Annotated in this window: 33 protein-coding genes; 22 read left to right on the forward strand and 11 right to left on the reverse strand. The window is 47.1% G+C overall.

Annotated elements, in window-relative coordinates; translation table 11 throughout:
* The first annotated feature begins 457 nt into the window (after positions 1–457).
* Both ACEW9O_RS07240 and ACEW9O_RS07245 read left to right on the forward strand, forming a co-directional pair.
* Positions 458–4,483, forward strand: coding sequence for a tetratricopeptide repeat protein (locus tag ACEW9O_RS07240; RefSeq protein WP_373549471.1), 4,026 nt, complete (start codon positions 458–460; stop codon positions 4,481–4,483).
* Between the two features lie 146 nt (positions 4,484–4,629).
* On the forward strand, positions 4,630–7,293 hold the full coding sequence (locus ACEW9O_RS07245; protein ID WP_373549472.1) for a CHAT domain-containing protein: 2,664 nt from the start codon (positions 4,630–4,632) through the stop codon (positions 7,291–7,293).
* Positions 7,294–7,443: 150 nt separating this feature from the next.
* On the opposite strand, the gene ACEW9O_RS07250 is transcribed toward ACEW9O_RS07245, so the two are convergent.
* The 5 genes from ACEW9O_RS07250 to ACEW9O_RS07270 form a co-directional block, all read right to left on the reverse strand.
* On the reverse strand, positions 7,444–7,830 hold the full coding sequence (locus ACEW9O_RS07250; RefSeq protein ID WP_373549473.1) for a type II toxin-antitoxin system VapC family toxin: 387 nt from the start codon (positions 7,828–7,830) through the stop codon (positions 7,444–7,446).
* Positions 7,821–8,012: a hypothetical protein gene (locus tag ACEW9O_RS07255; RefSeq protein WP_373549474.1), complete on the reverse strand. Its 192-nt coding sequence runs from the start codon at positions 8,010–8,012 to the stop codon at positions 7,821–7,823. The genes ACEW9O_RS07250 and ACEW9O_RS07255 overlap by 10 nt, the downstream gene beginning before the upstream one ends.
* A gap of 144 nt (positions 8,013–8,156) precedes the next feature.
* Entirely contained in the window at positions 8,157–8,474 is a 318-nt protein-coding gene (locus ACEW9O_RS07260) for a hypothetical protein (RefSeq protein WP_373549475.1), read from the reverse strand.
* A gap of 78 nt (positions 8,475–8,552) precedes the next feature.
* Positions 8,553–9,155, reverse strand: a complete 603-nt coding sequence (locus tag ACEW9O_RS07265; RefSeq protein WP_373549476.1) for a hypothetical protein — start codon at positions 9,153–9,155, stop codon at positions 8,553–8,555.
* 146 nt (positions 9,156–9,301) lie between these two features.
* Complete coding sequence (locus ACEW9O_RS07270) at positions 9,302–10,015, reverse strand: hypothetical protein (protein WP_373549477.1); 714 nt, start codon at positions 10,013–10,015, stop codon at positions 9,302–9,304.
* A 580-nt stretch (positions 10,016–10,595) separates the two neighbouring features.
* Between ACEW9O_RS07270 and ACEW9O_RS07275 the strand changes: the two genes are divergently transcribed.
* The 5 genes from ACEW9O_RS07275 to thrC all read left to right on the forward strand — a co-directional run bounded on the left by ACEW9O_RS07275 (position 10,596) and on the right by thrC (position 19,529).
* Entirely contained in the window at positions 10,596–12,830 is a 2,235-nt protein-coding gene (locus tag ACEW9O_RS07275) for a DUF5682 family protein (RefSeq protein ID WP_373549478.1), read from the forward strand.
* A gap of 392 nt (positions 12,831–13,222) precedes the next feature.
* The gene (locus tag ACEW9O_RS07280; RefSeq protein WP_373549479.1) at positions 13,223–14,479 is read left to right on the forward strand and encodes a serpin family protein; all 1,257 of its coding nucleotides are present in this window, start codon (positions 13,223–13,225) and stop codon (positions 14,477–14,479) included.
* Between the two features lie 258 nt (positions 14,480–14,737).
* A complete protein-coding gene (gene thrA, locus ACEW9O_RS07285) occupies positions 14,738–17,194 on the forward strand; it encodes a bifunctional aspartate kinase/homoserine dehydrogenase I (protein WP_373549480.1) in 2,457 nt (818 codons plus the stop codon).
* A gap of 56 nt (positions 17,195–17,250) precedes the next feature.
* Complete coding sequence (locus ACEW9O_RS07290) at positions 17,251–18,180, forward strand: homoserine kinase (RefSeq protein WP_373549481.1); 930 nt, start codon at positions 17,251–17,253, stop codon at positions 18,178–18,180.
* 32 nt (positions 18,181–18,212) lie between these two features.
* Positions 18,213–19,529, forward strand: coding sequence for a threonine synthase (thrC, locus tag ACEW9O_RS07295; RefSeq protein WP_373549482.1), 1,317 nt, complete (start codon positions 18,213–18,215; stop codon positions 19,527–19,529).
* Positions 19,530–19,737: 208 nt separating this feature from the next.
* On the opposite strand, the gene tnpA is transcribed toward thrC, so the two are convergent.
* Positions 19,738–20,235, reverse strand: coding sequence for an IS200/IS605 family transposase (gene tnpA / locus ACEW9O_RS07300; RefSeq protein WP_373549483.1), 498 nt, complete (start codon positions 20,233–20,235; stop codon positions 19,738–19,740).
* A 156-nt stretch (positions 20,236–20,391) separates the two neighbouring features.
* On the opposite strand from tnpA, the gene ACEW9O_RS07305 reads away from it, so the two are divergent.
* From ACEW9O_RS07305 to ACEW9O_RS07315, 3 genes are all read left to right on the forward strand, one after another.
* A complete protein-coding gene (locus ACEW9O_RS07305) occupies positions 20,392–22,755 on the forward strand; it encodes a M1 family metallopeptidase (protein ID WP_373549484.1) in 2,364 nt (787 codons plus the stop codon).
* 175 nt (positions 22,756–22,930) lie between these two features.
* Complete coding sequence (locus tag ACEW9O_RS07310; protein ID WP_373549485.1) at positions 22,931–24,034, forward strand: diphosphomevalonate/mevalonate 3,5-bisphosphate decarboxylase family protein; 1,104 nt, start codon at positions 22,931–22,933, stop codon at positions 24,032–24,034.
* A 161-nt stretch (positions 24,035–24,195) separates the two neighbouring features.
* Positions 24,196–25,449, forward strand: coding sequence for an aminotransferase class I/II-fold pyridoxal phosphate-dependent enzyme (locus ACEW9O_RS07315; RefSeq protein ID WP_373549486.1), 1,254 nt, complete (start codon positions 24,196–24,198; stop codon positions 25,447–25,449).
* Between the two features lie 184 nt (positions 25,450–25,633).
* Here ACEW9O_RS07315 and ACEW9O_RS07320 read toward each other — a convergent pair whose 3' ends face one another.
* A complete protein-coding gene (locus tag ACEW9O_RS07320) occupies positions 25,634–26,296 on the reverse strand; it encodes an SOS response-associated peptidase (protein ID WP_373549487.1) in 663 nt (220 codons plus the stop codon).
* Between the two features lie 678 nt (positions 26,297–26,974).
* Here ACEW9O_RS07320 and ACEW9O_RS07325 point away from each other — a divergent pair.
* The 6 genes from ACEW9O_RS07325 to ACEW9O_RS07350 all read left to right on the forward strand — a co-directional run bounded on the left by ACEW9O_RS07325 (position 26,975) and on the right by ACEW9O_RS07350 (position 33,528).
* Positions 26,975–28,063 carry a COX15/CtaA family protein gene (locus ACEW9O_RS07325; protein WP_373549488.1) on the forward strand — a complete coding sequence of 363 codons (1,089 nt, stop codon included), beginning with the start codon at positions 26,975–26,977 and terminating at the stop codon, positions 28,061–28,063.
* 52 nt (positions 28,064–28,115) lie between these two features.
* A complete protein-coding gene (aat, locus tag ACEW9O_RS07330; RefSeq protein WP_373549489.1) occupies positions 28,116–28,814 on the forward strand; it encodes a leucyl/phenylalanyl-tRNA--protein transferase in 699 nt (232 codons plus the stop codon).
* Positions 28,815–29,094: 280 nt separating this feature from the next.
* Complete coding sequence (locus ACEW9O_RS07335; RefSeq protein ID WP_373549490.1) at positions 29,095–30,813, forward strand: M23 family metallopeptidase; 1,719 nt, start codon at positions 29,095–29,097, stop codon at positions 30,811–30,813.
* 93 nt (positions 30,814–30,906) lie between these two features.
* Positions 30,907–31,362 (forward strand): thioredoxin-dependent thiol peroxidase, encoded by a 456-nt coding sequence (gene bcp / locus ACEW9O_RS07340; RefSeq protein WP_373549491.1) that lies wholly within the window; start codon positions 30,907–30,909, stop codon positions 31,360–31,362.
* 68 nt (positions 31,363–31,430) lie between these two features.
* Positions 31,431–32,348: an NDP-sugar synthase gene (locus ACEW9O_RS07345; protein WP_373549492.1), complete on the forward strand. Its 918-nt coding sequence runs from the start codon at positions 31,431–31,433 to the stop codon at positions 32,346–32,348.
* A gap of 130 nt (positions 32,349–32,478) precedes the next feature.
* Positions 32,479–33,528 carry a phosphotransferase enzyme family protein gene (locus tag ACEW9O_RS07350; RefSeq protein WP_373549493.1) on the forward strand — a complete coding sequence of 350 codons (1,050 nt, stop codon included), beginning with the start codon at positions 32,479–32,481 and terminating at the stop codon, positions 33,526–33,528.
* A gap of 102 nt (positions 33,529–33,630) precedes the next feature.
* Here the strand turns inward: ACEW9O_RS07350 and proS are convergent, their stop codons facing one another.
* Positions 33,631–35,100 (reverse strand): proline--tRNA ligase, encoded by a 1,470-nt coding sequence (proS, locus tag ACEW9O_RS07355; RefSeq protein ID WP_373549494.1) that lies wholly within the window; start codon positions 35,098–35,100, stop codon positions 33,631–33,633.
* Positions 35,101–35,277: 177 nt separating this feature from the next.
* On the opposite strand from proS, the gene ACEW9O_RS07360 reads away from it, so the two are divergent.
* Positions 35,278–36,717 carry a hypothetical protein gene (locus tag ACEW9O_RS07360; protein ID WP_373549495.1) on the forward strand — a complete coding sequence of 480 codons (1,440 nt, stop codon included), beginning with the start codon at positions 35,278–35,280 and terminating at the stop codon, positions 36,715–36,717.
* A gap of 125 nt (positions 36,718–36,842) precedes the next feature.
* Positions 36,843–38,339, forward strand: a complete 1,497-nt coding sequence (locus ACEW9O_RS07365; protein WP_373549496.1) for an OmpP1/FadL family transporter — start codon at positions 36,843–36,845, stop codon at positions 38,337–38,339.
* Between the two features lie 127 nt (positions 38,340–38,466).
* On the opposite strand, the gene ACEW9O_RS07370 is transcribed toward ACEW9O_RS07365, so the two are convergent.
* On the reverse strand, positions 38,467–40,386 hold the full coding sequence (locus ACEW9O_RS07370; RefSeq protein WP_373549497.1) for a serine hydrolase domain-containing protein: 1,920 nt from the start codon (positions 40,384–40,386) through the stop codon (positions 38,467–38,469).
* 112 nt (positions 40,387–40,498) lie between these two features.
* Here ACEW9O_RS07370 and ACEW9O_RS07375 point away from each other — a divergent pair, with 112 nt between their 5' ends.
* From ACEW9O_RS07375 to ACEW9O_RS07390, 4 genes are all read left to right on the forward strand, one after another.
* A complete protein-coding gene (locus ACEW9O_RS07375) occupies positions 40,499–41,425 on the forward strand; it encodes a DUF3137 domain-containing protein (RefSeq protein WP_373549498.1) in 927 nt (308 codons plus the stop codon).
* On the forward strand, positions 41,426–42,325 hold the full coding sequence (locus ACEW9O_RS07380) for a TraB/GumN family protein (RefSeq protein ID WP_373549499.1): 900 nt from the start codon (positions 41,426–41,428) through the stop codon (positions 42,323–42,325).
* A gap of 111 nt (positions 42,326–42,436) precedes the next feature.
* The gene (locus tag ACEW9O_RS07385; RefSeq protein ID WP_373549500.1) at positions 42,437–43,369 is read left to right on the forward strand and encodes a universal stress protein; all 933 of its coding nucleotides are present in this window, start codon (positions 42,437–42,439) and stop codon (positions 43,367–43,369) included.
* Between the two features lie 51 nt (positions 43,370–43,420).
* On the forward strand, positions 43,421–44,419 hold the full coding sequence (locus ACEW9O_RS07390) for an META domain-containing protein (RefSeq protein WP_373549501.1): 999 nt from the start codon (positions 43,421–43,423) through the stop codon (positions 44,417–44,419).
* A 102-nt stretch (positions 44,420–44,521) separates the two neighbouring features.
* On the opposite strand, the gene ACEW9O_RS07395 is transcribed toward ACEW9O_RS07390, so the two are convergent.
* Together ACEW9O_RS07395 and cysN are read right to left on the reverse strand one after the other, a co-directional pair.
* Positions 44,522–45,433 carry a pseudouridine-5'-phosphate glycosidase gene (locus ACEW9O_RS07395; protein WP_373549502.1) on the reverse strand — a complete coding sequence of 304 codons (912 nt, stop codon included), beginning with the start codon at positions 45,431–45,433 and terminating at the stop codon, positions 44,522–44,524.
* 130 nt (positions 45,434–45,563) lie between these two features.
* Positions 45,564–46,820, reverse strand: a complete 1,257-nt coding sequence (cysN, locus tag ACEW9O_RS07400) for a sulfate adenylyltransferase subunit CysN (protein WP_373549503.1) — start codon at positions 46,818–46,820, stop codon at positions 45,564–45,566.
* Between the last annotated feature and the right edge of the window lie 82 nt (positions 46,821–46,902).

Raw genomic sequence — 46,902 nt, forward strand, 5'->3', positions numbered from 1 at the left:
TTTTTCGCTTCCACTCAACTCCTTTCAACTTCCTTTTTCGCCCTGCTTTTCAAAGCGGATGCAAATGTACAACATTCACAACCTTTATTCCAAATCTTTAAGAGCTTTTTTTGAAAGTTTTTTTCGAAGCCTTTTCAAACCTCGAAATCAATCCCTTCCCCCAAACTCCCAAACCGCCTTGCTTCCAAAGCGGATGCAAAAGTAATCCCTACTTTTAATTCATACAAGCTTTATTCAAGAAAAAAATAAAAAAAGAGAAAAAAGCCCTTTTGCCGCCTATATATTAAGGTGTAGTTTCTGCGTTTTTGGCCTTATGGCAATCGAACGATCAAATCAACGATATTTATTAAATTCTTATTAACTTGCCAAGCTTGAAAACACCAACATGGAAAGTGTGGAATACGCACACTAGTGTCAATTTTCATTGTCTTTCTAAAACACCATAGGTCAGTAAACCGTGAGACAGCTCATTCCGCACTTCATACAGGAGCAATTCGATCAACGCAATTTGCACAACTCGCTGCAAGCCTACGTCATGTTCGTAGACTTATCGGGCTTTACCCCCCTAACTGAGACCCTGATGGGTAAGGGAGGACGCGGTGCCGAAGAGCTTTCCCTCATTTTAAAGGATATCTTCGAACCGCTGGTAGAGGTGGTTTACACCCACGGTGGTTTCATTCCTTATTATGCTGGCGATGCTTTTACGGCCATTTTTCCACAAAGTGAAGATTTGGGCGTAGACGTGTTTATGAATGCTTCTATTTCGGTGCGGGATCTTTTTAAACAACGCTCCTATAAGTTTGGTGCTTTTAAAATCGGGGTGAAAATTGGCCTTTCTTACGGCACCGTGGAGTGGGGAATTGTCGGGCGCTACCACCGGGCCTTTTATTTCCGGGGTGATCCGGTCCTCAAAGCCGCGCTTTGCCAGGATATGGCCAAAAACCAATCCTCTTCCATCGCATTGGATAGCGTTTTGTTGAGCCAGTTGCCCTTCGATACCGAGGTGATTCCCGTAGAAGATGGGTTCTTTTGTTTGGGTGCCAATTTCAAGGCCCGACCGATCAGCTTACCCATCACCACTTTGCCCGAATTGCGCAGAGATGTATTGGAACTGTTTGTACCCGCCGAGGTCATCGACTACAGCCAGGTTGGGGAGTTCCGCACGGTTATTTCCGTTTTTATTGCTTTTGAAGGCGTGCCCAATCACGCCTTGCTGAACAAGTTTGCCGGAGTGGTGATTGAACAAATCAATAATTTCAGTGGGTATTTCAAAGAGATCGACTTTGGCGACAAAGGCGGGGTAATGACTTGTTTCTTTGGCGCACCCGTTTCTTTTGAAAACAACATCGACCGCGCCCTGGAGTTTATCCATGCCCTCAATCAGGAGTTGTACGAATTGCGCGCCCAATACGGTGTGCAATTTAAAGCAGCAGCTACCGAGGGTACGGCTTACACCGGTTTGATTGGTGGGCGCGACCGTTTGCAATACGCTGCCGTGGGCAATCGGGTCAATTTGGCCGCCCGCATCATGTCCTACGGGGCCTGGGAGGAAGTATTGGTGGATGGAGAAATTCAAAAAAACCGCAACTTCAGCTTCCAACACCGGGGCGACATCCAGTACAAAGGAGTAAAAGGGGATATTCCCACCTATGTATTGATCGGGCGGAATGAAAGTCGCCAGCAGGTGTACAGTGAAAACATGGTGGGCCGCGATGCGGAAATGTTCCGCATGATCGATTTTACCACTCCCCTACTGGAAGGACGCCCGACGGGGATTGCCTACGTTTTTGGCGAAGCTGGTATTGGCAAAAGTCGCTTGAGTTACGAGTTAAAAGAAGCTTTGCTCCGCGATCAAAAGGTACAGTGGTACACTTGCCCGGCGGATCAAATTTTGCGCAAACCTTTTAACCCCTTTATCTATTTCCTCAAAAATTACTTCGATCAAGCGTTAGAAAAAAATACTGCGCGCAACCTGCAACGTTTTGAGGCGCGTTTCCAGCAATTGCTGGATAAACTACAGGGTATTCCTGATGCGCAGGCCTTACGTGACGATTTGATTCGCACCAAATCTGTACTGGCCGCCCAGGTTGGAATTGTTTACTTCGATTCCTTGTGGGAACAACTCGATGCGCGCGGGCGCTACCAAAATACGATTCAATCCATCATCGATTTGTTTTTGGCGGAATCGCTGATTCGCCCGGTGACGATTGAATTGGAAGACACACACTGGATCGATGAAAACTCGCAGGAATTGCTGGTTGAGTTGATCCGCTACTTGAAGCGTTATCCCATCTTTTTGCTGATGACTTCTCGTTATGGCGATGATGGGCAAAAACAAATGCTATTGGACCCACTCCTGCTGGAAGCCCATCAGGTGCGTGGCCCCTTGGAAATTGACCTCAATGTATTGCAACCCGAAGCGGTGCGCCAATTTGCGGAAATCAAATTGCAAGGCACGATTTCGGATACTTTCTTTGAGTTGCTGCAACGCGCAGCCAATAGCAACCCTTTTTACCTGGAACAATTGTTGGAGTATTTTTCTGAACAACAACTGTTGCACAAGGTCAATGGGCTGTGGAACATCAAGGATGAAAACATCCAGTTGTCCAGCTCGATCAACTCCATTCTGACCGCCCGGATCGACCGTTTGTCTTCCTTGGTCAAAGAAACCGTAAAAGCAGCGGCTGTGATTGGTCGTGAATTTGAGGTGACCGTGTTGACTGAGGTGATGAAATACAATGAGGAGTTTTCCAAGAACAATCCCGATGTAGAACTGCTGACCGAACAAATCGGCGTGGCTGAAAAGGTCCAGATTTGGCGGGCCATGAACGAGCTGCGTTACATTTTCCGCCACTCCTTACTGCGTGAGGCTGCGTATAGTATGCAGTTGCGGGCTCGTTTGCAGCAGTTGCACAAATTGATTGCCGAAGCCATCGAACGATTGTATGCCGACCGCATCGACGAACGTTTTGTCGACCTGGCTTTCCACTACGAACAAGCTGGTGTATTTGATAAAACCTGTTCTTACCTGCGCAAGGCTGGAGATTATGCCCGCCGCAACTTCCAAAACCAGCAAGCACTGGATTTGTACGAAAAACTACTGCACCTGTTGGGCAGTGAGCAAGACGTTGCCAGCCAAATCAAAACCTTGCTCAAAAAAGGCAAAATTCAGGAATTGATTGGCAAATGGGACGAATGTGAATTGACCTATAAAAACGCCCTCGATCTGGCCAAACAACACCGCGACGTCATCCTGCTAGGCCGCGCCCACAACAGCATGGGACGGGTGGTCATGTTACGCGGTGATTACACCGAGGCAATGCGTTATTACCAAAAATCGGTGCTCCTGTTTGAATCGGTAGATGACAAATTCGGGTTTGCAGAAGTGTATGGCAACCTGGGCAATCTCTATTTCCGCCAGGGAAAGTACGAGGAAGCCAAAAAATATTTTCAAAATGCCCTGGCAATTGGCCAGGAAGTGCGGGGATACATCGTTGATTCCCAAATTGTTGCCAACCTGGGCCTCACTTACATGAACCAGGGCAATTACGACGAAGGCATCCGCCAGCAACAAGAACAATTGGCTTACTGCCAGGCCCACAATGATAAGCCGGGCATGGCTACCATCCATACGTACATTGGCATTGTTTTGCAGGAAAAAGGGGATTATGAGGAGGCTTTGTTCCACTTTCAGGCCGGGCTCGACCTGGCCACTGAATTGGGCAACAAACACCTAACTGCCGTAGGCATCGGCAACATCGGGCTCATCTTCGAACGCCAAGGCAAGTACAACGACGCAATGGAGCTGTACGTCAAAGACCTGGCGCTCACCGAAGAGCTGGGGGACAAACAAGGCCAATCCATTGCATTGGGTTTCATTGGCCAATTGCTCAACATTCAGGGAGATTTCCACAAGGCCATTGAATACATGCAAAAAGCCTTGATGTTGTGCGAAGAACTGGGTTACCAAAAAGGCCTGGCTAAAGCAGTCAACACCCTGGGGGATATTTTTTACAACCTTCAGCAATACCAGCGCTCGCTACATTTTTACAATCGGGCGATTGAAATCACCCGGGCGATTGGCAACAAACTGGTGCTGGGCTTGAGTCTGGCAGAAAAAGGTACAGTGCTGCTGGAAACGGGCAACCATGCTGAACTGGACAAGGTGACTGCGGAGGCTCAACAGCTGGCGATTGACCTGGATCATCCCGATTTGTATTTCGAAAGTGCATTGCTCAATGCTAAACGTTTGCACTTATACCGGCAATTCCGGGAAGCTGAAGAAGGGGTACACAGCCTACTCAAACGACCACTTAGCCCAGACCAACAGGCAGCGGCATACTTTGAACTGCATCTTTTGCATCCAGAAGATCGAACGCTAACCCAAAAGGCGCTGGAGATATACAGTAAATTGGTGGAGCAAACACCGAAGTTTATTTATCAGTCGCGGAAGGAGGCGTTGATGAAGAGCCTAATGGAGTGACGAATGGTTCGAATGACGAATTCCAGCACTTCGACTTCGCTCAGTGACCGGGAATTCGTCACTCAAAAAATTCGTCAATTCCGTTTAATACTTGACTGCCAAAAGCCATCGCTTTGTTTCTAAAGCCATTTTTATTCAGCTTATTAATGGTATTACTGAGTTTCTTGTCGCTATTGGGTCAAGACTCTCTCCAGCATTTCCGCGCCCGCAATCAACTCGCTTCCTACCTGCGCTACAACTGGGACCGCCAAAACGAGCTGGAAAATCCCAGCGCCTCCCTCAAAATTTTAGATCAAACCCTGAGCCAACTTTGGCGTCAGCCCAAAAACACCTCTGAATCTGAAGAACTCCTCTGGGTGCAACTCAGCCGCGCCGACTATCTTTTTCAATTGGGAAAAGTACTCGAATCCATCCAGGCATACGAAGCCGCTCTACATTGGCACCAACGCTACCACTTTGCAGACATGGTAGAGTACCTTTACAAACCTCTGATTGCCCATTACACCCGTTTGGGAGAAAATGAAAAGGCTCGGGTGTTGTACGAAAATGCTTTTAAAGAAGCCGATCCGGAAAGTCTACCCGGCTTGTACAACAATCTGGGACTTACCTACTGGAACGAAGGGCGCAATCCTGAAGCGCTCCAATATTTTAGACAGGGGCTACAGCTCCAATCCACGACGACTGCTCAAAAAGGCCTGCTTTTACTCAGTACTGCGCGTAGTCAATTTGAGTTGGGCCAATTTGCCCTGGCAGAAACGGCCTTGCAACAATCCTTACAATCTCTGGAAAGTATTCCTCAAAAAGAAGCCGATATCCTGGATTATCTGGCGGGAGCCTATGCCTTGCAGGGAGTCATGTACCGCCAAAACAGCAATTATGCCGCTGCGGAAAAATCCCTGCGGAAAGCCCTGGCTCTGGCGCATGAGGTATACGGTACCCAGCACCGGGAATACGGTAAAATCAATGTGGAATTGGGACAACTTTTTTTAAAAAATGGACAAGCCGCTCAGGCTGTGCGTTTTTTTGATGCGGCCTTACAAGCCGTGGTGCCCAGTTTTAAACCCAAAACGCCACTCGACCTGCCGAATGCGCAAAAATTGTACGAAGAAAACACCCTTTACGAAGCACTTGCTGGCAAAGCTGAAGCACTCGCCCAATTGTACCAGCAAAACCAACAATTGAGCTACCTCAGCAGTGCATTTTCTAGTCATCAACTGGCGCAGCAGGTGGAACTTTCCTTGCGCAATACCTTACAATTTGAATCCTCCAAACTGAATTTGCTCGCTTACAGCCGGAAACGGATGGAGGCAGCTTTTGCTATTGCCTATACCTTGTACCAGCAGCAGCCCAGTCAACAAACCATTCAGGCGGCCTGGACGATGTTGGAACAAAACAAAGCGGCGGTTTTGCTGGAGGCGGTGCAAGAAAACCGCTTAAAACAAGCGCTGAATAGTGGCGATACTTTATTGCAAGAGGAAATCAAATTGAAAAAACGGATCGCCTGGTTGGAAAATGCCGCCCTGAGCACCCAAAACTCGACCCAAGTCCAAAACTACCAGCGCCAGGCCAATCAAACCCGTAATGAACTGGCCAGTTTGAAAATACAATTGGCCAAAAAATATCCGGCTTATGCGCAGTTGAAAGAGCAGCTGTACAAACTGGATTTCGAAAAAATCCGGCAAAAACTCTTACAAACCAAAGACGCCGTGGCCCTGGAATATTTTGTCGGGGCCGAACAGAGTTATTTGTTCCAACTCTCCGCCGAAGGGAAAATGCAGTGGGTGAAAATCGGGGAATCCCCAACTTTGCGCAGCGAGGTGGGTCAACTCTTGGCCATGATTCAGGACAAAAGTGGCGGGGATTTGCAAGCTTATCAGGCTTTGGGCCAAGCATTGTTAAAAACTTTAGTCCCCGCAGCCGTTCGCCCCCCAGCTACTCAATCCATCGTGTTGATCCCCGATGCCTGGCTGAGCGCCTTACCTTTTGAAGCCTTGGTGACGGGAGAAAAAAAGGCTAGTCGTTGGCCCCAGGTGGCTTATTGGTGCCGGCAAGTCAAATTGCAGTACGGGTATTCCCTGGGCGTTTTGTTGTCGCAACTCGAATTGAGCACCCAAAGTCGCGGAGGCATGCTGGCCCTGGCACCCGGCTTCGACAAAGCGGAACGGGGTTTGGCCCCCTTGCGCAACAGCAAAGCGGAAATTGAACAAATCAAGGGCATCAAAAAAAAGGCCTATTTTCAGGATCAAGCGACCTGGCAACACTTCGCCGAAAAAGCGCCCCAATTCAACATCCTGCACCTGGCTACCCACGCCTCGGCAGACAGTGTACACAACACCGCCGGGATTGAGTTTTATGAGCGCCGAGCTTTTTTGTCCGACATTTATGCCCTCCCCCTCCACGCCGACCTGGTTTGTTTGAGTGCCTGCGAAAGTGGCCTGGGGGAATGGAAGCAGGGCGAAGGGGTGATGAGTTTAGCCCGGGCTTTTGCGTACGCGGGTGCCAAAGGGCTGGTGGCTACTTTGTGGTCGGTGAATGAAGTGTCGAGCTCGACCTTGTTCAACTCTTTTTATCATCACCTGCGCAAGGGGGAAACCAAGGCCCAGGCGCTACACTCGGCTAAACTGGATTATTTGAATGATACAGAGATTCCAGCTTTTCAGAAGACGCCTTATTATTGGGCGGCGCTGACGTATGTGGGGGAGGATAGTGTGGTGCAGATGGGGAATGGTGCGGTGAGATGGTATGTGATTGTTGGGATGGTTTTGGTGATTGGGGTTTTGGTGTTTTGGTTTCGTTGGTTTCGTTCGTAGGTGGGGGGAAATTCAAGTATTTACCACCAAAAGGCCGTCTACTCTCCGAATTCACGTGAATTCAGAGACCGGACTCTCCAAATTAGCGTGAATTCGGAGAGTGCTTTATGATTAGCCCTTTAAATACAGGATATCTAGCGTGTTTCGCTTTTAGAAAGGGTTGATGATCTTAAGTCCCTCGATAGAGGAAAAATCGGATACATTTCTAGTCACTAAGGCGCAATCGTGTACAAATGCCGTAGCTGCAATAATGGCATCAGGTAATTTAATTTTTCTACTCTTTCGAATGGCAATCGTTTGGCGAACTATCAAGTCTGATAAAGGTAAAGTGTGTAAATCTGTAACCAATTGCTCCGTTATCCTTTCCTCCTCAACAGAACGAAATGCAAAGCCCAGCAATTCCATCTGCGTGATAACAGATAGCGCTGCTTCGCCACGATCCATTGCTGAACCGACGAGGATGAAACCCTCTTCTGTAAGTGTTTGGTTCAAAAAATATAAGCATGTATTGGTATCCAGTACATATTTTAATCCCATTCTTCTCGCATCTTGTGTACTTCATTGTCAATTTCTTCAATAGACAAAGGATTTTGCCGCCAAGCGCCCCAGTATTTACTAGACAAAGCAGTTGAAGTTGTTTCATTTACCTGTACTTCCTCATCCACCTTAATGCGCTCCACAAAATCCATAGATTTTAGGAGCTCTATCAAATAGTGCATTTTCTGCTGATTGCTTACTTGGACGTGAATTATCATTCCGAAAAGTTGAATTTTAAACAAAAATAACGAAAATAAGCGTCAAATTCAAGTAAGGGATGAAGATACTTTATGGATGATGACTTGTATAGTGCCTATCTCTTTTTATCAAATTGGGCTTACCACAACCGATATTTCTTCATCATTGGCAGCATTTTTTTCTATTTGCGCTGCCAACTCCATCTTTTCTTCCCAGGTCATTTTGAGTGGTTCTTTACTCCATTCAACCTCATCAAAATCAGGATCATAGGCTATGTCGTCATCATTGTAGTAGATGTTTTGTTCAGGCAACAAAACGCCATGCTCAGCCAAGGCCAAGGCATCAACAGCGCGAACTTGAGTATCCTTCAAATCCTCGATAACCAGCCCTTCCAGGCTTTCATTGTTTCTGGCCATTGCAATGGCTTGCTCAACTTTTACTTTCATCGTCGGATTGTTTTGATACACTGTTCTCAAGATAAGCCTTTGTAAATCAAGTCTAAGTGATTATCATGTATTTGTGTTTTAGTCCTTCATTAAAAATTCTCGATATTGTTCCTTTCGTTTTTCAGCTCCACCCTTTCCCAAGTTTCTTAGTGCTGAGGGGGAAGGGGAATACAAAATTTTCACTTGATACTCTTTACCGTCAATCTTCACAGACTGTTTTTTCCTATTGCTTGGATCGACAATTGAATGGGAGGTATCAAAATGCTTGTTCATTAATTTCTTAACAAATTCACTGGTGTAGATGAGGGTATCAATGGCGGGGTATTTTTGAAGTAGCGATTTGATGTCTTTGCTCCCAATCTTTTCCAAGTCTGAGTCAGCAGCCGAGTCTCCACTATGAATGCAACTATCCACTATGTCGGTAATTCCGATTTTTAATTTTTTGAGCAAGTCTTTTCGTTGTTGGATTGCTTGTTCAGTATTGCTGTACTCTAGCTTTGTCTCAAACACTTCTTCGAGTATGCACCAAAAATAATTGTCGCGGCTTCCGTAATAGAAATTCACATCGTTTTCATAAAGCTGATAAGGTTCTTTGCAGAAACGAGGTGGTGGAATTGTGCCGATGATTAGTTTCTCTGAATCGGCTGGTATGTAGGGTTCGAATGGGTGGGTTGATTTCATGTTATTTTTAATTTAGGGCGATTTTTTTCATGTTGCAAAATAGGATGACACACAACTATGGGTTTGCTACAGTGCAATTGTATTTTCGGGCTGGCTGTTCGGTAACAAGGACAGAAAGTCGTATTGGGCGCTGTAAAAATTGTTTCTTAATCCTCGTCCATAAAATAAACAAGCAATACTTTATCTTGAGAGATTATTACTATTGCCACATCGAATGTTTGCTCCGTTAATGGATTGGAACTGTAATTACCTGACCACGGGTCACCAAAACAATTTGTAAAGCAACCTTTATTGTTTAATTCATCAAATGATTTTAATAAAGCGTTTTGATTCCTTTTGACGGTTTCAGCATCACAGCCGTTTTCTGCAGTATTAAAAGCAATACTAAATTGCAATCCTTTGTTAATGAAATAAGACGCAGTTGCAAAATCAATCGGAACCCATAAGTTCCCCAATTTTGTTAGATTTTTATCTTCGCAAAACTTATCTAACAGCAAAAACACTGTTTCTTCATCATAAATCTTACTTGTTATTTCATATGCGTACCCCCATGGATAGCCAAATTTTCCTTTTTCAATAATGATTTCATCGATTCTAAATGGAGTGAATATTTTATCAGTTTGTTCTTGACTTATTTCTTGAACTATCGACGAGTTCTTGTTGACAATGATTCGGGGATAAAGGCTATCAACACAAATATTATTTCCACGAATAGAATCTCTTGGCTCCCAAATATTTCTAAAAATCCAATATTCTCCCGATTCCTCAGGTTCTTCATCCAATAGATAAATCGCCTCCCAAGAAAACTCCTTCTTAGAGATATACTCTTTAACAATTTGAATTGCAGTTGATTTGTTCACTTTTCTACTTTGGTTATTGCTAACATTCCTAATCCAGTACTTCACGTCTAATAGCCCATCTCAAGATACATGTATTTACACTTGGCCGCATCTTACTTTTTTGTCACTAGGATAACTATCAAAAAGTAATGTAAGTTTCAGCATCAATTTATGTAAGTTGAAGCTGTTACAGTCTAGATTGCAAGCCACTCCGGTTATTTTAACATAGTCTCAGGGATTTATACCTCAAATCCATCTATCATCTTGAAACCCGCTGTTTCAACGGCGGGATTGCGACTATCACCGACACTCACATCTATCATCTTTGCCAGATCACACATCTACTTATTTTTGATGCATGATCTGGCAAAGATGATAGATGTGAAGGGAGGTAGCATCTGGGCCCGCCGATAAAGCGGCGGGTTACAAGATGATAAATGCGATTATCGGTAATTCAAGAGCTCGTTTAAGTTTTTGGAACATTATCAATCGATAATAAATTAATTTCGAATCCTTTTAAAAATCCCCAGCTCCCAATTTTTTAGGAAAAAAAACGAACATGTCCAACGAATAAACCCCAATTTTGCACAAAGCACACCCAATGCACAAAATCTTCGGCATTCGCCACCACGGTCCCGGCTCCGCCCAACGACTCCTCCGCGCTCTGGAGCAGTGGCAGCCCGATTGTGTGCTCATCGAATTGCCCGAAGATTGTCAGCCCGCCTTGAAGTGGATCAGCCACGAGGAGCTGGAAGTGCCGGTCGCTTTGTTGCTGTACAACCCGCAGCACTTGCAACAAGCCAGTTTTTTGCCCTTTGCCGTTTTTTCCCCCGAGTGGCAAGCCCTACATTATGCACACCGCGTGGGCATTCCCGCTCGCCCGATGGATTTGCCCATGGCGCATACCTTTGCGCTGCGCGACTCCGCCAGCAATTTACCACAATTGCAACTAAGCGAGGCCCCCGACCCTGAACTGGTCCTCATGCTGCGCGACCCCATGCACTACCTCGCTAGCCTGGCGGGTTACGACGACAGCGAGCGTTGGTGGGAACATACCTTTGAAACCTACAGCGACGACAATGCCGTTTTTGATGCAATCCTGGAGATGATGACGGCACTGCGGCAAGAAGGGCTGCGGATGGAAAGTACCGAAACCTTGCTGCGCGAAGCCTTTATGCGCAAAACCATCCGCCAGGCTGAAAAAGAAGGCTTTCAAAAAATTGCCGTAGTGTGTGGTGCCTGGCACTCACCCGCCCTCCATGCGCTCAATCAATACCCGGCCAAAAACGACAATGCGTTGTTGCGTGGCCTAAAAAAAGTCAAAACCCGCTGCACCTGGGTTCCCTGGAGTTACGACAGACTGGCCTTTCAATCGGGCTATGCGGCAGGTGTGTTATCTCCCGCTTGGTACGAGTTGCTGTTTTTGCACCCCGAACAACAAGGGGTGCGTTGGCTGATTCGGGTGGCTCAATTGCTGCGCCAAAAACACCTGGATGCCTCGGCTGCCCATGTGCAGGAGGCGGTGCGTTTGGCGGATGCCCTGGCCGCCCTGCGCAACCGCAGCACCACCGGGATTGGAGAATTGGAAGAGGCGGCATTAGCAGTTTTTGGGCAAGGTGACGCGGCGCCACTCCAGCTCATCCAACAAGAACTGGTCATTGGCAAAATCAGAGGGAATGTACCTGCCCAAGTGAGCGGCATTCCCTTACAAGAAGATTTTGAAGCCTGCATCAAAAGTGCGGGTTTGAACAAGCTATACCGCAGTGGAGCAGATAAGGAGGAACCCAAAAAACTGGACTTACGCACACCGTCCAACCTCAAAGCCAGCCACCTGCTCCATCGCCTACAAATTTTGGGCATAAACTGGGCCAGCCCGGTACCCGTTTCCGATAAAGTCCGGGGTAGTTTTCATGAGTTGTGGCGTTTTGTGGACTGGACACCCGAGTTTATCATTCGCCTGATCGAAATGGGCATGTGGGGCAATACCTTGGAGGAGGCTTCCCTGCATTATATCCTGCATCTGGTTCAACAAGAGGATAACCTGTCCTTGCTCTTGCAGCGTTTCGGGGAAGTCCTGAAAGCGGATTTACCCCTGGCCGTTGGCCCCATGACCAAACGCTTGCAAGAACTGGGTGCCCAAACCCGCGATGTGATGGGCCTGCTGGAAGCGCTGGCACCTTTGGCCAATATCCTGCGTTACGGCAATACCCGCCAAACCGATGCACTGGCCGTTCGGGAACTGCTGGATCAACTCCTGCCCAGGATTTGTATTGGTTTACCCGCCGCTTGCCGCCAACTGGATGAGGAACCAGCCCGCGAGTTTTTCCGCTTGTTGCTGGAAGGCAATCGGGCGGTGGCTTTGCTGAATGAGAAAGAGGCCAGCAATTTATGGAATGAAGCCTTGGTTGGGGTGATGCTCGGCAATGGCACCCATCCCTTGTTGGCGGGGATCGCTACGCGGATTTTATTGGACAAAAAAATGCTCGACCCCGAGCAGGCGGGCACCGAATTGTCGGCAGCCTTGTCCCGAGCAGCCGGGGGCAGTGATGCAGCCCTTTGGCTGGAAGGTTTTTTGCACGGCAGTGGGCAACTGTTGCTGCATACCCCGGCATTGTGGGGTTTGTTGAACGAGTGGCTGGGAACTTTGCCTTACGAGGTGTTTCGGGAAGCGCTGCCCGTTTTGCGGCGTACTTTTTCCAAATTCACTCCACCGGAGCGCCAGGAAATGCTGAATTTTGCCAAAGGTGACGGTTTAATAAAAAAGGCAATGGAATTCAATTTTGACCCACAGCGTGCCCAGCTGGTCAATCCAATCTTGCAGCAATTGTTAGGCTGATCAAGCCTAAAATTAAGCTGAACTTAACCTGTCCTTAATCCAGAATTCATCTTACAAGGCTTTCTTTGCAACATCAAAGGGTTAATATTCTTGCTGTAACATCGGCCTTTTGTTCAAAAATGCAAATCTTTCCTGCAATCTAAAGTCGCTTTCGATACCGGCTCCAGGACTCCCAATCTTGGGGCCGGTTCTTTTTTATGCAAAATAGTGGGGCAAAAATAAGTGCTCATTTTTCTTGAGCCAAAGGATTAGATAAGACACTTGAAATGAATCGTTTACTTATCTAATCCTCTGGCAAAATGAGCACTTATTTTTTATCGCCCCAAACAAAGGTGGGATTACCCAACCCTTTAGCGAGCTTCTGCGTCTAAACAGGTAAAAACCGATTTACCATGAAAAATAACGCTCTCTTCCTCCCACTTTGTTTTGCCCTGAGCTTTTGCCTATTTCAATGCGACGCTGGTGATGAACCCAATCCCATTAGCAGCAGCACTTTAAGTTGTGAGAAAAACCCCGATGTCTGCAAATTGGGCGAAGCTACCAATCAGTTCGGTTTTGATATTTTCAAAAAACTGGAAGCTGAAAAACCCGAGGACAACCTTTTCATTTCCCCACTCAGCATCAGTTCAGCCCTGAGTATGACGCTCAATGGTGCCAATGGCCAAACCAAGGAGGAAATGCTCAACGTGTTGGGTGCCGGAAAAATCAATCTGGACGAACTCAACCAAGCTTACCAAACTTTGCTCCAGGAGTTGCCAAAGCTGGATCCTAAAGTAAACATCGGCATTGCCAACTCCATCTGGTACCGTCAAGGGTTCAATGTAAACTCCACTTTTTTGAATACCAACACCACTTATTACAACAGCGAAGTGCGGCCCCTCGATTTCACCAAACCTGAAGCCAAGGACATCATCAATAAATGGGTGAGTGACAAAACCAATAAATTGATCCCGAGCATCATCGATCAGATTCAGGACAATTCAGTGATGTTTTTGATCAACGCCATTTATTTCAAAGGTGCCTGGCGCAAGCAGTTCGATACTAAAAAAACCTATGATAGTGACTTCTTTGTGACAAACAGCAAACAAGTTCCAGTAAAAATGATGTCATATGGCACTGGTTTGATAAAATTGCCTTATTTTAGCAATGAAAAATTACACGCCGTCAAACTACCTTATGCTGATTCTATCTATTCGATGACGGTGATTTTACCCAAAGAAGGATACACTGTAAATGACATATTACCAGAACTTACACTGACAAATTGGAATGCCTGGAATAAGGCCTATTCATCCGAAGAAATATTTTTTGCCCTACCAAAGTTCAGCATGCGCTATGAAAATAGCCTGAATGCCAGCCTCGAAGCACTAGGTATGCCCACGGCGTTTATACCGGGTCGTGCAGATTTTTCGGGAATTGCAACAGGTGCCGAACTTTCTATTTCCAACGTGAAACACAAATCCTTCATTGAAGTAGACGAAGCAGGCACCAAAGCGGCGGCGGCCACTTCAGTTGAAATTGTGGTCACGTCGGTTCCCAATAACCCACAGTTCATTGCCAACCAACCGTTCATTTTTGTCATCAGCGAGAGCCGCAGCAATCAGGCCTTGTTTATTGGCAAAATGATGAACCCTACGGTTAACAAATAATAGACTTTATTACCGCAAGGTCTCTTGAATATACCGCTCTTTTGGAGCACTTTTTCTAGACAACTAGTAAACCGTAATAATTTTGGACGGCTCGCTTCGGTGGGCCGTCTTTTTTTATGCACATATTCAGGCTAGTTACACCTTTTTCATACCTTTGTTGCCCAATGATTTAGCCTGCCAACCAAATACTACCACATTACCGTGTAAATAGTGTGTGAATCAACCATCATACGTCTGTAATTGCAAATGCATTGAGTTATGAAAGTACTGAAGTTTGGAGGCTCCTCGGTGGGTACTCCCGATCGAATTCGTGGAATTGTCGACATCTTAAAAAGTTATGCTGCGCGCGGAGACCATTTCACCGTGGTTTTTTCAGCCTTTGGAGGAGTCACCGATACCTTGATCAACATGGGCAGCCTGGCCGCCAAAGGGGATGAGTCGTATTATGAGCAATTCCTGGCCTTTAGCAAAAGACATACCGATGCAGCCAGAGAGCTATTGCCCGAGCCCTACCTGGGTGAGGTATTGGCGGGTTTGGAAAACAACCATGAGGTGTTGAAGAACCTGCTGTATGGAATTTTCTTGGTCCGTGAGGCATCTACCCGCACCATGGATTATGTGATCAGTTTTGGTGAGCGCAATTGTGCTTTCATCATTGCCCACGCGCTCCAGCAAGCCGGACTCAGTGCAGCGTATTTGGATGCCCGAAAAATTATTGTCACCGATAAAAATTTCGGTAGCGCTAAAGTTGATTTGGCACTGACTTACGAAAACATCAAGAAGTACTACGAGCAAAATACAGACATTCAAATCGTTACGGGATTTATCGCGGCTGCCAAAGGAGGCTTAACGACCACTTTGGGACGGGGAGGTTCGGATTATACCGCAGCCTTGATTGCCGCTGGCTTGGATGCCAGTTCACTGGAGATTTGGACAGATGTGGACGGGGTACTGACCGCTGATCCACGCCGGGTGAAAAAAGCCTTCTCCATTCCAGAGATGACCTACGCCGAAGCGATGGAGATGTCGCACTTTGGTGCCAAGGTCATTTATCCACCGACCATCCAACCTGTACTGGCCAAAAAGATCCCGATGTGGATCAAAAACACCTTCAATCCAAGCCACCCAGGTACATTGGTGTCAGATAAGGAGGATGATTCGCGTACGCCAGTCAAAGGTATTTCTTCGATTGGCACGATTTCACTGCTCACCCTGCAAGGCAGTGGCTTATTTGGGGTACCAGGGATTGCGGCCCGTTTGTTTGGCTCATTGGCTAGTGCGGGCATCAACATCATTTTGATCACGCAAGGTTCATCCGAACATTCGATCAGCTTTGCGGTACAACCAGATAAATCCAATAAGGCCCGCAAGCAGGTTGAAAAGGAATTTGAATACGAAATCCAGTCGGGTTTGGTTGATCCGGTGCGCATGGAGAAAGACTTGGCCGTAGTGGCCATCATCGGTGAACACATGCGTTACCTGCCAGGTATTTCGGGTCGTTTGTTCCAGGCATTGGGACAAAACGGGATCAACGTAGTGGCCATTGCCCAAGGTTCTTCCGAGCTCAACATCTCAGTAGTGATCAGTCGCGCCGACGAAGCCAAAGCCTTGAACGCGCTGCACGAAGCCTTTTTCCTTTCAGACACCGCTTTCGTCAATGTGTTTATGGTCGGAGTTGGGCTTATCGGAAGCACCCTGTTAAAACAAATCAAAGCACACGCTGAGTTTTTGAAAAAGGAACACAGCCTGGAGGTCAAAGTAGTAGGACTGGCCAATAGCAAAAAGATGTATTTCAGTGAAAATGGCATCGATTTAGACAATTGGCGGGATCAGCTCAGCAGCTCCGAAACTCCGATGAAAATCAAAGACTTTGTGGAAAAAATGAAGTCGATGAACCTGAGCAGTTCCATCTTCGTAGACAATACCGCCAACGAACAAATTGCCAAACATTACAACGAAGTACTGGATGCCAGCATTTCCATTTCGACTCCGAATAAGATTGCCACGTCATCGGCTTACGAGCAATATTTGCAGTTGAAAAAAACGGCCAAGAAGCGGGGTATTTTGTTTTTGTATGAAACCAATGTTGGAGCAGGCCTCCCCGTGATCTCCACCTTGAATGATCTGATCGTCAGTGGTGACCGCATCCTGAAAATTGAAGCGGTGCTCTCTGGCTCCTTGTCCTTTATCTTCAACACCTTCAAGCCTGGCATTTCGTTCAGCTCCATTGTGGGCGAAGCGCAAAAGCGTGGCTTCACCGAGCCAGATCCTCGGGTTGATTTGAACGGATTTGACGTACGCCGCAAGCTGATCATCCTGGCCCGGGAAACCGGTTTGGCCCTTGAATCAGAGGATGTACAAATCCATCCCGTGTTGCCCGAAGCTTGTCGGAATGCTCCAGATGTTCTAGCCTTTTTTGAAGAATTGAAAAAGGCGGATGACTACTTTACCCAATTGGCCGAAGTGGCAGCTGCTGAAGGAAAGGTGCTGCGCATGGTGGCTTCCCTGGAGAATGGAGTGGCCAGCATCGGCCTACAAAGTGTAGATGCGACACATCCATTTTACCAACTCAGTGGCAGCGACAACATGATTGTATTCACCAGCGAACGGTATAAAGACCGACCCTTGGTAGTACGTGGACCGGGCGCCGGGGCCGAAGTAACCGCCGCTGGTATTTTTTCGGAGATCATCAAAATTGGAAATTACCTCAACTAAATCAAAACCCTGGTATGACTTCATACCGGGGTTTTGATTTAAATACCCAAACAAAAATGAATTCTGTAAGCGTTTTTGCGCCAGCTTCGGTAGCCAATGTAGCGGTGGGTTTTGACATATTGGGCTTCGCGCTGAACAAACCCGGAGACGAAATTGTGGCCCGCTTTTCGGATAAGCCAGGAATCCGCATCTCCCGTATCACTGGAGATGGCGGCAAATTGTCGATGGATCCACTAAAGAACACCGCCAGCTTTTCTGCCCATAAACTCCTCGAACACCTCGGCGAAAACGAGTGGGGCATTGAAATGGAAATCCATAAAAAAATGCCTTTTGGCAGTGGGCTAGGTTCCAGTGCAGCCAGTGCAGTAGGGGGTGTAATGGCAGTGAATGAACTACTGGGTGGTCGTTTGAGCAAAAGAGAAATATTGCACTTTGCCGTATTAGGCGAACAATTGGCCGATGGTGCTTACCACGCCGACAATGTGGCACCTTCCCTATTCGGCGGCATCGTACTCATTCGCAGCAATCGGGATTTGGACGTACACAACATCCCTGTTCCCAATGGCCTTTATGCCAGTGTGCTTTATCCAGAGGTAGAAGTGTTGACGCGTGAAGCCAGAGCCATTCTGAAAAAAGAGGTTTCGCTTACTGCTACGATTGAGCAATGTGGCAACCTGGCCGGGTTTATGGTGGGACTGTACAATAGCGATTTTGGTCTACTTTCTCGCTCTTTACACGATGTGATCATCGAGCCACAGCGCGCGCAATTGATCCCGCATTTTTATGCCACTAAAGCTGCGGCGCTTAATGCGGGAGCTTTGGGTTGTAGCATTTCCGGGGCCGGGCCTTCTATTTTTGCGCTGAGTTCAAGCCAGGCCGTGGCTGAAAATGTAGGCGCGGCGATGGAAAAAATCTACATCGAGGAAAAAATCAATTGCCAATTGTTCGTCTCATCCATTAATGAACAGGGTGCAATTCGTTTGTAAAGCGAAAACCCAAACCACCAAAACTTCAGCTCATGCTTTTATACAGCACCAAAAATAAAAACAATCAGGCCAGTCTACAGGAAGCGGTGATGAAAGGATTGCCGGATGACAATGGTTTGTATATGCCGGAACACATTCTTCAGCTTGATCCAAACTTCATTCAAAACCTGAGTCAATATAGCTTTTTGGAGATTGCGCAGGAGGTTTGTACTACCCTTTTTGGCGAAACCATCCCGCTTGCTGATTTAAAAATCATCCTGGAAAACTCGATGGATTTTCCAGCTCCGGTGATAAAACTTGATGAACAGAAGTACATCCTGGAACTTTTCCATGGGCCATCCCTGGCCTTTAAAGATTTTGGTGCCCGCTTTATGGCGCAACTGATGAGCTATTTTAATCGGGGGGATGAGCGCGAGTTAACCATTTTGGTAGCTACTTCTGGCGATACGGGTGGTGCAGTAGCCGCGGGTTTTTATCAAACTCCCGGCATTCGGGTGGTCATCCTCTACCCTAGTGGCAAGGTGAGTATGCTCCAAGAAAAACAATTGACCACTCTTGGCCATAATGTAAGTGCGCTGGAGATCAATGGCACTTTTGATGATTGCCAGGCCATGGTCAAACAAGCGTTTTTGGATATAGAGTTGAATAAAAAACTGCGCTTGAGTTCGGCCAATTCAATCAATATTGCCCGTTTGATTCCGCAGTCTTTTTATTATTTCGAGGCATTCAAACAACTTCCCAAGGAGGGCGATCCAATCGTATTCTGTGTTCCAAGTGGCAACTTTGGCAATATAACCGCCGGGCTTTTGGCGGCAAAAATGGGTTTACCTGTACATCATTTCATCGCCGCAACGAATGCCAATGATGTAGTTCCGGCCTATATCGAAACCGGGGAGTATAAAGCTCGCCCTTCAGTGCGCACTTTATCCAATGCGATGGACGTAGGGAATCCTTCTAATTTTGCTCGGATGCTTGATTTACACCTTGGTTCAGATGATTGTTCCACGTGGAACAATCTCAAAGAACAGATCAGTGGTTATGCTTTTGATGATGCAAAAACGGCAGAAATCATGCGGGTAGTGGATCAAAAGTACGGGTATACCCTGGATCCTCATGGAGCTGTGGGGTATTTGGCCTTGCAGGAATACCAGCAGGAACATCCAAATACCAGGGGTGTCATTTTGGAAACGGCGCATCCGGCGAAGTTCCTGGATGATGTGGAAGAGATACTAGGGCATCGGATTGAGGTACCGGAACGGTTGGCAGAGTTGGCAGATCGGGAGAAAAAGGCGGATCAGTTGGAGGCGGAGTATGGGGAGTTGAAGGGGTGGTTGGAGAGGAATGGTTAGGGGAAGTGAAGAGGTTTTGGGAGATAAAAAAGGCGATGTTCCACGTGGAACATCGCCTTTTTTATCAGGCGTTGTACGCCTCCATGCATCCTTTTCCCACGACTAAAGTCGTGGGTTAGGGCAGTAGCATGTCCTCCACGGATAAATCCGTGGGTTGGCTGGCAAGTCGAAAAGTCGGATGTAGATTCTAGAAGAGGGTGTATTTGTGTTAGTCTTCGAGGTCGTCGGGTTCTAGGCCGTGGAGTTTGAGGAGTCGGTTGTATTCTTCTTTAAATTTGACTCTTTCGTGGTGTTTTTCTTGATTGAGGATGTAGGTTCGAACTTTGTCGACCAAGGATTGGCTTACAGAGAAAGCACCGTACCCTACCGACCATTTAAATTCACGATCGAACCATTGCTCTTTGTTAATGGTATTTGAGCTTCCACCCTTACATTGATGGAGCAAAGTGGCAATACTTTTGGATGCATCCAACTGCAAAAGTAAGTGTACATGATCGGGCATTCCATTGATCACATCTACACTACATCTCTTTTTTCGTAGTTCTTTGCGCAACAATTCATACATCTTGGGTTTTACATCAGGTGTAATAAAGGACCTCCGATACTTGGCGCAAAAGACGACATGTACCCACCAAAATGGGTGTGAGTGTGAAGTGTGATGGTGTGGGTGTGTTGGTTTCCATTCCCCCAAAAATTCCGCCAACACACCGATTTATTCGTGGGAAAAGCCGTAGGCCATCCACAATGTTCCACGTGGAACATCAATTCCATTATCCATCTCCCCCTTTTTTTTAACCTCCAGCTTTTGTATCTTTAAGCATCACAATCATCATTATTTATTCTTTCAAAAACCATACACTCGATGAAACCAAATACAACCAAAATCACACTACTGTTTTTGGCTTTGGCATGGTGTATTGCCCCAAGCTGGGGACAACAAACGCCGGACAAGAAGGACAAATTCAAGCAGCTCCAGGAAGAGCTACCCACTCCTACCCTCTACCGCAACGGTGCGGGTGGCCCTGGCCAACGCTACTACCAGCAGCAGGCCGACTATGTCATGAACATCAAACTCGACGACGAGAAGCAACGCATCTACGGCGAAGAAACCATCACCTATACCAACAACTCTCCCGATGTATTGGAGTATCTTTGGTTGCAGATGGATCAAAACTTGTTTGACGAAGAATCCGACACCTACTCCACCCGCCAAAGTACAATGAGCGATCGTATGACTTTGCGCCAATTGGACGGTTTTACGCCTACTTTTGACGGTGGTTTTAAGCTTGATTTTGTAAAAGATGCCACAGGGAAAGACCTCAAACATATCGTGGTCAAAACCATGATGCGCATCGATCCGACCGCTCCTATCCTACCCGGAGGGAAATACACCTTCAAAATCAAATGGTGGTTCAACGTGGTTGATCGTTTAAAAATGGGTGGCCGCTCTGGTTATGAGTACTTCGCCGAAGACAAAAACTACCTCTACACCATCGCCCAGTTTTTCCCTCGCATGTGTGTATACGACGATATTGATGGTTGGCAAAACAAGCAGTTTCTGGGCGGCGGTGAATTCACCCTGGTATTTGGCAATTACGATGTGAGCCTGACTGTACCCGACGACCACATTGTAGCTGCTACTGGCACCCTCCTCAACACCAAAGACATTTTGACCAAAGACCAAATGGCGCGTTTTGAAAAAGCCAAAACCGAATATACCAACCCAGTGGTTATCGTGACCGAAGCAGAGGCCCGCGAAAACGAAAAAGAAAAAGGCAAGGGTGAAAAAACCTGGCGTTTCAAAGCTGATAATGTGCGTGACTTTGCATTTGCTACTTCCCGCAAATTCATCTGGGATGCCATGTCCGTGAAGCAAGCCAATGGCAGCAGCGTATTGGCGATGTCCGCTTACCCCAAAGAAGGCAATCCACTCTGGGGTCAATACTCCACCAAGGCTGTAGCCCATACCCTCAAGTGGTACTCCAACTATACTTTTGATTACCCTTACCCGGCAGCTTGGTCTATACACACTGACCAAATCGGTATGGAATATCCAATGATTTGCTTCAATGGTGGTCGCCCCGATAAAGACGGCACCTACTCCGAAAGAACCAAGTACGGCATGATCAGCGTGATCATCCACGAAGTAGGCCACAACTACTTCCCGATGATCGTCAACTCCGATGAACGCCAATGGACCTGGATGGACGAAGGGCTCAACTCTTTCCTCCAATTCCTGGCAGAACAACAATGGGAGCGTGACTACCCTTCTCGCCGTGGGCCAGCCAACAGCATTATCCCCTACATGAAGATGGACAAAAAAATGTTGGAGCCCATTATGACCAACTCCGAGCAGGTTTCCCAACTCGGCAACAACGCTTACGGCAAACCCGCCGCTGCGCTGAATATCCTGCGTGAAACTGTACTGGGCCGCGAACTCTTCGACTACGCCTTCAAAATGTACTCTACCCGTTGGAAGTTCAAACACCCTGCACCTTCCGACTTCTTCCGCACCATGGAAGATGCCAGTGGCATTGACCTCGACTGGTTTTGGAGTGGCTGGTTTTATACTTGCGACAATGTGGACATTGCCCTGGAGGATGTAAAATGGTACCGCCCTGACAGTAAAAATCCAGAGGTGGAAAAAACGCTGGCGCGTAAAGAACAAGAGAAACAACCACGCAACATCAGCAGCATCCGCAACGAAAAGGAAATCACCAAAACGCAGGAGGACATCGATCCAAGTTTGAAGGATTTTTACTCTTCTTACGACCCACTCCAGGTGACCATCCTGGACAAGGAAGATTACCAGAAATACTTCAACAGCCTGAGCGATGAGGAGAAGAAAATTCTCAGTGCCAATAAAAATTACTACGAAATCAAATTCAAAAACAAAGGTGGTTTGGTAATGCCCCTCATCCTGCGTTTTGATTTTGCCGATGGGACCTTCAAAGAGTTCCGCATCCCCGTAGAAATCTGGCGCCTCAACAACGAGGAAATCACCAAGGTGTTTACCACCGAAAAAGAGGCGGTACAAATCACCCTCGATCCTTACCTCGAAACTTCTGATGTGGAGATGGAAAACAACTACTTTCCTCCCAAACCACAAATGAGCCGTTTTGAGTTGTTCAAAGGTGCCCGGCCTGGGCCCGCCATGATGGGCGGAGGTGAGAACCCAATGCAGCAAGCGAAGAAGATGCAGGGGAAGAGTAGTGGATCGAATTAAATAAATTGGAGAAGAGAGTATAGGAATAATCCTATACTCTCTTTTTTCTATTAAAATAAAAACAATATATACACTTATTGGTTCACATATACTGCTCCGCTACATTTTATCTACCTTTGTAAAAAATGTGAACACTCTCCTAGTCGCAGTGTTCTAGTGCATCAACCCTTCAACAATGCAAAACCACTACCGCAATCCACTCCTGCGCATGGCACCAGGCTATGCTTTTTCAGGCGACATCCATTGGCAGAGTCCTTCCAATATTGCCATTGTCAAGTATTGGGGCAAACATGGACAACAACTCCCTCGCAATACCTCAATCAGTTTTACTTTACAAGCTGCTTATACTGAGACTGAACTGAGTTACAGCCCGCGTGCACAGGAAGGCAGTGACATTGCGTTGGATTTTTATTTTGAAGGCCAGACTCAACCGACTTTTGCCCAAAAGATCAACAAGTTTTTGACTGAATTGGCGGCCAGTGAAATCCTGCCTTTTTTAACCCAGTTCCAAATGGCCATTCATTCTTCCAATTCCTTCCCCCACTCTGCGGGTATTGCCTCTTCGGCTTCCAGCATGAGTGCCCTGGCTTTGTGCCTGTGTACAATGGAGCAGGAATTGTTTGGCACCTTGAATAGCTCTGCTGAATTTTACCGCAAAGCCTCTTACCTCGCTCGTTTAGGCTCGGGAAGCGCCTGCCGTTCTTTGTATCCGGTGATGGGTGAATGGGGCACATTGGAAAAACTCGCTGGCAGCACCGACCTCTGGGCCAGCCCTTGTGCAGATTGGGTGCATCCCATTTTCCACACTTACCACGACGACATTCTGATTGTGAGCAAAGGCGAGAAAAGTGTGTCCAGCCGTGCCGGCCACCAGCTGATGGAAGGCAACCCTTACGCCGCAGCGCGTTACCAACAAGCCAACGACAATATGGCCAAATTAGTTGATGTACTCAAAGCTGGAGATGTACATACCTTTGGTCAAATCGCCGAACTCGAAGCACTCACCCTACACGCCCTGATGATGAGTTCACAACCACCCTACCTGTTGATGAAACCCAACTCCCTGGCAATGATTGAAAAAATTCGGGAGTACCGTAGCGATACCAACCTGCCCCTCTATTTCACCCTTGATGCCGGGCCTAATTTACATTTGTTGTATCCCGCTGAAATTGCAGTGCAGGTTAATCCGTTTATACAGTCGGAACTATTGCCACTTTGTGAAGAAGGTAAAATGATTCGGGATCGGGTTGGGAAAGGGCCGGTGAAGTTTAGCACGTAGAGACGCACGGCTGTGCGTCTCTACACCGTTGGATTTCGTTTTTCCCTCGCTAATTGATTACGAATGATTTTTGTCTGAATTTGTGCAAAAAGCGATAAAGTATATATCTTTGCCCATTGAATTCGGTAAAGAGTTCGAACCAAATTTAAAACTAATTTGTAATGGCGGATCTTTTTCAGAAATTGCTAGACAACCGCGGTCCATTGGGACAATATGCAGCCTTGGCGCACGGCTATTATGCTTTCCCCAAACTTTCGGGTGAAATCGGCAGCCGCATGATCTTTCAAGGCAAAGAGCGCATTGTTTGGAGCTTGAACAATTACCTGGGCTTGGCCAACCATCCGGAAGTTCGGAAGGCAGATGCCGATGCCGCCGCGGAGTGGGGGATGGCGTACCCAATGGGGGCACGCATCATGTCGGGTGAAACGCCTTACCACGAACAATTGGAGCAAGAGCTGGCCACCTTCGTTGGAAAGGAGCGGGGCTTGCTGATCAACTTCGGCTACCAGGCCGTTGTCTCTATCATCGATTCTGTACTCAGCCGCCACGATGCGGTCGTATACGACAAAGACAGCCACGGCTGTATTTATGATGGGGTTCGTTTGCACATCGGCAAACGTTTTCCTTTTGAACACAACGACTTCGACAGTTTCAAGAAGCAACTCGAACGCGCGAACGAACACGTGAAAGAATCCGGCGGGGGTATCCTCGTGATTTCTGAAGGTGTATTTGGCATGCGTGGCAACCAGGGTATCCTGAAGGAAATTGCTTCCATGAAAAAAGAATACGGTTTCCGTTTCTTCGTGGACGATGCTCACGGTTTTGGCATGCTGGGTAAAACGGGTGCTGGTGCTGTTGAAGCGCAAGGTGTCACCGACGACGTGGACCTCTACTTCAGTACCTTCGCCAAATCGATGGCTTCCATCGGTGGTTTTGTGGCTGGCGACAAAGACATCATCGATTACCTGCGCTACAACATGCGTTCGCAGATTTTTGCCAAGTCATTGCCCATGCCGTTGGTAATTGGTGCATTGAAACGTTTGGAACTGCTGCGTACCCGTCCCGAACTGCGTGAACAACTCTGGCACATCGTAAATCGCCTGCAAGGTGGTCTGCGCGCCATGGGCCACGACCTGGGTACCACCAACAGCTGCGTTACCCCGGTGTACCTCAAGTGCTCCGTGGACGAAACCGGTAACCTGGTGAAAGACCTGCGTGAAAACCACGGCATCTTCTGCTCAGTGGTGATGTTCCCGATGATTCCTAAGGGAATGATCCTGCTGCGTTTGATTCCTACTGCTGCGCATACGGATGAGGATGTGGATCTGACGCTAGAGGCTTTCAAGGACATCAAAGAGAAATTGGAAGCGGGTGCTTATGTACAGAAATTGGAGGCAATTGCGGATATGCGGTAATTGGCTTCTTGAATGATATGTTCAATAACCCCTGGAGCAAGTTCGCTTGTTTCAGGGGTTTTGTTTTGCCTTCATTGGCCCAATGCTTCTGAGATGACTTCTATGGTGTCTGTGGTTTCTCAGGTGGTGAAAAAAGTGTTCTTTACCACCTAAGAAACCACAGACACCATAGGAATCGCCTTAGCTATACCCCCTCATGCAACTCCACCCCATTATTCCTTACCGAATTCACCCTATCCGACACCGCATACATCTTCAATACCCCGTCCGCTGGCGTATGCAACATCCCCTCAATCACCCCTGGATTCCGCTCTTCCAGCCACAATTGTCGTGACTCCCGATCAGGTAGCACCAATGGCATCCGATCATGAATCGGCATCATCTCTGCATTTGGTCCAGTGGTAATGATGGAAAAACTGTGGATAACTTTCCCTTCTCCACACCAGGTTTCCCAAATGCCTCCCATGACCAATAGCTCACCATGTGCTGGCAGGATCCGAAAAGGCGTTTTGTTTTTGCCCTCTTTTTTCCATTCATAAAAACTATCGGCGAGTACCAAACAACGCCTTTGCCGGATGGCGTTGCGAAAAGCAGGTTTTTCCAGCACCGTTTCAGCCCGGGCATTGATCATTTTGCCGCCCATTTTGGGGTCTTTGGACCAGGAGGGTATCAAGCCCCATTGGAACAATTGCAATGCCCCCGGCGCCTGGTTGCTGATGACATAAGCTTGTTGTGTGGGCGCAACATTGTAGTTATACAGGAGTTCATCGTCCTCTACCTCAAGCGTAGTGCCCAGTTCAGCCTCAATTTTGGCCTTGGATGTGGAAAAAGAATAACGTCCGCACATGCTGATTGAATGGTTGAGAAGGTTGAGTGAAGTTGAGAAGGTTTAGGCTACCGCAGCGTCATTGTCGACCGTACGAGCTCTGAAGGCATGAAAAGCGGATCAAACTAAACCTTCTCAACCTTCCTCAACTTTCTCAACCAAAAAAATAATTCCAAAAAGTTACCAACAAGGCCTTTTTTCGGTTTTGCCTTAAAACCTTAACAGGGTTGCGTTTAGGTCTAAAAGTTTTCCACCTCAATTTAGTGGAAAAGCGTCAGTTTAGCCCCTACTTATACACACTCGTTAACATTCGGTCTTTGGGAATAAAGTTATCCCCATTCTCTACAGCGTTTTGCCTGCGCTATGCCCGAAAAGTGGCTGTCCACCAACGGCTCGTTCACAATCGGGTCAAAAAAAGTTATTCCGTTAACAAGTATTTAGGGCATTGTGGACAAAAGTCGGAACTACTTGATTAGGCTCACTTTCGCCTGTTGGTTTGTTGTGCATAAGCGCAATCAAAATCTTAACACTGAGATAACCTTGGGTTAACTCATCTTTTTCTCCACATACTAACACTGCTGATGATGATCTTGATTAGTTTTTTAATTTAAATTCATTTTAATTAATCATAGAGCGACTTCGGCTGAAAAAATTTGCCAACGAAAAGCGCTTATCTTTGTTCGAGAAAAAAACAAAAGCATGTCAAGCGCAAATGCTTCCACCAAGTCTGCTGCATTTATTTATCCCAAAGCCGTTCAGGTTTGGCTGATGATTGGGGTTTTTATGGTGTTTATGCAAGTGGTGATTGGTGGCGTGACCCGGCTTACGGGCTCGGGTCTTTCGATTACCAAATGGGAAATTGTAACGGGCACTTTACCTCCGCTGAACGCAGCGCAATGGGAAGCAGAATTTGTGGAATACCAGGCAACCCCGCAATACCAAAAAATTAACGAAGGCATGAGCATGAGCGAGTTCAAGTTCATTTACTTCTGGGAATATTTCCACCGGCTTTGGGCTCGTTCGATGGGTTTTGTATTTTTAATCCCCTTTTTGTTTTTCTATTTCAAGGGTTGGATTGACCGTTCCCTGCTCCGGCGTTTGGGGGTAGTGGTTTTGCTCGCGGCATTGGCTGCTTCCTTTGGTTGGATCATGGTAGCCAGTGGTTTAGTCAATCGCCCCTGGGTAAATGCCTACAAGTTGACTTTACATTTGTCCATCGCTTTGGCTGTTTACAGTACATTATTCTGGACTTTGTTGACAACTTTTACAGGTTATCCACAAGTTATCCACACTGTTTTGTTAAAAAAGTGGGGATTGTGGATAGCGATACTACTAGGTGTACAAATTGTATTAGGAGGCATCATGTCGGGCATGAAAGCAGGCCTTTTTTACCCAACCTGGCCCCAAATGAATGGCGAATGGATACCTGCTGTGGTACTACAGGGGAGCGAATGGAACAGCCTCAATTTCATACATTATGATCGTGGCCCCTTCATGTCAGCCTTGGTACAACTCATGCACAGAAGTTTAGCTTATGGGTTGGTTATCATCGTTTTGTGGTATTTTTACAAAGCCATGACCAATGCACCCAAAGGCCCCTTTCGCTCTGCCCTTCCGCTACTTCCCTTAATGATTTTTATACAAGTTTTGTTGGGAATTTTTACCTTGTTGTACTGTAAGGGATCTGTGCCTGTCGGCCTTGGTGTTTTCCACCAAGCCGGAGCCTTAGTACTCCTTACAATCATACTTTTTCTTAATTTCCACTTGCGTCTGGACGCAAAAAAGTGAAAATGTGGAAAACTTTGTGGAAAACTTTTTTCATTGTTAATTATTTGCGAAGATGCCCGTTTTTTGGTTGGACGATCAATCCTTAGAATTTCCGGCACCAGAACTAGCTACCCCCGAAGGGATTTTGGCGGTGGGTGGTGATTTGTCTCCAGCGCGTTTGTTGGAGGCATACGCCGGGGGGATCTTCCCATGGTTCAATGAAGGAGACCCTATTTTGTGGTGGTCGCCAGATCCTCGCTTTGTCTTGTTTCCAGAGGAGTTGGTGGTGTCCAAAAGTATGCGCCCTTATTTTAACCAAAAAAAATTTCAGGTCAGTTTCGACCAAAATTTTGAAGGGGTTATGCGCGGCTGTCAACAATCCAATCGAAATGGACAATCGGGCGACACCTGGATTACCGAGGATATGATCCAAGCCTACGTACAAGTACACCAACTGGGCTATGCCCATTCTGTTGAAGTTTGGCAGGAAGGAGATTTGGTCGGCGGTTTGTACGGCATCTCCCTGGGGAAAATCTTTTTTGGAGAATCCATGTTTGCGCGGGTGAGCAACGCCTCCAAGTTTGGCTTCATCACATTGGTGCAGAAACTGCGCGAAAAAAACTTCACCTTGATTGATTGTCAACAACAAACCCAACACCTGGGTAGTCTGGGTGCTAAGCCAATTAGCCGCAAATCTTTTTTAAAATACCTACAGGAAAATAAAAAGCAGGAGACTTTAACAGGCTCCTGGACACAAGTTCTCGCAGAATAATTTATTTTAGCCTCAGAAGCTGTTTGAATTTATGCCGCGGGCTGCAAAGGGCCTATTTTGAACCAAATTTCGTTCCGAAAATGCTCATTTAGCGCTGCTAAACTCCGCTTTTCGTGCCTCATTTGGTTCAAAATAGACTCCTTTTCGCTTTCGCGACATAAACTCAAACAGCTTCTCATCAACTCGCTACGTTTATATCCAGTCCTTTCCCCAAGGCCCATTGATGCAATAGATCGATCTGTAACAAATTAACGTTGTAACCAAAAGATTCCGAAACGCTATGCTGATTCGACTGCTCTCGCTTTTACTTCCGCTGTTCTTGCTGGCTTTTGTGGTGCCTAGTACCGAAGGCATTTACCCCAAGGATTTTTTCGCTGCTCCAGTGAGTGGCCCTTTGCGCCTGTCGGGTACTTTTGGTGAATTGCGCCCAGACCATTTTCATTCCGGTATCGATATCAAGGGTGGCTTGGGCGTATCCATTTATGCCGCTGGAGATGGCGAGGTTTATTGCATCAAAATGAACCCTGGTGGGTATGGCAGTGTGATGTACCTGCGGCATCCAAATGGATATACCACGCTGTATGCACACTTGAGTGGGTTTTCACCCGAGTTGGCCAAATACATTGAAGAGAAACAGTACGCTGCACAGCAATTCAATGTCGAATTGTACCCTGAAGCGGGACGTTTTCCCGTCAAAAAAGGGCAATTGATTGCCAAAATGGGCAATACTGGCCATTCCTTTGGGCCTCATCTCCACTTCGAAATTCGGGAAACTGCTACAGATAGATCGATCAACCCCTTGTTGTTTGGTTTGCAGGTAGTAGACAACACACCGCCTCGGGTACACGAACTCAAAATCTACCAAATTGCCGAAAACAACCAATTGGCTGAAACCCGTCGGGTACCCCTGCTGCTCAAAAATACCCAATACGGCGTAACTGGCGATACCCTCAAAGTCAAAACCAAACAAGTGGGCCTGGCCATCAAAGCCTACGACCACATGGATGGTGTGAACAACTGGAATGGCATTTATACGCTCGATTTGTTGGTCGATGACAAACCAGTTTATCATTTTGCGGTGGAAAAACTTGATTTTTCGGAAACCCGCTACATCAACGCCCATGTTGACTATGAAGAAAGGGTATCGCGCAATTCGTACTTTCATCGCTGCTTTTTATTGCCTGGCAACGGTTTGTCCATGTACAACCAGGTGCTGGAAAATGGTAAAATCAACATCGCCGAGAAACAAACCCGTAAGGTGAACATCGTCATCAAAGACGTGGCAGGCAATACTGCACGCACGCAGTTTTGGGTAAAATTGGATACCGCCCTGGTGAAAGCGGCTGCCCGCCAATACAACTACCTTTTGCCTTACAATCAACCCAGCATCATCCAAACCAGTGATGTAAGAATCAGTTTTCCAGAAAAGATTTTTTACGAAGATTGTTACCTCCAATACAGTGTAATGCCGGAGCGTTCGGTCAATGTTTTTTCCAAAGTACACACACTCCAAAACACCCGCATCCCCGTGCACAACTTTTACAGCATGGCCCTCAAACCCGTCAAATTACCCGACTCGCTCAAGCACAAAGCATTCGTAGCCTATTGCAACAGCAATGGGCGGGTAACCAACTACGGTGGAAAATGGCAACCCGACGGTAGCCTCAAGGCGGATGTGCGCACCCTTGGAGAGTTTTGTATCAAGATCGATACGGTTCCACCAACCATCACCCCCGAGCGATTTACACCAGTACTGTCCAAAGTAAGCGCTATCTCTTTTCGGATTAACGACAATTTTGGCCACGCCGGTAGTATTGCCGGTTTGACTTACCGGGCTGAAATCGATGGGCAATGGGTGTTGATGGATTACGACGAAAAATACAACCGCATCACCTATCGCTTTACGCCGAGGGTCACCGCTGGTGCACATGTTTTTCACCTGGAGGTATCGGATGGAATGGGTAACAAACGGATTTGGGAGAAAAATTTTACCCGTTGATCCGCTAAACCCTCCAGTCTATTTTTTGTTCTCTGTGCTTGTAAAGACGCATGGCCGTGCGTCCCTACAAGGAAAACCACTAAAAAAGAGCGCATGTTAAAAGTAGGAGACCAAGCACCGGATTTCACTGCCGTGATTCAAACTGGCGAAACTGTTTCATTAAAGGATTATTTGGGAAAAAAATTGATCCTGTTTATTTATCCAGCATCCAATACGCCAAGTTGCACGGCTGAAAATTGTAGCCTACGTGATGGCTACGCAGATTTGAAAGCAAAAGGTTACACCTTACTGGGGGTTAGCCCGGATTCAACCAAAAAGCAACAAAATTTCATTCAAAAGTTTGACCTGCCCTTTCCATTGATTGCCGACACAGGCAATGAGGTGATCAAGGCTTTTGGCGCTTGGGGTGAGAAACAGATGTATGGGAAAACCTACGATGGCGTTCTGCGCAGCACTTTTATCATTGATGAAAAAGGAGTGATTGAACGGGTAATAGACAAAGTCGTCACTAAAAACCATGCCCAACAAATATTAGTAGTGGGGGAATAAACGTAATTTGGCCCGCATTCAACAATTCTCCTAGCCTCGGCCCCTTTAGGCAGGCTAAAACAAAACACATGAAGCCAACACTTTTGATACTGGCTGCGGGCATGGGCAGTCGATACGGTGGACTGAAACAAATCGATGGCGTAGGCCCAAACGACGAAATACTCCTGGAATATTCCATTTATGATGCCTTGCAAGCCGGTTTCGGCAAAGTGGTATTTGTGATCCGCAAAGACATCGAAGCGGCATTTATGGAAAAAATTGGCAACAAAATTGCCCGGATTACCGAGATCGATTTTGTCTATCAGGAATACGATACGCCAATCACAGGGGTGGAAGCGTTTCCAAATCGGGAAAAACCATGGGGAACCGGGCACGCCATCCTGGTTGCTTACGAAACCATCAAAGAACCCTTCGCGGTGATCAATGCCGACGATTATTACGGGGTGGACGGTTTCCGCTCCATGGCGCGTTTTTTAACCAGCGATTGCCAACCTGAGCATTTTTGCATGATTGGTTATGTGTTGGCCAATACACTTTCCGAAAATGGCTTTGTATCACGAGGTGTTTGTGAAGTAGATGCCGACTTCAAATTGTTGAGTGTTACCGAGCGCACCAAAATTGGCCGGGAAGCGGATGGCCAAATCTGCTACGAAGAAGCCGGACGAAAAGTAACCTTACCCGATGAAACCTACGTATCCATGAATTTTTGGGGCTTCCACCCCAGCATATTTGAATCGTTGCGTAACGATTTTGTGCAGTTTGTACAAGACAATTGGGAAAACCCCAAGGCTGAATTTTACATTCCGACCGCGGTCAATACTATGATGAACCACCAAGGTTTAAAGGTCAGTTTGCTGCCTAGCCATGACCTTTGGTACGGTGTAACTTACCAGGAAGATCGAGGCACCGTAGCCCGGGCTTTCCAGCAGTTTATTGCCGAAGGGCGTTATCCAGAAAAACTATGGGGGGAAGTTGAGGGAGGTTGAGAAAGTTGAGAAGGTTTAGGCTACCGCAGCGACTTGAGCAAGATCGCGTCTAAGCCGCTGCGGTAGCCTAAACCTTCTCAACCATCTCAACTTCCCTCAACCTTCTTCCACCCACCCAATCCTTCTCAACATGCCATTCTCCACCGTTTTTGACTACTTCGGTTTTCCGGAGGGCCTTCAACTCGCGCCACTCGGCAGCGGCAACATCAACGACACCTGGCTAGGCACTTCGGTGCAGGGTGAAAAGTTGGTGTTGCAACGCATCAATACCATCGTTTTTCCCTACCCCGATCGCATTATGCACAACTACCGGGTGGTTTTGGCGCATTTGCGCAGCAAAAAAATCAATTTAGAACTACCCGGACTACTTCTTGGTATCGATGGGCAAGGCTATTTATTTGATGAAGAAGGAAACTGTTGGCGTGCTGTTGAATATTTGCCGGGTAGCATCGCAGTAGAGCATGCCGAAAATGCCCAACAAGCCCAACAAGGCGCGGCGGCAGTGGGTACCTTTTTAAATGGCCTGGCCGACCTCAACCCACAATTGGTGCAAGATACCCTGCCAGGGTTCCACGATAGTTTGAGCCGCTTTCAACACTTTCAAAAAGCGGTGGAACAAAATGCAGCGGGGCGCCTGGCGGAAGTACGCGAGGAGGTAGCTTTTGTACAAAAAGAAGCGCGGGTATTTCAACACATCCACGATCTGGGTTTGCCGCTACGGGTTGTACACAATGACCCCAAAATTGCCAATGTACTTTTTGATACCCACAGCGGCGAAGCCATTGCCGTAATTGATTGGGATACCATCCAGGCGGGTAGCATTTTATCGGATTTTGGAGATATGGTGCGCAGTATGACGCCTACTTTTTCAGAGGATGAAGCAGATGTGAGCAAAGTGGAAGTGGTGTTGCCCTTGTTTGGGGGTTTGGCGAGTGGTTTTGTACCCAAAATTCAAGCGGCTTTGAGCCCGGTTGAAAAAGAATATCTTTTGCAAGGGGCTTTTTGGATCATCCTCGAACAAATGATGCGCTTTTTGGGCGATTACCTCAATGGCGATGTATATTACAAGGTGCGTTATGCCGAGCACAATTTGGTGCGGGCGCGGAATCAGCAGGCTTTGTACCAATCTATTCAAAAGCGGGAGGAAGAATTGCAGGCGATTTTAAGGCGTTATTGCTAAGCCATTATTTGTAAAAGAATAGTCACAAAGAAACAAAGGCACTAAGTCCCTTGGAGCCTTAGTGCCTTTGTGGCAAAATAATTTGACCCTTTCGGTTTTATCTCAATAAGCCTTCGCAAACAATACCCGCCGCTGTGAAGGTTGGCCCGTCAGGACACAGACTCCATCTTCGACTTCGGCATCCAGTGGAATACAACGGATGGTTGCTTTGGTCAATTCTTTGATTTTTTCTTCCGTTTCGGAAGTACCGTCCCAGTGGGCAGAAATGAACCCGGGAATATCGCGGCCGATCACTTCTTCAAATTCTGCGAAGGTCTCCACCTTGGTGATGTGTGCATCCCGCATGGCTTTGGCGCGATTGAACAGGTTGGCTTGTATTTCTACCAACAAATCTTCAATGTACTGCTCAATACCTTCCACTGGTTGTTGCATTTTTTCCTTGGTATCGCGGCGGGCTACTTCGACCTGACCATTGGCCAAATCGCGCTCACCAATTGCCAAACGAACTGGGATACCGTGCAATTCATGCTCCGCAAACTTAAAGCCTGGGCGCGTTTTTAAGTCCGTATCGTATTTGACCCGAATACCCTTGGCTTTCAGGTCGGTCATGATTTTTTTAGCTACCTCGTCGATGGCAGGCGTAGGTTTAGGGATCGGGATGATCACCACCTGCGTCGGTGCAAGTTTGGGAGGAACCACCAAACCATCGTCGTCGGAGTGCGTCATGATCAGGCCCCCCATCAGGCGGGTTGATACGCCCCAGGAAGTGGCCCAAACAAATTCCTGTTGGTTGTTTTCGCTCAGGAATTTGACATCAAAAGCCTTGGCAAAATTTTGGCCCAGGAAGTGGGAAGTACCTGCTTGCAGTGCCTTGCCATCTTGCATCAAAGCCTCGATGCAATAGGTTTCCTCAGCCCCAGCAAAACGTTCATTGGCGGTTTTAATGCCCCGAATCACTGGCATGGCCATGTACTCTTCAGCGAAAGTGGCGTAAATGTCCAAAATGAGCAAGGTCTCTGCTTCTGCTTCTGCTTTGGTGGCGTGTGCGGTGTGCCCTTCTTGCCACAAGAACTCAGTAGTCCGCAAGAACAAACGAGTCCGCATTTCCCACCGTACTACATTGGCCCACTGGTTGATCAGCAAGGGCAGATCGCGGTAAGAGTTGATCCAGGTGCGGTAAGTATCCCAAATGATGGTTTCGGAAGTAGGCCGTACAATCAGCTCTTCTTCCAGTTTGGCATCAGGGTCTACAATTACACCACTTCCATCCGGTGCCATCATCAGTCGGTGGTGGGTAACAACTGCACATTCTTTGGCGAAGCCGTCCACGTGTTGGGCTTCTTTGCTCAAAAAACTTTTCGGGATGAACAAGGGAAAATAGGCGTTGACGTGTCCGGTTTCTTTGAACATTTTGTCCAGTTGATCCCGAATATTTTCCCAAATTGCGAAGCCATAAGGCTTGATGACCATACAGCCGCGGACCGCCGAATTGTCGGCCAGGTTGGCTCGTTTTACGATGTCGATGTACCAGTCGGAATAATTCTCAGCCCTGGAAGTAATCTCTTTTGCCATATTTTGCCAAAAATTTGTATCTTAACACTTGTTAAAGCGTCAAAAAATAAACTTTAACGCCGTGCAAGCTACACTTTATCATTCTTTTAACACCAAGTGTGGCGTAAAAGTAATAATTTCGGTGTTGTAAATAACGTGACTATGACATCAATAATTCCGCAAGCAAAACTTTTAAATATGAAATTGCTGTTGAAACTATCAATGTTGCTGTTACTCTTTGGGGTTAGCGCTACCGCTGCACTCGCTCAATATGACGACGTGTACTATGATCCCGAACGGAACAACAACCGTACCTACACAGAACGTCGTCAGGTTCAACCCAAAACTACTCCCGCTCAAACCGAGGAGTATGTTGATGAAAACTACGACGAGGAAGAATACGACTATTACTACACGTCTCGGATTCGCCGTTTTCACCGGCCTTATGCTGGGTTCAATTATTTTGATCCCGTTTATGTGGATGCATATTATTACGATGCATTTGCACGTCCGGGGGTAGCAGTCCTGATTTACGATGACCCATTTGGTTATTATGGTTTCAACCGGATGAGCCGTTTCAACCGCTGGAACGGTTGGGCTTATGGTGGCTGGAATCGTTTCAACCGCATGAATAGCTGGAACTCCTGGGGGAATTACGATCCATATTGCATGTGGAGCAACCCTGGTTTGTCCTTCGGTTTCAATCGTTGGAATAGCTTCGGTATGAACAACTGGAACTCCTTTGGTTTTGGCAATCCATATTGGGCGAACAGTGGCTGGTTCAATACACCTACCTGGGGCAATAATAATTATTACAACAATAATAATTATTACACCAACAACCAGGGCGAAAACAACCGCAACATTTACAACGGTCCACGTACTGGTGGTGGCGGCGTTGGTACCCAACCTGGCCTCGACAATCCAAATGGTCGCGCGCCTCGGTTCACCAATGGTCCCGACATCAAGTCGAACCCTGGAACGGTTCGTCCTGACTACAGCGGTGGTCGTAAGTTAGATGAAGCACCCAGCTACGATCGTGACCGTACGGTACCGGGCAATGGCAACCCAAGAGTGACTACGGATCCAAACCGTGAAGTTCTCGGCACACCAAACAGTACGGATCGTTACCGCGATGCCCGCGAAAACCTCAACCGTCCGAGCAACGAAACCCGTCGCCCAGAAACGGCTGATCCATTCAGCGGTGGTCGTCGGATCGACAATACCAACGGTGGTGTTCGTACCAATACGGATGATCGTCAGAACTTGCGTCCTAATACTACGCAGGAGAACATTCGCCCTCGTTCTTACGAACCTGCGCCACGTTCAACTGACAACAACTCCCTGGAGCGTTCACGGACTTACACTCCTGATCGTTCGTATGAGCGCAGCCGGAGCAATCCTGCACCAGGTTCATACAACACGCCACGGAACAATACTCCATCGAATAGTGGATCCGCAAGACCCAACTACGATTCCGGTCGTTCCAATAGCTTTGACTCCGGTCGCTCCAATACTGCACCACGCAGCATTGATAGCGGTAGTAGCCGTCCAAGTGGTGGCAGTAGCAGCCCAAGCAGTTCTGGTTCGTCTTCTTCAGGAGGCCGTTCCTCTTCCTCGGGAGGTCGCCAAAATTGATACAAACTTAAAGAAAGTAGTAATGAGCCAGTTGAGCTGGTTCATGTACACCTTATAATATGGAGGTGGAGATCGGGTTAGCTGGTGTCCACCTTTTTTTATCCTCGGTTTTAAAAAATTGATGTATGAAGTGTAATTCGCAAACCCGCAATGTAGCGTGGAGTGTGATCTTTTCGCTACTGACTGCCGGACTCTTTGCCCAAAATGTGGGTGATGCAGTTCGTTATTCCCAATTTGAAGCAGGAGGTACTGCACGCAATGTAGGCGTGGGCAATACCATGAGCGCCATTGGTGCGGATATGTCGGCCTTGGTGAGCAACCCTGCTGGTTTGGCCATGTTTCGGCGTTCAGAATACACCATTACTCCCGCCGTTTTGTCCAACAACAGCAGCTCAAGGCTCTTGAGTGGCAACGGCAACGCTGCTTTGTCAGACACCCGTACGGCTTTTAACCTACACAATTTTGGGGTTGTTTTTGCGACCCGCCCCCTGTCGGCCAACTGGACCAACCTCAATTTTGGCATCGCCGTCAATCACTTGGCCAACTTTAACCGGGCCTTTACTTTTCAGGGCCGTTCTCAAGGTTCTTTGTCCCAACGTTTTCAGGAATTGGCCAATGGTGGAGAAGGAGTGGATGGTTTTGAAACCGGATTGGCCAATGAGGTCAGTTCCATTTACGACTTCGATCCAGCTGATGGCATTTATGAAGTGGATTACGATTTAAACCCTAGTGCAAATTTGGCCCGTGGTCAAACCATGTTTAGTCGAGGCTCTTTGTCGGAAGTCAGCTTTTCATTCGCGGGGAACTACAACGATAAATTTGCCTTTGGTATCTCTTTGGGCGTACCCATGGCGAATTATTCGGTGGAAAAAATTTACACCGAGCGGGACGATAGTACTGCTGCGGGTGGGGCGATACCCTATTTTAGTGACCTCAGATTCCTGGAGCAGTTGACAACCTCTGGTACTGGCATCAATGGCAAGATCGGCATTTTGATCAAACCCAACCAGGTTTTACGCTTGTCGGCAGCCTTGCATACCCCGACCGTTTATGCATTCAATGACGATTACACGTATAATCTGGAAAACAATTATTACGAAGATCGCCGGGAACAAGGGGCCTTTTTAGGTACAGAAGCCACTCGGGAAGGTACTTTTGAATACACTCAATCCACACCTTGGCGAATATTTTTGGGCGCCGGGCTGATTGTGGGCAAAAGAGGTTTCATTAGCACCGAAGTGGAGCACGTTGATTATGCCCGCAACAAGTTTGGCTACGACGAGTACCCTGAAGCACAGGAAGAGATCAACGATAAAATTCGCGGGCAACTCCGCCCGGTGACCAATGTGCGCATTGGCGGGGAGTTGGTATTTGATGCCCTGCGCTTTCGGGCGGGTTATGGCATTTTGCCTTCGGTATTCCAAAATGACGATAGCCGGAGTACCGTAATCAGCGCTGGTGTTGGCTACCGCAAAGATGCGTTTTACCTGGATATGGCTTATCGCCACAGCACCATTACGGAGACTTATTATCCGTACATTACCACTGATGCGCCGTTGCAAGAAGTGGAGAATAAGTACACGATGGGGAATGTGGTGTTTACGCTGGGGGTGAAATTTTAAGAATAGATCACCAAGATGCCATAAGCGACATTTTTTTTCACAAAGAAAACACAGAGGCAGCACAAAGGACACAAAGTTAGACGTTGACGTCATTTTGTCCTTTGTGCTGCTTGTTTTTTGAATGGTATCAATACCTCTCCCAATCCACCAGCTCCATTCCTTTTTTGGCAATTGCCTTGCCCTTGCGTTCCTGGGTACAATAATTGGTATCTCTGAGGATTTCAAAAAGGTCTTTTTCCTGCCGCCATACGCCCGACCAGTATTCCCGCCCATTCAGGGTGTAAATTTCGATGTCCGCCAACTGCAAACCCTGGTTGTTTAACTCGGTATTTTTGATAAAAAAGGCATCCTGCGGAAGAGAGCGGAAGAAGGCGTGGCTATCGTAGCCCGGGGCGAATACACCAGCCCAGAGGCGTTTTTGCCCAGTCCAGTACGTTTTAAAATCAATCAAGCGCAGGTTTTTGCGATTCAGCTCTTCGTATTTTTTTTGAAAAGCTTCAGCTTCCAGCTCCGTTACCAGGGTTGTTTTTTTTTCATTTTGGGTCACTACACCTGCCCACAAACGTTGATTGTTGGCAATATAGGTTTCTAGGTCAATCAGGTTCCATCCCGTTTTGGCGAAGGCATTGACTTTCAGCTGAAAACTATCCAACTTTTGGTGGGCGATGAATTGTGCCGTAGGGGCACGTTGTTGGAAAATGGCATCCCAGCGGCGCACATTTTTTTTGTCCAGGTAGGCGTCGGCATCCACCAGGTTGTAGCCAAATTTGCTGAGGTGGCTGACTTCCGCTTGGAATTGGCGTGAGCCATACCCTTTGCGCACCATTTGTTGCTGCTCGCCTTCTTGCCAAATGCCGAGGTAGCGGTAATTTGACTTATTTTTAGTGTTGCAATTGCGCACGTATACTTTTTCCTCTTCGGGCTCGATGCCCATTTCTTTGAGCACTTGCAGCGCGATGAGTTCGGGTTCGGCCCATTCAGAGTTGCACATTACCCCTACTCCAATCTTTTTTTCAGGGTAAAAAATAAAGATGGTCCGGGTTTTGTTTTGGCTACCCGCATGGCCCACCCGCAGGTCTTTTCCTTCCCCACGCACGTCAAAACCATAGGCATAATCGGCATCGGGCTGTTTGCTCCACATCTGTTCATAACTCTCTTTTTTCAACAATTTTCGCTGCATCAATGCTACGATGTAATTGCCCAAATCGCCGATGGTAGACTGGAATCCCCCGCCAGATAATTTCCAGCTTATGTCGTCGTCTTTGCGGGTTTGAATGTCACAATCCCCATCCAGGTAATAGCCCGATACCTCGTTGGGGTTGTTGTTGAAGGTATAGTCAGGTTCGAGAGTGTTCATTTCAAAAGGCTTGCGAATCAATTCATTGACTAACCCGAGGTACCCAACTCCCAGACTGTTGCGACCAATTTGATCCAAAGTGGCACCTGCCAGGATAAATCCAAAAGTGGAATATAAAAAACGTTCGCCAGGCTGAAAATCTAGGGGTGCTTCTCGGAAAATGTCAACAGTTGCTTTGGCATTGAAGGTATCGCGAGAGGGATAATTCAAGAGTCGTTTGCTCCAGGCAGGGAACAACCGGGTCATTTCGGTATAATGCCCCAGGCCACTGCGGTTTTGCAACAAGTACTTGAGCTTGACCATCGGATAAGGATACTCTGTGAGATAGGTAGAAACGGAACTTTCCAGATCTACCAGTTTTTCTTCTTGCAGTTTAAAGGCCAACAAAGCCGTGAGGGATTTGGACATGGAGGCCCAACGGAAAACCGATTCCGTCGTAACGGGTTTTAGATTTTCCCAATCGGCGTAGCCAAAACCCTTGCTGTAAATAATTTTTTCATCCTTCACCACCGTGACGGCCATACCAATGATCTCTTGTTCGCTGCGTTGTTGTTCAATCACAGTATCCAGGCGGTAAAACAGGGTGCTGTCTCTGCCAAAAAGCCGCAACTGCGCCTGGGCGTTAAAAGAACTCAGCGCAATCCAGCACAATAGAAATATGATTTTAAGGCAATAATGAAGGTAGTGCATTGTTCGTTCGGGTTTTAAGGGCAAAAGTACAAAAGACTTGAGAAGTAGAGGGCTTGAGAAGTTGTGGGTTTTTAATTAGCTTTGGTACATTGGAGCTCGTTTAAGTTTTTGTATGCGACAACTTGATAAATTTCGGATTTATTACAATCATACCATTCATCCCGAACTCATGCGTATGGAGCGCAAGCGGGTCCGCCTCTTGCGTTTGTTGATTTTTTCGGGCATATTGCTGTTTGAAGTGATCTTGTTTGAATTTTATGTCAATATTATGTTATTTACTCTAGTGTTGGCCATTCCCATCGTATTTTACCTGATTTTTTTGAGCTACCGCATCCGCCAATTTTTACAAACCTTCAAACCTCACGTGATGAAACTGGTGCTCAACTTTTTGCAGGAAGAGCCCAATATTGGCCAGTTGAAGTATGAACCAGAAAAATCACTGACCAAAGAAACTTTTTTTGCCAGCAGACTTTTTTCCACTACGCCCGTGGTTTTTGAGGGTGAAGACTTCATCAGCGGGCGAGTAGGGGAAATGGATTTTGAAATGTGTGAATTGACTGTGGAGGAAAACGCAACCATTGGAACGGGTTTACAAAACGTATTCAAAGGCATTTTTTTACACGCCATTTTCCCCGAAGAAACTTATGGACATGTAGCTTGTTGGCCAAGGCATTTAAAGCATTACTTTTTGCGTTCAATCAAAGAGTTTACCTGGCTGGATGCACACAACATGGACGATGAAATCCTGTATGAGCCCTTCCAGGAAATGTTTGTAACCTATGCATCGCTGAATACCCATGTGGCAGGCATTCTTTCCGAACCCATGCAGGAAGCGATTGTAGAATACTGCCAGGTCACGGGCAAAGAGTTGTATTTTTCATTTTTGGGCAAACACATCTTTCTGGCGGTTACTGAGCCCCGCAATGTGATGGAGCCTTATATTTTTCGCTCTAACCTCAGTTTTGAGTTGATCCGAAGTTTTTTGGAGGATGTGTCCCTCTTATTGGCAATTGTTGAAGATTTTGATAAAACGCACTAAATGAAAAGGATATTCACCGCTGTTGTTTTGGTTTCGGGTTTGATCTTGTCGGGATATGCCCAAAAAAATGCAGACCTTATCCCCCAGGAAAAATCCCTGATTTGGGAAATTAAAGGTAAGGGTCTGAACCAGGCTTCCTTCTTGTACGGCACCATTCACATGATTGGCAAAAAGGATTTTTTTCTCACCGAGGGCACCAAAAAGTCTTTTGATCGCTCCAAACAAGTAGCGTTTGAGATTGACATGGAAGAAATGAGTGACATCATGTCGCTTTTGCCTTTGCTGATGCAGTCGTTTATGAAAAACGATACTACACTGCAAGACTTATTCAGTAAGGAGGACTATGAGCTGGTCAAAGCCCATTTTGATAAAGCTGGCTTGCCAATGATGTTTTTGAACCGCATCAAACCCATGTTCCTTTCGGCCTTGGACCCCAAATCTATGATGGGCGATGGTGGGGAAAAGGAAGACATCGTTTCTTATGAAATGGAGTTTTTGGAGATGGCCCAACATCAAAAAAAACCAGTGGAAGGCCTCGAAACGGCTGCTTTTCAAATGAGTATGTTCGACAGCATTCCTTACCGAGCCCAAGCTCAAATGTTGTTGGAGAGCATCAAGTCTGGTTCCGATGCCAGTGATTCTCAATTTGATCAATTGGTTGAACTGTACAAAAAACAGGACATTCAATCCATGCAGGACATGATGGGCGAAGACGATTCGACCAACAACTACAACGACCTCCTTTTGGTAAATCGCAACCGCAAATGGATTCCCGTCATGGAAAAAATGATGCAGGATAAAGCTACTTTTTTTGCCGTAGGTGCTGGGCATCTGGGTGGGGGCCAAGGGGTAATTGCGCTACTGCGGGCCGCTGGGTACACGGTGGAACCGGTGAAGTAATTAATACTGAGAAAAATCAGGCAAAAGTTTGACATCGCTCAATGCCTGATTTTTTTTCTGCGGGTAATTTGGAGCTTGAAACCAGTTCAGGTTCCTTAAAAACTCGCAGCCATGTCTACTACAACCGCCGTAGAAAGTGTACAATTAGCAAATGGCTCTTTTGAGCTCAACTATTTGCTGGCCGCTTTGGAAATGGGCAAAGCAGATGAAAGTGTATTGCGTTACATGCAATTCATGGCGCAAGTACTGCCCATCAAGGCGCTCACCTTTGTGCATGTATTGCCCAAAGTGGACTTGTATGTGACCGATCTCAATCAAAACATGCAACACTTGTTTGACAATTTTCAGCATCAGGATGAGGTGCAAGAAAACATGCGGCAACAAGTAGCCAAATACCTGGATGAAAACAACGGGCCTAGGGTACATTTTTCCACCCGACAAGGCAACCCATTGGAAGAAGTACTACAGGAAGCTCGGCTTTCTGGTGCCGATTTGTTGGTCGTAGGCCAGCGATCTGGTACAGGGAATCACGGCATCCTGGCGCGCAATTTGGTACGAAAATCTACAGGCAATTCCTTCATCGTACCCGAACAAAGCAAGGCGCAACTCAAAACCATCGTAGTACCCGTCGATTTTTCACCCCACTCGGTGCGGGCACTAGAAACGGCGATTGCACTCAATAAACAGCTCAAAGAAAAAGCCAAAATCATCTGTATAAATGTATTTGAGTTGCCCGCCGTATTTTCCTACAAGGTGCGCAATTCTTACGAAGCGCTCAAAGTAGTGATGGAAGACGACCGCAAAGCCGCTTTTCAGGATTTTATCAATACCTATGCCAAAGACGAAGCAATTGAAATCGACCTGATTGAACAAGGTTATGGCAACGTTGGCGCTTACCTGCTCCAATATTGCGAAGACAAGCAGGCCGACCTGATCGTGTTGGGTGCCAGAGGCCACTCCAAGGTAGAACTGTTGCTTTTGGGCAGCGTTACCGAAAAACTATTGATGTTGAACCAAAACATTCCAACTCTGGTGGTGAAATAGCGTTTGGGGTTTCCGTTCCTAAGCTCTACATTTGTGTCAAAAATTGACGCTATGCGCCCTATATTTTTGTACACGCTTGGTTTGTTGATGCTGATTTTTGCAAGTGTAGCTTGTAAAAACGAAAAGTCCAAAGCGGCGATAACCCAGGTTGACCTGGATGGAACGGATTGGGAATTTTACATGTTCGAACAGTCTGGGAAAAAAGAAACAACCCCGCCGGGCTTAAAAATCAGTATGGCCTTTTTGGAAGGTAAGTTGACCGGGAAAGCTTCCTGTAATACCTACTCGGCACCTTATATCCTCGACGACGGCAAACTCAGTGTCGGCGAGGTGATGGCTACTGAAAAATTCTGCGACAATGACAATTGGGACGCCCGCTTTGTGAGTGCCATCAAACAGGCCAGTGATTGTGAGGTAGTGGGCGAGTTGCTGAGTGTCAATTGTAAAAATGGCATCAAATTGCATTTCGAAAAGAAAACCATCGCGAGCATTGCCGAGATTCAGAATCAAGAAACGGCTGAAATAGCTGAGTTATTGACCTTGTTTCCCAATTTGGCCCCCAACCAGATGCACTTGTACAGCATCTTAAAAGGTACCAATATCGATGCTTACCCTTTTATTGGTGAGACGGTTGAGTTCAACATGTTCAACCTGTTTGACCCAACCAGTGCTTCGGTATTTCAACAAGCGTATCGCCTTGGTGCTTACGCGATCGGTAGAGTGGGAGATTTGTACATTCTCCGGGTTCCTGGCAACAAAGGCTCCAACTCCATCACCATGTACCGACTCAGACAAGGCAAACTGATGGTGGAGATGCCTCTCGCCTTGGCCAACGACGAACCTTCCGTCAACATCCAGCAGGATGCCTGGCTCAAAGACCTGAACAACGATGGAAAAATTGAAGTGATCGTGCGCCAAATCAGTGCACCACAAGGGGGAATTGCCCAAGATGTATTGCGGGTATTTGTGCAAGCGGCGGATGGCTCGTTTCAACCTTCTTTGGGGACGAAGTTGAAGCCGGAGGATTATCCGATGGCGAATTTGCAGTAGTGGCAGCCCTATGTGGCTGCCCGCATTATAATGGGCAGCCACCCAGGGCTGCCCCAATGATATAGGGCTGCCCCAACAACATAGGGCTGCTACAGATTACGCTTAGCGCAAATGCTTCGCAATTTTTGCAGCCAGTTTGGCATTGTTCAGCACCAGTTCAATATTGGCATCCAGGCTTTTGCCGCTGGTGATTTCTTCAATAGTCGCCAGCAGAAAAGGCGTAATTTCTTTGCCTTTGATGTTTTTTTGCTGCGCCAGGTCTAAGGCTTGTTGAATGGCTTGTTCCATCGGCGCGTATTCCAGCTGAAATTTTTCAGGGATGGGGTTGGCAATTACTGCGCCCCCTTTCATGCCCAACTGCCATTTGATGGTCAGGATATTCGCCAGTTCTTTGGCTGATTCCAGCGATTGATCTACTTTGAAGCCACTGTTGCGGGTATAAAAAGCGGGAAAATCCTGGGTGCGATAGCCTAGCACGGGCACCCCCTGGGTTTCGAGGTACTCGAGCGTGAGGCCCAGATCAAGAATGGATTTGGCCCCTGCACACACCACGGCAACATTGGTCCGAGCCAGTTCTTGTAAGTCCGCAGAAACATCCATACTTTCGGATGCGCCGCGGTGTACTCCACCGATGCCTCCAGTGGCAAATATCGCAATGCCCGCCAAATCGGCAATGATCATGGTAGCGGCTACCGTGGTAGCCCCATTGTGACCCTGGGCAATTACGACAGGTAGATCCCGGCGGCTGACTTTCAGCACATCGGTGCCCATTTTGCCCAGATTGTTGATTTCTTTTTTGTTCAGACCGGCTTTCATCCGGCCATTGATCACGGCGATGGTGGCAGGAATGGCCCCATGTTTGCGTACAACCTCTTCGACCATTAAAGCCGTCTCCACATTGCGCGGGTAAGGCATCCCGTGTGAGATGATGGTGCTCTCCAGTGCAACCACGGGTTGTTTGGAGCGCAGCGCAGATGACACTTCTGGTGATAGATCGAGGTACGGGATCATAATCAGTACACTAGTTTGGCAACAAAAGTAACAATATTCCAAACCTTCCATAATGTGCTGATGTGCTAATTTGCTAATTTATTGATAATCAATTAATTTATTAGTAAATTAGCACATCAATCCCATTAACCCATTAAATAATCATCCCGGCGGCAACCGTTTCATTCGTCCCCTCATCCACCAAAATAATGCTACCCGTATTCCGGTTACGGCGATAAGGGTCAAAAAACAAGGGCTTGGTAGTGCGCAAAACGATGCGGGCAATATCGTTCATGCGGATGTTTTTGTCCTCCACGTCACGGTGCAGGCTGTTGACATCCAGGCGGTAACGAATGTCTTTGACGACACAACGCGCCTGCTGGGTAGTATGTAAAATGGCGTACTTGCCGTTGAGTTGCAGGGGCCGTTCGTTGAACCAACAAATCATCACTTCCAAATCCTGACCAACCGTTGGCTGATTGTGGGTACGTACGATCATGTCGCCCCGGCTCAGGTCGTAATCATCTTCCAAAAGCACGGTTACGGACATGGGTGGAAAAGCTTCCGCTACTTCGCCAGCGTGTGAGTCAATCTTGGCAATTTTAGTGGTAAAGCCCGATGGCAACAAAGTCACATCGTCGCCTTTTTTCAAAATACCGGCAGCTACCCGTCCTGCGTAGCCACGGTAATCGTGGAATTCGTCGTTATTGGGGCGAATCACAAATTGCACCGGGAATCGGGCGTCAATAAAGTTGTGATCGCTGCCAATGTGCACATTTTCCAGGTAATACAGCAACGTGGAGCCACCATACCAGGGCATGTTTTCAGAACGGGTAACGATGTTGTCGCCTTTCAATGCCGAAATCGGAATGAAGTGCACATCCTTTACATCCAGTTTGTACGAAAACTTCTCAAATTCTTCCTTGATGTTGTTGTATATCTCCTCGCTGTAATCCACGAGGTCCATTTTGTTGATGCATACCACCAAGTGAGGAATCTGTAACAAGGAAGCAATGAAGGAGTGGCGACGGGTTTGTTCTACTACGCCTGTCCGTGCATCCACCAGGATCAGGGCCACGTTGGCCGTAGAGGCCCCGGTAACCATATTGCGGGTATACTGGGTGTGCCCAGGCGTATCGGCAATGATGAACTTGCGCTTGGGGGTAGAAAAATAGCGGTAAGCCACATCAATGGTAATGCCTTGCTCGCGTTCAGCCTTCAATCCGTCGGTCAGCAGGGCAAGATTCACCTCACTTTCCCCCCGGCGTTCGCTGGCTTTTTGAACCGCTTCGAGTTGATCCTCAAAAATCGACTTCGAGTCGTATAACAAACGCCCAATGAGCGTACTTTTTCCATCATCTACATTGCCAGCTGTTGTGAAGCGCAGCAATTCGGAGTGTTTGAAATCCATGATAATTGGTTGAGGAAGGTTGAGGTGGTTGAGAAGGTTGAGGCTACCGCGAGCGTCGTTGTCAAAGTCGCTCGCGGTAGCC

The sequence above is a fragment of the Haliscomenobacter sp. genome, assembly GCF_041740695.1.
Classification (GTDB): Bacteria; Bacteroidota; Bacteroidia; order Chitinophagales; family Saprospiraceae; genus Haliscomenobacter.

What these genes read in the sequence shown, in the direction of transcription:
- ACEW9O_RS07305 (WP_373549484.1), top strand. Translation starts at nt 20,392, where the DNA reads ATGAAACCAAATACAACCAAAATCACACTACTGTTTTTGGCTTTGGCA.
- ACEW9O_RS07390 (WP_373549501.1), top strand. Translation starts at nt 43,421, where the DNA reads ATGCGCCCTATATTTTTGTACACGCTTGGTTTGTTGATGCTGATTTTT.
- ACEW9O_RS07320 (WP_373549487.1), bottom strand. Translation starts at nt 26,296, where the DNA reads ATGTGCGGACGTTATTCTTTTTCCACATCCAAGGCCAAAATTGAGGCT.
- ACEW9O_RS07370 (WP_373549497.1), bottom strand. Translation starts at nt 40,386, where the DNA reads ATGCACTACCTTCATTATTGCCTTAAAATCATATTTCTATTGTGCTGG.
- ACEW9O_RS07265 (WP_373549476.1), bottom strand. Translation starts at nt 9,155, where the DNA reads ATGAAATCAACCCACCCATTCGAACCCTACATACCAGCCGATTCAGAG.
- ACEW9O_RS07375 (WP_373549498.1), top strand. Translation starts at nt 40,499, where the DNA reads ATGCGACAACTTGATAAATTTCGGATTTATTACAATCATACCATTCAT.
- ACEW9O_RS07385 (WP_373549500.1), top strand. Translation starts at nt 42,437, where the DNA reads ATGTCTACTACAACCGCCGTAGAAAGTGTACAATTAGCAAATGGCTCT.
- cysN (WP_373549503.1), bottom strand. Translation starts at nt 46,820, where the DNA reads ATGGATTTCAAACACTCCGAATTGCTGCGCTTCACAACAGCTGGCAAT.
- thrA (WP_373549480.1), top strand. Translation starts at nt 14,738, where the DNA reads ATGAAAGTACTGAAGTTTGGAGGCTCCTCGGTGGGTACTCCCGATCGA.
- ACEW9O_RS07350 (WP_373549493.1), top strand. Translation starts at nt 32,479, where the DNA reads ATGCCATTCTCCACCGTTTTTGACTACTTCGGTTTTCCGGAGGGCCTT.
- ACEW9O_RS07310 (WP_373549485.1), top strand. Translation starts at nt 22,931, where the DNA reads ATGCAAAACCACTACCGCAATCCACTCCTGCGCATGGCACCAGGCTAT.
- aat (WP_373549489.1), top strand. Translation starts at nt 28,116, where the DNA reads ATGCCCGTTTTTTGGTTGGACGATCAATCCTTAGAATTTCCGGCACCA.
- ACEW9O_RS07260 (WP_373549475.1), bottom strand. Translation starts at nt 8,474, where the DNA reads ATGAAAGTAAAAGTTGAGCAAGCCATTGCAATGGCCAGAAACAATGAA.
- ACEW9O_RS07250 (WP_373549473.1), bottom strand. Translation starts at nt 7,830, where the DNA reads ATGGGATTAAAATATGTACTGGATACCAATACATGCTTATATTTTTTG.
- bcp (WP_373549491.1), top strand. Translation starts at nt 30,907, where the DNA reads ATGTTAAAAGTAGGAGACCAAGCACCGGATTTCACTGCCGTGATTCAA.
- ACEW9O_RS07315 (WP_373549486.1), top strand. Translation starts at nt 24,196, where the DNA reads ATGGCGGATCTTTTTCAGAAATTGCTAGACAACCGCGGTCCATTGGGA.
- ACEW9O_RS07345 (WP_373549492.1), top strand. Translation starts at nt 31,431, where the DNA reads ATGAAGCCAACACTTTTGATACTGGCTGCGGGCATGGGCAGTCGATAC.
- proS (WP_373549494.1), bottom strand. Translation starts at nt 35,100, where the DNA reads ATGGCAAAAGAGATTACTTCCAGGGCTGAGAATTATTCCGACTGGTAC.
- ACEW9O_RS07255 (WP_373549474.1), bottom strand. Translation starts at nt 8,012, where the DNA reads ATGCACTATTTGATAGAGCTCCTAAAATCTATGGATTTTGTGGAGCGC.
- ACEW9O_RS07245 (WP_373549472.1), top strand. Translation starts at nt 4,630, where the DNA reads ATGGTATTACTGAGTTTCTTGTCGCTATTGGGTCAAGACTCTCTCCAG.
- ACEW9O_RS07335 (WP_373549490.1), top strand. Translation starts at nt 29,095, where the DNA reads ATGCTGATTCGACTGCTCTCGCTTTTACTTCCGCTGTTCTTGCTGGCT.
- ACEW9O_RS07360 (WP_373549495.1), top strand. Translation starts at nt 35,278, where the DNA reads ATGAAATTGCTGTTGAAACTATCAATGTTGCTGTTACTCTTTGGGGTT.
- ACEW9O_RS07380 (WP_373549499.1), top strand. Translation starts at nt 41,426, where the DNA reads ATGAAAAGGATATTCACCGCTGTTGTTTTGGTTTCGGGTTTGATCTTG.
- ACEW9O_RS07325 (WP_373549488.1), top strand. Translation starts at nt 26,975, where the DNA reads ATGTCAAGCGCAAATGCTTCCACCAAGTCTGCTGCATTTATTTATCCC.
- thrC (WP_373549482.1), top strand. Translation starts at nt 18,213, where the DNA reads ATGCTTTTATACAGCACCAAAAATAAAAACAATCAGGCCAGTCTACAG.
- ACEW9O_RS07290 (WP_373549481.1), top strand. Translation starts at nt 17,251, where the DNA reads ATGAATTCTGTAAGCGTTTTTGCGCCAGCTTCGGTAGCCAATGTAGCG.
- ACEW9O_RS07280 (WP_373549479.1), top strand. Translation starts at nt 13,223, where the DNA reads ATGAAAAATAACGCTCTCTTCCTCCCACTTTGTTTTGCCCTGAGCTTT.
- ACEW9O_RS07275 (WP_373549478.1), top strand. Translation starts at nt 10,596, where the DNA reads ATGCACAAAATCTTCGGCATTCGCCACCACGGTCCCGGCTCCGCCCAA.
- ACEW9O_RS07365 (WP_373549496.1), top strand. Translation starts at nt 36,843, where the DNA reads ATGAAGTGTAATTCGCAAACCCGCAATGTAGCGTGGAGTGTGATCTTT.